Source organism: Vibrio sp. A1-1 (assembly GCF_021728175.1).
Classification (GTDB): Bacteria; Pseudomonadota; Gammaproteobacteria; order Enterobacterales; family Vibrionaceae; genus Vibrio; species Vibrio diabolicus.
Map to the genome: position 1 here is coordinate 1 of NZ_JAKKCL010000015.1, position 57,671 is coordinate 57,671.

At 45.9% G+C, this 57,671-nt stretch carries 53 protein-coding genes and 1 tRNA gene (1 of these 54 running past the window's edge); 25 read left to right on the forward strand and 29 right to left on the reverse strand.

Annotated features, from left to right (window positions below; translation table 11 throughout):
* Window positions 1–13 precede the first annotated feature (13 nt).
* From L3V30_RS18600 to L3V30_RS18660, 13 genes are all read left to right on the forward strand, one after another.
* Window positions 14–90, forward strand: a tRNA-Asp gene (locus tag L3V30_RS18600).
* 946 nt (window positions 91–1,036) lie between these two features.
* Window positions 1,037–2,608, forward strand: a complete 1,572-nt coding sequence (locus tag L3V30_RS18605) for an ABC-F family ATP-binding cassette domain-containing protein (RefSeq protein WP_237309519.1) — start codon at window positions 1,037–1,039, stop codon at window positions 2,606–2,608.
* The gene (locus L3V30_RS18610; protein ID WP_176320518.1) at window positions 2,605–3,762 is read left to right on the forward strand and encodes an MFS transporter; all 1,158 of its coding nucleotides are present in this window, start codon (window positions 2,605–2,607) and stop codon (window positions 3,760–3,762) included. The genes L3V30_RS18605 and L3V30_RS18610 overlap by 4 nt, the downstream gene beginning before the upstream one ends.
* A 324-nt stretch (window positions 3,763–4,086) precedes the next feature.
* Window positions 4,087–5,286 (forward strand): site-specific integrase, encoded by a 1,200-nt coding sequence (locus tag L3V30_RS18615; protein WP_237309521.1) that lies wholly within the window; start codon window positions 4,087–4,089, stop codon window positions 5,284–5,286.
* Window positions 5,283–5,852, forward strand: a complete 570-nt coding sequence (locus L3V30_RS18620; protein ID WP_229614512.1) for a hypothetical protein — start codon at window positions 5,283–5,285, stop codon at window positions 5,850–5,852. The genes L3V30_RS18615 and L3V30_RS18620 overlap by 4 nt, the downstream gene beginning before the upstream one ends.
* Window positions 5,853–5,900: 48 nt before the next feature.
* Window positions 5,901–6,104 carry an AlpA family phage regulatory protein gene (locus L3V30_RS18625; RefSeq protein WP_203474656.1) on the forward strand — a complete coding sequence of 68 codons (204 nt, stop codon included), beginning with the start codon at window positions 5,901–5,903 and terminating at the stop codon, window positions 6,102–6,104.
* Window positions 6,097–6,483, forward strand: coding sequence for a hypothetical protein (locus tag L3V30_RS18630; protein ID WP_203520750.1), 387 nt, complete (start codon window positions 6,097–6,099; stop codon window positions 6,481–6,483). The genes L3V30_RS18625 and L3V30_RS18630 overlap by 8 nt, the downstream gene beginning before the upstream one ends.
* 66 nt (window positions 6,484–6,549) lie before the next feature.
* A complete protein-coding gene (locus L3V30_RS18635) occupies window positions 6,550–9,126 on the forward strand; it encodes a YfjI family protein (RefSeq protein WP_237309523.1) in 2,577 nt (858 codons plus the stop codon).
* 270 nt (window positions 9,127–9,396) lie between these two features.
* Window positions 9,397–9,675: a hypothetical protein gene (locus tag L3V30_RS18640; RefSeq protein WP_203474653.1), complete on the forward strand. Its 279-nt coding sequence runs from the start codon at window positions 9,397–9,399 to the stop codon at window positions 9,673–9,675.
* Window positions 9,668–9,895 carry a hypothetical protein gene (locus tag L3V30_RS18645; protein WP_203474652.1) on the forward strand — a complete coding sequence of 76 codons (228 nt, stop codon included), beginning with the start codon at window positions 9,668–9,670 and terminating at the stop codon, window positions 9,893–9,895. The genes L3V30_RS18640 and L3V30_RS18645 overlap by 8 nt, the downstream gene beginning before the upstream one ends.
* 23 nt (window positions 9,896–9,918) lie before the next feature.
* Complete coding sequence (locus L3V30_RS18650; protein ID WP_237309525.1) at window positions 9,919–10,482, forward strand: hypothetical protein; 564 nt, start codon at window positions 9,919–9,921, stop codon at window positions 10,480–10,482.
* An 11-nt stretch (window positions 10,483–10,493) separates the two neighbouring features.
* On the forward strand, window positions 10,494–10,727 hold the full coding sequence (locus L3V30_RS18655) for a hypothetical protein (RefSeq protein WP_203474650.1): 234 nt from the start codon (window positions 10,494–10,496) through the stop codon (window positions 10,725–10,727).
* Between the two features lie 59 nt (window positions 10,728–10,786).
* Entirely contained in the window at window positions 10,787–11,098 is a 312-nt protein-coding gene (locus L3V30_RS18660) for a hypothetical protein (RefSeq protein WP_203474649.1), read from the forward strand.
* A 945-nt stretch (window positions 11,099–12,043) separates the two neighbouring features.
* Here the strand turns inward: L3V30_RS18660 and fis are convergent.
* From fis to L3V30_RS18705, 9 genes are all read right to left on the reverse strand, one after another.
* Window positions 12,044–12,340, reverse strand: a complete 297-nt coding sequence (gene fis / locus L3V30_RS18665) for a DNA-binding transcriptional regulator Fis (RefSeq protein WP_000462885.1) — start codon at window positions 12,338–12,340, stop codon at window positions 12,044–12,046.
* A 23-nt stretch (window positions 12,341–12,363) separates the two neighbouring features.
* On the reverse strand, window positions 12,364–13,332 hold the full coding sequence (gene dusB / locus L3V30_RS18670) for a tRNA dihydrouridine synthase DusB (protein WP_005382505.1): 969 nt from the start codon (window positions 13,330–13,332) through the stop codon (window positions 12,364–12,366).
* Between the two features lie 139 nt (window positions 13,333–13,471).
* Entirely contained in the window at window positions 13,472–14,359 is an 888-nt protein-coding gene (gene prmA / locus L3V30_RS18675) for a 50S ribosomal protein L11 methyltransferase (protein ID WP_182034910.1), read from the reverse strand.
* Between the two features lie 165 nt (window positions 14,360–14,524).
* A complete protein-coding gene (gene accC, locus L3V30_RS18680; RefSeq protein WP_005397839.1) occupies window positions 14,525–15,868 on the reverse strand; it encodes an acetyl-CoA carboxylase biotin carboxylase subunit in 1,344 nt (447 codons plus the stop codon).
* A gap of 14 nt (window positions 15,869–15,882) precedes the next feature.
* The gene (accB, locus tag L3V30_RS18685; protein WP_005397840.1) at window positions 15,883–16,347 is read right to left on the reverse strand and encodes an acetyl-CoA carboxylase biotin carboxyl carrier protein; all 465 of its coding nucleotides are present in this window, start codon (window positions 16,345–16,347) and stop codon (window positions 15,883–15,885) included.
* A gap of 61 nt (window positions 16,348–16,408) precedes the next feature.
* Window positions 16,409–16,858, reverse strand: coding sequence for a type II 3-dehydroquinate dehydratase (gene aroQ, locus L3V30_RS18690; RefSeq protein ID WP_005397842.1), 450 nt, complete (start codon window positions 16,856–16,858; stop codon window positions 16,409–16,411).
* A 303-nt stretch (window positions 16,859–17,161) separates the two neighbouring features.
* Complete coding sequence (gene acs / locus L3V30_RS18695) at window positions 17,162–19,114, reverse strand: acetate--CoA ligase (protein WP_006742998.1); 1,953 nt, start codon at window positions 19,112–19,114, stop codon at window positions 17,162–17,164.
* Between the two features lie 237 nt (window positions 19,115–19,351).
* A complete protein-coding gene (locus L3V30_RS18700) occupies window positions 19,352–19,981 on the reverse strand; it encodes a 3'-5' exonuclease (protein WP_005382363.1) in 630 nt (209 codons plus the stop codon).
* Between the two features lie 35 nt (window positions 19,982–20,016).
* The gene (locus L3V30_RS18705) at window positions 20,017–21,843 is read right to left on the reverse strand and encodes a DUF294 nucleotidyltransferase-like domain-containing protein (protein WP_237309526.1); all 1,827 of its coding nucleotides are present in this window, start codon (window positions 21,841–21,843) and stop codon (window positions 20,017–20,019) included.
* Between the two features lie 230 nt (window positions 21,844–22,073).
* Here L3V30_RS18705 and L3V30_RS18710 point away from each other — a divergent pair, with 230 nt between their 5' ends.
* On the forward strand, window positions 22,074–23,261 hold the full coding sequence (locus tag L3V30_RS18710) for a 3-phenylpropionate MFS transporter (RefSeq protein ID WP_237309527.1): 1,188 nt from the start codon (window positions 22,074–22,076) through the stop codon (window positions 23,259–23,261).
* 134 nt (window positions 23,262–23,395) lie between these two features.
* A complete protein-coding gene (locus tag L3V30_RS18715) occupies window positions 23,396–26,827 on the forward strand; it encodes a PAS-domain containing protein (protein WP_237309528.1) in 3,432 nt (1,143 codons plus the stop codon).
* Window positions 26,828–26,921: 94 nt separating this feature from the next.
* On the opposite strand, the gene L3V30_RS18720 is transcribed toward L3V30_RS18715, so the two are convergent.
* From L3V30_RS18720 to L3V30_RS18740, 5 genes are all read right to left on the reverse strand, one after another.
* Window positions 26,922–28,307, reverse strand: coding sequence for a class II fumarate hydratase (locus L3V30_RS18720; protein WP_152815385.1), 1,386 nt, complete (start codon window positions 28,305–28,307; stop codon window positions 26,922–26,924).
* 17 nt (window positions 28,308–28,324) lie between these two features.
* On the reverse strand, window positions 28,325–28,702 hold the full coding sequence (locus L3V30_RS18725; RefSeq protein WP_012841320.1) for a hypothetical protein: 378 nt from the start codon (window positions 28,700–28,702) through the stop codon (window positions 28,325–28,327).
* A gap of 201 nt (window positions 28,703–28,903) precedes the next feature.
* Entirely contained in the window at window positions 28,904–29,386 is a 483-nt protein-coding gene (locus L3V30_RS18730; RefSeq protein ID WP_012841321.1) for a hypothetical protein, read from the reverse strand.
* 256 nt (window positions 29,387–29,642) lie between these two features.
* Window positions 29,643–31,370, reverse strand: a complete 1,728-nt coding sequence (locus L3V30_RS18735) for a sodium:solute symporter family protein (protein ID WP_005397550.1) — start codon at window positions 31,368–31,370, stop codon at window positions 29,643–29,645.
* Between the two features lie 12 nt (window positions 31,371–31,382).
* A complete protein-coding gene (locus L3V30_RS18740) occupies window positions 31,383–31,646 on the reverse strand; it encodes a DUF4212 domain-containing protein (RefSeq protein WP_005397548.1) in 264 nt (87 codons plus the stop codon).
* A gap of 520 nt (window positions 31,647–32,166) precedes the next feature.
* Between L3V30_RS18740 and L3V30_RS18745 the strand changes: the two genes are divergently transcribed.
* The gene (locus L3V30_RS18745) at window positions 32,167–33,912 is read left to right on the forward strand and encodes a potassium/proton antiporter (RefSeq protein ID WP_006742992.1); all 1,746 of its coding nucleotides are present in this window, start codon (window positions 32,167–32,169) and stop codon (window positions 33,910–33,912) included.
* A 2-nt stretch (window positions 33,913–33,914) separates the two neighbouring features.
* Here L3V30_RS18745 and L3V30_RS18750 read toward each other — a convergent pair whose 3' ends face one another.
* The 4 genes from L3V30_RS18750 to aspA all read right to left on the reverse strand — a co-directional run bounded on the left by L3V30_RS18750 (window position 33,915) and on the right by aspA (window position 39,646).
* Window positions 33,915–34,544 (reverse strand): response regulator transcription factor, encoded by a 630-nt coding sequence (locus L3V30_RS18750; protein ID WP_005397542.1) that lies wholly within the window; start codon window positions 34,542–34,544, stop codon window positions 33,915–33,917.
* A 194-nt stretch (window positions 34,545–34,738) separates the two neighbouring features.
* A complete protein-coding gene (locus L3V30_RS18755; RefSeq protein ID WP_193448286.1) occupies window positions 34,739–36,550 on the reverse strand; it encodes a protein-disulfide reductase DsbD in 1,812 nt (603 codons plus the stop codon).
* A gap of 161 nt (window positions 36,551–36,711) precedes the next feature.
* Window positions 36,712–38,019, reverse strand: coding sequence for an anaerobic C4-dicarboxylate transporter (locus tag L3V30_RS18760; protein WP_005382378.1), 1,308 nt, complete (start codon window positions 38,017–38,019; stop codon window positions 36,712–36,714).
* Window positions 38,020–38,194: 175 nt separating this feature from the next.
* Entirely contained in the window at window positions 38,195–39,646 is a 1,452-nt protein-coding gene (gene aspA / locus L3V30_RS18765; RefSeq protein ID WP_005397540.1) for an aspartate ammonia-lyase, read from the reverse strand.
* Between the two features lie 430 nt (window positions 39,647–40,076).
* Between aspA and L3V30_RS18770 the strand changes: the two genes are divergently transcribed.
* The gene (locus L3V30_RS18770; RefSeq protein ID WP_053807754.1) at window positions 40,077–40,595 is read left to right on the forward strand and encodes an FxsA family protein; all 519 of its coding nucleotides are present in this window, start codon (window positions 40,077–40,079) and stop codon (window positions 40,593–40,595) included.
* Between the two features lie 70 nt (window positions 40,596–40,665).
* Here the strand turns inward: L3V30_RS18770 and trmL are convergent, their stop codons facing one another.
* From trmL to L3V30_RS18790, 4 genes are all read right to left on the reverse strand, one after another.
* Window positions 40,666–41,145, reverse strand: a complete 480-nt coding sequence (trmL, locus tag L3V30_RS18775; protein ID WP_005382381.1) for a tRNA (uridine(34)/cytosine(34)/5-carboxymethylaminomethyluridine(34)-2'-O)-methyltransferase TrmL — start codon at window positions 41,143–41,145, stop codon at window positions 40,666–40,668.
* A 136-nt stretch (window positions 41,146–41,281) separates the two neighbouring features.
* Window positions 41,282–41,890: a superoxide dismutase gene (locus tag L3V30_RS18780; RefSeq protein ID WP_005397537.1), complete on the reverse strand. Its 609-nt coding sequence runs from the start codon at window positions 41,888–41,890 to the stop codon at window positions 41,282–41,284.
* A 176-nt stretch (window positions 41,891–42,066) separates the two neighbouring features.
* The gene (gene cpxA, locus L3V30_RS18785) at window positions 42,067–43,461 is read right to left on the reverse strand and encodes an envelope stress sensor histidine kinase CpxA (protein WP_047010255.1); all 1,395 of its coding nucleotides are present in this window, start codon (window positions 43,459–43,461) and stop codon (window positions 42,067–42,069) included.
* Window positions 43,461–44,150: a response regulator gene (locus L3V30_RS18790; protein WP_005397534.1), complete on the reverse strand. Its 690-nt coding sequence runs from the start codon at window positions 44,148–44,150 to the stop codon at window positions 43,461–43,463. Before L3V30_RS18790 ends, cpxA begins: the two co-directional genes overlap by 1 nt.
* Before the next feature lie 190 nt (window positions 44,151–44,340).
* Here L3V30_RS18790 and L3V30_RS18795 point away from each other — a divergent pair, with 190 nt between their 5' ends.
* The 3 genes from L3V30_RS18795 (at window position 44,341) to pfkA (ending at window position 47,121) form a co-directional block, all read left to right on the forward strand.
* Window positions 44,341–44,853 carry a CpxP family protein gene (locus L3V30_RS18795; protein ID WP_005397532.1) on the forward strand — a complete coding sequence of 171 codons (513 nt, stop codon included), beginning with the start codon at window positions 44,341–44,343 and terminating at the stop codon, window positions 44,851–44,853.
* A 112-nt stretch (window positions 44,854–44,965) separates the two neighbouring features.
* A complete protein-coding gene (gene fieF / locus L3V30_RS18800; RefSeq protein WP_005397530.1) occupies window positions 44,966–45,874 on the forward strand; it encodes a CDF family cation-efflux transporter FieF in 909 nt (302 codons plus the stop codon).
* 284 nt (window positions 45,875–46,158) lie between these two features.
* The gene (gene pfkA / locus L3V30_RS18805) at window positions 46,159–47,121 is read left to right on the forward strand and encodes a 6-phosphofructokinase (protein ID WP_005397529.1); all 963 of its coding nucleotides are present in this window, start codon (window positions 46,159–46,161) and stop codon (window positions 47,119–47,121) included.
* A gap of 94 nt (window positions 47,122–47,215) precedes the next feature.
* Here pfkA and L3V30_RS18810 read toward each other — a convergent pair whose 3' ends face one another.
* A complete protein-coding gene (locus tag L3V30_RS18810; RefSeq protein ID WP_237309529.1) occupies window positions 47,216–48,598 on the reverse strand; it encodes an MATE family efflux transporter in 1,383 nt (460 codons plus the stop codon).
* Window positions 48,599–48,838: 240 nt separating this feature from the next.
* Here L3V30_RS18810 and L3V30_RS18815 point away from each other — a divergent pair, with 240 nt between their 5' ends.
* The 3 genes from L3V30_RS18815 to L3V30_RS18825 all read left to right on the forward strand — a co-directional run bounded on the left by L3V30_RS18815 (window position 48,839) and on the right by L3V30_RS18825 (window position 51,724).
* Window positions 48,839–49,129 carry a co-chaperone GroES gene (locus L3V30_RS18815; protein WP_005381516.1) on the forward strand — a complete coding sequence of 97 codons (291 nt, stop codon included), beginning with the start codon at window positions 48,839–48,841 and terminating at the stop codon, window positions 49,127–49,129.
* A 77-nt stretch (window positions 49,130–49,206) separates the two neighbouring features.
* Window positions 49,207–50,844, forward strand: a complete 1,638-nt coding sequence (gene groL / locus L3V30_RS18820) for a chaperonin GroEL (RefSeq protein ID WP_237309530.1) — start codon at window positions 49,207–49,209, stop codon at window positions 50,842–50,844.
* Between the two features lie 316 nt (window positions 50,845–51,160).
* Window positions 51,161–51,724, forward strand: coding sequence for a hypothetical protein (locus L3V30_RS18825; protein WP_005395435.1), 564 nt, complete (start codon window positions 51,161–51,163; stop codon window positions 51,722–51,724).
* Between the two features lie 99 nt (window positions 51,725–51,823).
* On the opposite strand, the gene L3V30_RS18830 is transcribed toward L3V30_RS18825, so the two are convergent.
* Window positions 51,824–52,321 carry an MgtC/SapB family protein gene (locus L3V30_RS18830; RefSeq protein ID WP_005395427.1) on the reverse strand — a complete coding sequence of 166 codons (498 nt, stop codon included), beginning with the start codon at window positions 52,319–52,321 and terminating at the stop codon, window positions 51,824–51,826.
* A gap of 95 nt (window positions 52,322–52,416) precedes the next feature.
* The gene (gene epmB / locus L3V30_RS18835) at window positions 52,417–53,439 is read right to left on the reverse strand and encodes an EF-P beta-lysylation protein EpmB (protein ID WP_005381502.1); all 1,023 of its coding nucleotides are present in this window, start codon (window positions 53,437–53,439) and stop codon (window positions 52,417–52,419) included.
* 32 nt (window positions 53,440–53,471) lie between these two features.
* On the opposite strand from epmB, the gene efp reads away from it, so the two are divergent.
* On the forward strand, window positions 53,472–54,038 hold the full coding sequence (efp, locus tag L3V30_RS18840; protein WP_005395425.1) for an elongation factor P: 567 nt from the start codon (window positions 53,472–53,474) through the stop codon (window positions 54,036–54,038).
* Window positions 54,039–54,303: 265 nt separating this feature from the next.
* Complete coding sequence (locus L3V30_RS18845; RefSeq protein ID WP_005395423.1) at window positions 54,304–55,707, forward strand: SPFH domain-containing protein; 1,404 nt, start codon at window positions 54,304–54,306, stop codon at window positions 55,705–55,707.
* A gap of 102 nt (window positions 55,708–55,809) precedes the next feature.
* Here L3V30_RS18845 and frdD read toward each other — a convergent pair whose 3' ends face one another.
* The 4 genes in view from frdD to frdA are tightly spaced (at most 10 nt apart) and all read right to left on the reverse strand, a layout consistent with a single transcriptional unit that may run on beyond the window.
* Window positions 55,810–56,187 carry a fumarate reductase subunit FrdD gene (gene frdD / locus L3V30_RS18850; protein ID WP_005395421.1) on the reverse strand — a complete coding sequence of 126 codons (378 nt, stop codon included), beginning with the start codon at window positions 56,185–56,187 and terminating at the stop codon, window positions 55,810–55,812.
* 10 nt (window positions 56,188–56,197) lie between these two features.
* Window positions 56,198–56,581 (reverse strand): fumarate reductase subunit FrdC, encoded by a 384-nt coding sequence (frdC, locus tag L3V30_RS18855; RefSeq protein ID WP_237309531.1) that lies wholly within the window; start codon window positions 56,579–56,581, stop codon window positions 56,198–56,200.
* 2 nt (window positions 56,582–56,583) lie between these two features.
* On the reverse strand, window positions 56,584–57,342 hold the full coding sequence (locus L3V30_RS18860) for a succinate dehydrogenase/fumarate reductase iron-sulfur subunit (RefSeq protein WP_005381489.1): 759 nt from the start codon (window positions 57,340–57,342) through the stop codon (window positions 56,584–56,586).
* Window positions 57,342–57,671 carry the 3' portion of a fumarate reductase (quinol) flavoprotein subunit gene (frdA, locus tag L3V30_RS18865; RefSeq protein ID WP_047010259.1) on the reverse strand. The gene runs 1,470 nt beyond the window's last position, so only the last 330 of its 1,800 coding nucleotides appear in the window; the start codon falls outside the window, past its right edge; the stop codon is at window positions 57,342–57,344. Before frdA ends, L3V30_RS18860 begins: the two co-directional genes overlap by 1 nt.

A 57,671-nucleotide genomic window follows, 5' to 3' on the forward strand; every position in this document is an offset into this window, starting at 1 on the left:
GTGATACCACTGCGGAGTGGTAGTTCAGTTGGTTAGAATACCGGCCTGTCACGCCGGGGGTCGCGGGTTCGAGTCCCGTCCACTCCGCCACTTATATTAAGCCTCAGTCGAAAGACTGGGGCTTTTTTCGTTTTGGTTACCCGACTTACCTTAACCCCATTTCCATACTTACCTTAACCCCATTTCCATATTGAAACCTTGCATCGAGAGGCAGGCTCCTCTCTCGCTATGCTTTCTAAGCCCTGTCATGAACGAGTTGATGCGCAGTTCTGTGTGGTTTCTGCAGTTTCGAGCTCTAGTTTTGAGCCCCTGTGCTTAACTTACCAAAGCTTCCTTTATTATTACCTAGAAAGTTAATTCACTAGGTTATGTTGGGAGATTTCTCTGCTTTAGATGTTTTGATTTAGCCACAGGCGCTCATTAAAATAAACTCAGCGCATTTAAAACTTTCCGAACATGGATTTTGTTTGTAGATCTATTTAAGCCAGTGCCTGCCTTAAAGGATATTTGCTACTTCTTCCCCTCTAATCGTCTCCAACCGATAAAGCCACCACTACGTACGTATAACGTGAGCGGTATAGGTGCTCTCATAGCTGTGTTTGCTAAGTAAGTCGTTCACCTGGCACATTGACTGAGGAAAGGTCTTCTTTCAGTGGACCTTCGTGTAAGTCACGATAGTTTTAATAATTATCTGGCACTTTTTATTCTAAAGGTGTACGCTTCACATCGAATGTTTTTTCGACAGTAAACCATGTTATATCTCTTGTTTAAAAGCTTTGTAAGAAGGCTGAACTCCGTGCAAAAAACGCGATGAAGTGTTGCTCGGAGTCTTAAATTAATCTTCATCAGGTGTTTTATGCGTGAGTAACTTCGCTGAAGTTATACGCAGGCGTCTGTACACCTGATAAAAGAGAAGAGATGGCCGGTGATATTTCATCATCGGCCTTTTTGTATCTGTTAAGCAGCTACAAAGCATTATCCAGTATTGAAATAAGGGCCGGTATTGATCACCGGCCCTTTTTATTTGGTTAAAAACATGAGTATTTTACAAGTTAAAAATTTGTCTTATCAGATCGCTGATAAGAGTTTATATAACAACGCGACATTTCGAATTAACGTGGGAGAGAAAATAGGTATCACTGGAGCGAATGGCGTTGGAAAAAGCACCTTATTAAAACTGCTTATCGGTGAATTATCTGCAGATAAGGGCTGCATTGACTGGTTACCAAACCTTGAGGTGGGGTATTTAGAGCAACATTTTAAGATGGATAATGCGCTGACGGTTTATGAATGCTTAAAGAGTGCTTTTGAGAACTTATACGCTGCCGAGCAGAAGCTTTGGACTTTGTATCAGGCGATGACCGAGTCTCACTCTACATCTCTTTTAAGCCAAGTCGCCCGACTACAGGCATATTTAGAAGATGAAGACTTCTATGCAATTGATACCAAAATTGAACAAGTTGCTGTAGGTCTTGGCATTTATCAATTTGGCTTAGATACACCGCTTGTCTCGCTAAGTGGTGGTCAAAGACACAAGGTCCTTTTAGGGAGGTTGTTACTCCGCAACCCCGATGTGTTAATTCTCGACGAGCCGACAAACTATCTTGATGCTCTGCACATTGAATGGCTGGCCACGTTTCTCAACGATTACACTGGCACTGTTTTACTGGTTTCTCATGATATTGACTTCCTTAATCAAGTAGCGACCAGTATTTGTGATATTGATTATCAAACGGTCCGAAAATACAGCGGCACTTATGTCAAAGCAATGCAGCAAAAGCATCACGACGGTGCTTTGTTAGAAAAGCAATATAAGGCTCAGCAAAATGAAATTCGAAAGTTAGAGCAATTTATTGCCAAAAATGGCGCTGGAGTTAACGCGAGTCTTGCTAAGGGACGCAAGAAAAAACTGGATAAAATCGAACGTATTCAACTGAATTATATAGAGAAAGTATCGATGTTTGACTTTGCTCACCAGCCTATTGGGCAACAGTATGTGATTGACGCAAAAGCGTTGATGATAGGTTATCAGCAGCCTCTGCTTCCTGCGCTTGATATCACGTTAGCGCACGGGGAGAAGTTGGTCGTTTCTGGTTTTAACGGCGTAGGTAAGTCGACTTTACTTAAAACCCTTATGGGGGAGATCGAGCCGCTCTCTGGTGAGGTGGTATTGGCAAAAGGTGCAATGATTGGGTATTTTTCTCAAGATTTGTCTTGGCGTCACCCTCAGCACACGCCTGAGCAGGAGCTATGCTCTTGTGATCCAACGATATCAAGCAAAGAATCACGCAAGCTATTAGCTCGCTTTGGGGTCACCGGAGATAAGACGCAGCGCCACCTAGATACATTAAGTGGAGGTGAGCAAACTCGCGTGAAACTTTGTTGTTTATCAGTCCAGAAATGCAATGTTTTGCTATTGGACGAGCCAACGACACATTTGGATAGCAGCAGTAAAAATGCGCTTAAAGAAGCTCTCCAGCGCTTTTCTGGTAGCGTGATTGTGGTATCTCATGAGAAGGCGTTTTTACAATCTTGGCCCGACAGAGTTTTAGACATTTCGTTGCTCACTTGTGCTGAATCGGAAACAGAACAGGAGGTGGAGCTATGATGCAGTCCATGATCCTATTTCTCGTTGCTTTTCTTGTTGGTGCTGATGAGTTGATGCTTGGATCTATTCTTGAACCTATCGGAAATGATTTAAGTGTTCAACCGAGTCAGGTTACGTTATTTATTACGGCATATAGTTTAGCTATAGCAATTTGTGCTCCTTACCTGGGACGTTTATCAGACCGGGTTGGGCGTATTCGTATCATGTTGCCTGCTTGCTTCGTATTTGGGGTTGCGTCTATTACGACGGGCATAGTTCATGATTTTGAACTTGCGATTGCAAGTCGAGTGATCACAGGTATTGCAAGTGCAGGCATGTTGCCAATTGCATTTGCGTTGGCGGGAGACGCGAAGGGTAATAGAGCGATGCGTCAAATTGTGATGGTTCAGGCGGGATTAACGCTGGGTATGATAACTAGCCCAGCGATCGGAGCATTGCTGACCCAGCTTTTATCATGGCGTGCCGCTTTTATTATTTTGGGCGTTGCGGCTCTTCTTGTCGGTGCCATGAGCGTAGTGTTCATGAACAACAAGCATAATGAGTCCAAGAAGTCAGATACTCTGCCACCTATCACAGACGTCATTCATCTTCCAGGCGCGTTGAGGGCTATTCTAGCGATGTGTTTAGGCCTAGGGGGAGGTATTGGTGTATTTAACCTGATAGGCCTTCATATTCGAGATACCAGCGAGTTGGCGCTCGGTTGGGTGGGCGCTATTTATGCTGCTCTAGGGATCGTGAGTGTGGTTGGAAATATGTGCGTGGGGAGAGCTTGCCGTTGGCTTGGTAGCTCTCGAGCCGTTATGCGAGTGGCTTTAATGGTGTGCATACCTTGCAGTGCATGGGTGTTCTCAAATGAGATGAGTACGGTGACCGCTTATCTTCCAGCTCTAGTGCTCTGGTCTCTTGCTGGAGGGGTAGGCTCTCCGGCGTTACAAGCACATATAGCAAGCTTATCTGATGAACATCGAGGTGTGCTGATGTCTTCTGGAATGAGTATGATGCACTTTGGTGTCGCGATTTGGTCTGCCTTGGCGGGCTTTGCTTATTCTGTAGGTAGTGAATGGGTCGCTGTCGTGGCTTTGTTATTGTTTGGCTCAGCGGTAGTTATATTAAAGCCAGTTGGTAATGCTGAACAAAGTGAGCGTTATTCGTAGTGTTTTAGTAGATAAAGAAAAGCCGTTACCTAAAAAGGTAACGGCTTGTTCCAAATACTTTTTGAAAGCCGGTCTTAGTTCATGCCGTATTAACTTATATCCTGTTTTGTTTTGTCTCATTATTCTTCAATAAGATTTACTAATTCTTTGTATCATATGGCTTTGCAAGCCCCTTTTCTTTTCCTTTGTCTAGGTTTATCTTGTTTGTTATAGATTAGTTTGTGGGTTCAGTGGTGGGTTTGTATTAAGTTTAAACCCACTTAACTAAGTTTGAGGATAACCCCCAACCTGCGAACCTGCGTTACCTGCGAAAAAGGGAAAACAATGGCATTAAGTGATGCAAAGCTAAGAGCATTAACAAAAGGGCATGACTCTAAAACGCCCAAAAAAGTTTCTGATCGTGATGGTTTGGCCGCTTTAGTCAGAAATAGTGGAAGGGTTAGTTTTATTTATCGCTATCGGTTTAATGGTAAGGCACAGACAGCCACGCTAGGCGTTTATCCTGATATGTCATTGTCAGAAGCCAGAGCCAAACTGTCAGAGTGTAGAGCATGGTTGAATAATGGCCGTAATCCGCGGACAGAAATTAAACTGGCAAAGACAGCGTTTAGGCAAGCGGTCACAGTTCAAGACGCGCTAGAGTATTGGATAGACGGATACGCAAGAAAGCACCGATCAAATGCTGATAAGCACCAAGCCCAATTTCAAAAACATATCTATCCATACATTGGATCGCTTCCAGTTGAAAAAATTGAAACTCGCCATTGGGTTAAGACATTCGATGACATTTGTAATGGTACGCATTTTAGAGCCGCACCAGTAGCAGCCGGTTATATTCTGCAAAACTGCAAACAAGCCCTTATCTATTGTCGCAAACGCCATTTTTGTACTAGTCACGCATTAGATGACCTTCAAGTTACAGATATTGGCGAGCGTCAGAGTAAAAAAGAGCGTTATTTGACGATTGAAGAAGCTAAAACCGTTTGGCAATGGACGGATGATCATAAAGGTAATTGGTACTATCGCCAGCTCATTAAATTACTAATGGCTTTCGGTGCAAGAACACAAGAAGTTAGGCTAAGTAAATGCAATGAGTGGGACTTAGATAAAATGCTTTGGACTTGTCCAAAAGCTCACTCCAAAAATGGGGCTGAAATTGTTAGACCTATCCCTGAGTTTTTTCGCGAGTACATAGCTAGCCTTATTCAGCAATCAAAGAATGAATTTCTATTAGGTGAGTTCAAACAAGCTCCAGCAGTTAGCGCATGGGCTGCAATATTACCTAAACGGCTAAATCAAGAACCTTGGAGACTTCACGACTTACGGAGAACCATATCCAGTCACCTAAACGATGCTGGAATAGAACCACATATTATCGAAGCGATCTTAGGCCATTCAATTAGAGGGGTTGCAGGTGTTTACAACCGCGCGCAATACCTTGAACAGAAACGCAAAGCGCTAGACTTGTGGCTGGCAAAGTTAAACGAAACTGAACACCATTCAAACGTGAGGGCTATTAGATGACAACAGATATTAACTACGCGGAAATAAAAGAAGTACGCGAGATCATTAAGCAATGGGACGAAGCCATGCGAACTTTTCCCGTAGGTTATGCCCTAGAAAACTATTGTTGTGACCCTGAATTTCTTTTTCTAAGAATTAACATTCTTGAGTACCTTTCCGTATGGAAGAAATTTAAAGAAGGGGCAGCGAATAGAAGAGAACAATTAATAAGCCATGAGATCGCCATGTATCTAGCTTGTGATAATAAAACGGATAAGCCCGATAGACCCGCCCTAATGAGAAAGATGTCCATTGATGCGCTTATTAAGCATAAGCAAATGAAAAGAGCTGATGCGTTCAAGTTGGTTGCTGAGAGGACTGGTTGTACAGAAGAAACGGTAAGAAGTGAATATTACAAGCGCCGAAATAAAGATCAGAGACGGGTGGATAGAGAGAATCGGACTTGGTTAAGGGAGGATGCGCATCCTTCATTCAGAGATTTGATCATGTCAGCTGTAGAACGTAAAAAGTGGTACGTCTTCTACTCTAGTGGGGATTACCTGCCAGTCCCACCTGTAGCGGAATGAGAATACAGCATAGAATATTCATATCGAATCAAATAGGAGGTTTTCGATATGAATCAATCAGTACCAGAGCGGCTCATCAATATCAAAGAGATGCTTAGTCTAATCAATAAAGCGCGTCCGACCTTATACACAATGGTTAAGGAAGGGCGCTTTCCAGAGCCATTAAGATCACCAAGCGGGAGAACGCTGGGGTGGTTACCTTCGCAGTATCAAGAATGGCTGAGTGAGCGCCAAGGGGGTAGCAATGAATAGCATTGTGCTGGACATCCTCAAGGTGAATAGAAAGCGATTTACTGCAAAGCAATTTGATGTACTAAAGACAATAGCTAGTCACCCGAACGGTTACGACTATCGAAAAGGCTATGAGTCAAAAAGTTCGAATATCTACTACCTTCCCGCAAATAAGCAAGCGGTAGAAGATAAGCTGAAACCTATTGGCTTAACGATGATGAGTATTCCGGCTAATGATGGCAGTAGAAGGAAATTGTACTCTCTGAGGTTGGCAAAGTTACCCCCAAATATGGATCGCTGCGCAAAATGCGGGTTTGTTCAACTTGCTGATGAGTTGCTTAATTCTGGATGCGTGAAATGTGATAGAGAAAAGCCCACGGATAAACCGCAGGCTCAATAAGTAAATCAGGTTGTTGGTTGAAGTTTTGGCGACAGACACCAACAACCGTCATTAAAGGTAATATAAATGACAGATCAAAATTCTGCAATTGTTAGTGAGTTTGGTAACTCGAACATGCAACTAACTTTCGGTAACTATCATTCGCAAACGTCCGATTTTTCACTTATTGGTTACGATGCTATCCGTGACATGATGCGGAAACCGTTTGACCTTACTCAATACAAACCTGATGCAAATAACAAACTAAGACAGGCTAAAGCTAATTGCCCTTGGTTCCTTCCTAGTTCCGTTGGCACTTCGAAAACAAAACAAGCAGCCGAGAGTCATAACCAGTACACGGCATTGATTGCTGATATTGATACAGGTAATAGTGAGCTTGAGGATGTAGAAACAGATCTTAGGAATAACGGCATAGAATGTTTTTATATTTACTCGACTGTATCCAGCAAACCAACAGATAAGCGTTGGCGTGTTGTTGTGCCTATCAGTGAAGTCATTGACGCGGATCATTGGCAAGCATTGCAAGCGGCTTTAGTTGTGGCACTTGATGCTGATGATTGTACAAGCAGAACGCAACAAATCAGCTACGCACCCGCATTAAGTTTTTATAATCAAAAATGTTATCAAATCAGAATTTCCGACGGTGAGCCGCTGGATGTGTTTAATTCTTGGTTTGCTGAGCAAGCGGCTTTATTAGCTCAAGATCAAGCTAAAGAAGCGGAAGAACTGGAAGCAAAAACTAAAGCAGCTCAAAGGAAGTCTATTAGCCTAACTAGTGGGCAATTATCCCCAATTGATGAGTTTAACAAGTCTACTGATTGGAATGCTTTACTTTCTCAATACGGCTATAAAAAGCGAGGTAAAAAATGGCTACACCCAGATAGTACAAGTGGAATAGCTGGGGTTATTATTTCTTATCGTGATGATGTTAACGGCCGTTATGTATCGAGTCATTCAAGCGATCCGTTATGTGATGGTTTTTCGCACGACAGGTTTGATCTGTATTGTCAGTTTGAGCATGGCGGTGACACAGGCGAAGCTTTGAAACGTTTAGGCGCAGAGCTAATGACTGAAAATGGTTTAAGTGTTACTCGCCATAACCAACAAGCCCACAGCCAACAAAGTGTTACTAGTTCAAACAGTACACCAGCCGAGCTAGCTTGGCTGGATCCCCTTCCTTTTGATGTAGAACTCCACCCAGTTAATAAATTCGACCCTGAACTACTGCCCGATCAGCTTAAGAATTATGTCGTGGATTATGCGAAGCGCATGGACAACGCGCCAGCAGACTTTGCCGCTATCAGTGTTGTGATTTGTGCTGGGGCTTTGATTGGTGGAGCCGCAGAGATACAACCAAAAAAACTCGATACTGGATGGAGGTTGGTTCCTACAATGTGGGGCGGTGCGGTTGGCCAGCCATCAACTAAGAAAACCCCATCTTTGGGGTGCGGTAGAAAGCTACTAGAACACGCCCAGAAGTCAGTCATAGATAAGCTGAATGCTGAGAAGTTGGATCTGTATGAGATTGAAAAAGAGTTAGCGGAAGATTTGGAACAGGCAGCAAATGAAAAAGCTAAAGAAGCACTAGCCGCTGGTGACAAGAAAAGAGCGTTGGAAATAAAAAGGCAGGTTAAGAACCAGATCCCAGAATTACCTAAGCTTAGAAGTGTCGTTATTAATGACAGCACCAGCGAAGCCCTAGCGGTTCGACTAGAGAAAAACCCATTAGGTGTGCTTATGTTCCGTGATGAGCTTTCATCATGGTTGGCAAATATGGACAGAGCAGATCGTCAGCATGAACGAGGCTTTTATCTTGAGGGATTTAACGGCTTCGGGAGTTACAGCCAAGAGCGTATCACCCGTAAAAATATCGAGTTAGAGCGCGTTGTTCTTTCTGTTATGGGTGGCATTCAACCAGCCAAGCTTACCCCGTTACTAGCAGGCAAAGCAAAAGGAACAACAGACGACGGATTATTAGAACGAATAATGCAAATCATGGTCTACCCTGACTTTTCCGGTATGGAGTATGTAGACCAAGCCCCAAACGTGATGGCAGAAATGGCTGCAAAGAGCACCTTTGAAGCCTTAGCCTATCTTGGTGAACGCGATACACCGTTGTTATGCAAGTTTGAAGCACAAGCCCAAGAGCTTTGGGAGGAGTGGGCCAAAAACATGCTGAAACGAGAAAAAAGCGCAACCGCACAATGGCAAAGCATGTTAGGTAAGTATCCGGCATTATGTGCCAAACTAGCTTTGGTCTTTCACTTGTTAGAAGAATGCGGACGTACACTCGCGGGCGAGAAACCAGAACCACACGATGTAATAACGATTGATCACTTAAGACGGGCTATTAAATGGATGGATTACCTAGAGAGTCACGCGCAGCGGATAATGACATTCTTTGAAGCTGAAAGGGCATTGGCACCAGCGAAAACGCTACTTGATAAATTGCCCCAGTTAAGCCCAACCTTTACGAGACACGCGATAAGCCAGAAAGATTGGAAAGGGCTAACAAGCAAAGAATCGAGAGAGGAGGCGATAGCCGGACTTATGGAGAGGGGTTACATCCAAGAGGTGACGAAGCAACCGGAAAAAGGAAGGCCGACAGTTCAGTTTTATGTTCATCCAAGCTTTCAAAGCTAGCTAATACAAGACCGCTCGAGAGGGCGGTTTTTTTGTTTAGATAAGAGCTTGTTAACTAATACCTAGTCTTATTTTTTGTTTAATACAGGTAGTTACGTTTCTATTTCAATGTCTTGAGATTATTTGAACCCACCAATAAACCCGTATTTGTGTATTAATTAAAAATACATGCAAACCAAAACCTATCAATAAAAACATAACAATCGCTTAATCCTATCATGAGCAGTAGTCTATAACTTGATAAATCAAGCTATTTCAAGAGGTGATCCAATGGCTAACGGCTGGGGTGGTAAACGAGAAAACGCAGGGCGCAAACGTAACCCCTTACCTAAAGAGATGACAGATAAAGCCCTAGCACAACTAAATTCTCTTTTGGATGCTGGCGAAATCCAAGCGGTTCGAATGGTTATTGATCGTTCATTCGCACCTTTAAAGGCTATTACTCCAGAAGACTCGCTAGATGCTGAATATTTACGTTTGAAAATGAAAGAGCTTTCAGAGTTTGAGCAAAGGCTTTGCGCCCTAGAAAAGGCCACACAGAATGGCTAGCAAACTGCAACGCCTAGCGTCTTTAGAAGCTGCCACACGAAGCCAAAATAGCCGCATTGACGAAATTTTGTTGATCGCACCCGATATGGCACCAAGTGAAGCGGCTATGTTATGGCGAAGAGTTGTAGACGCTGAACCGCCGAAGTATCCAAAGACGACATATAAACACCCACAAGATGAGGCGGAGCAAGTTTATAAAAGCCTTATGTGTACCGAATAACTCCAAAACTAAGGAATAGAAGAATGAAACAGAAAACAGTAACTCAAATACAAGCGCGGTTATCTGAAATCGCACAAGAGCAAAACCAATTCGAACAGAGAGACTTTGACGCAGAGCTTTTAGAGGTCATGAGTTCAGGCGGTGATGTTGATCGGTTGGAACAAAAGCAACTTGAAGATGAGCGACAGGCGCGACGATTGAGAGTTGAGAAGCAAGCCTTAGAGCTTGAATTGCCAGTCGCTAAACAGCGTGAAGGCTTAGCAGAGTTGGAGGCCTTAAAGCGCGATTGTGAGGGCGATGCTTCGTTAATTGCAGAGCAGGTCGATATTATCAACAAAGCATTTGATAAGGATATTAAACCAGCGCTTGAGAGGTTATGCCAGATTGAGGCCAAGCGATACAGCGCGTTAAGCCGAGCTAGTACGCTCACCAAACAGTGCGGGATTCAGAGCAGCATAGTTAGTTACTTTGGTGTGTTAGATAGTCGCAGATTAAAGGCTATTCAAGAATACATCCACGCAGGACGTGATCCGGAAAGCGGAACGACATTTGTTACTAACGGCCGATTCATTGAAGATTTAGACTAAGGGAAAATAAAATGAAAGTTGATGCTGATAAAATTGCTAACGATGTGACTACTAAAATGCTAGATGAGCTAGACAAACTATTAGATAAGTATGTTGAACGTTCAGAGCAGGATAAGAAGCCAGGAGTTAACCATTCCAAAGTTCAAAGCGGTTCGCCTGATCCGAGTGACTACTTTGATACACCATTCGTTAATCATGCCGATAAGCAAAGCGGCTCACCTGATTTGGGTGGTTATTTTGCTTAACTCTGACTTACCCGTCACGCAGCAATGATTTGTTTCTTGAAGATGAAGGATAACGAGCAATGAAAAAACTTACACTAGCACTAATCGCGGCAATTTCACTATCTGGATGCAGTGACGTGTTTGCAAAAGAGCCGACAAAGCAAGAGAAGTGTGAGGATTTAGCACACACAGCAGAGAAGGCGATGACATGGCGACAGTCAGAGTTAAGTAGCGACATTCTAATCGGTAATGAAGTTAATCGACCTTCTCACAGGGAGGTCGTTAAACTAGCGTACCAGTACGATATCGAAGAGAGCGCAGGCGACAAGCTAGAACAAATCAAAGCGTATAAAGCCATCGTTTACTTGGCATGTATGGATCAAGGATTATGAAAATAGAGAAAACAAGGTTAGGTGAGTTAAAACTGAATCTCGACCAAGAGCTAAAAGCTATTGCATCGAGCTAACTAATTAAGAACAGAACCCAGTCATAGGCTGGGTTTTTTTGTCTACCGTTGAATACATTTTGATAAAGATATTTTAGTCTGCCTTGTGTTCTTTATGTTTTTTATTCGCGCATCTGTTTTAGGGGGCTATGTTATGTTTTGTTATGGTTTCGCCCATCATTCAGTTGTGAGTATCAGACTCTTTCCACGTCTAAATCTAAAAGCTGGGATTTCAGCAATAACACTGGGCAAGAGTGCCCAAAGTTGGACATACCTGTTTTATTCCCTATGACCCCGAAAAAATCTTATCGGTTTCACAGCGTGTGAAAGCTCTTTTCTCAAATAGGGGTATTACTTTCGCCCATCGATGGCAAAAACTTTCTCTCAAGCGGTTACTCAATCTGAGGAGCCGACAATTGGCCCATGCCGAAAATATCGTTATACGGTTTGAAGCCGTAAATAACGGAAAAGTAACGGTGATTTACCAGAGTTTCTCGACGCTATAAAAAAGAGTATTGAAGGTTTGCCTGATGCTTTCGACACTGATGTCGAAAGGTCCTTTCCATCTTCCAAAAAGCAATTATTAGCCTAACTGGTTTGTAATTAAGCGACCTATCGACTTTTCGCAGGTAACGCAGGTTCGCAGGTTGAGGGTTATCCGTCTGGAAACGGCTCTGAAACCATTTATATTAGCAAATGCTAACTTATGTAATGATTGGGCAGTAAGCGGCAGTGCCGCACACCCAACACCAGTCGGGCTAATATGATTTATTTTGATGTGAATTTTGAGGTGTATTTTCTGGGGTGTGTGTTCAGTGGTGGGTTCACATAGAAAAAAGGCCTAGCCAATAAAGGCTAGACCATTTTAAATCAATAAGTTATCGGCTTCTTATCAGTTCATGCCGTATTTCTTAAGTTTTTTGCGAAGAGTACCGCGGTTGATACCCATCATAGTTGCCGCGCGAGTTTGGTTACCGCGAGTGTACTGCATGATAGTATCTAATAGTGGCTGTTCAACTTCAGCTAGAACTAATTCGTATAGTTCTGTTACTTCCTGGCCGTTTAGTTGAGCAAGGTAGTTTTTAAGAGACGCTTTAACAGAGTCACGTAAAGGCTTCTGAGTAATCTGGTCTTGTGACGTTACTGTAGTTACTGTTAATGCTTCTGAAGTCAGATTTTGTTCGAACATATTCGGTCTAGCTCTTCTCTTAATTATGATGCAACGTTATCAAAATAACCTTCTAACGCCTCAATTTGCAGCGGAGCTGCGTCGATAGCGTTGAAGGTACGGCGAAACTCACTTGCCTGTTCATGCTCTTTCAGGTACCACCCAACGTGCTTGCGCGCGATACGTGGACCTAAGAACTCCCCATAAAATTCATGCAGAGCATTCACATGACCAAGCATAATGGTTTTCACTTCCTCAGTTGGAAGCTCCTCCATTGTGGTGCCGTTTTCCAAATAGTGATGGATTTCCTGGAAAATCCAAGGACGACCCTGGGCAGGGCGTCCAATCATTAAAGCGTCCGCACCGGTGTACTCCAGTACAAATTTGGCTTTCTCCGGGCTATCGATATCACCGTTCGCGATAACCGGAATTGAAATCGCCTCTTTTACCGCTTTAATGCTGTCGTATTCGGCCTCACCTTTGTACATACATGCTTTCGTTCTGCCATGCAGAGCAAGAGCTTGTATGCCGCAGTTTTCGGCTAATTTAGCGATCTGGACACAGTTCTTGTTGTCTGTATCCCAGCCAGTTCGAGTCTTTAACGTTACAGGAACGTCCACTGCATTCACGACCGCTTTCAAAATCTCTTCGATAATGTTTGGGTATTGAAGCAGAGCAGAGCCCGCTAGCTTCTTATTCACTTTTTTTGCCGGGCAGCCCATGTTGATGTCGATGATTTGTGCACCGTTCTCAACACTGAATTGAGCTGCGTCCGCCATAAGCTGTGGATCGGAACCCGCAATCTGTACAGAGCGAATGCCCGATTCGCCCTCGTGTACCATGCGCTGTTTCGACTTTGACGTTCCCCATAGTTTTGGGTTAGCAGACATCATTTCACTGACGGCCATTCCCGCACCATAGCGAAGACACAACTCGCGAAACGGTCTATCCGTTACACCAGCCATAGGGGCTACGATTAGATTGTTCTTAAGTTGATAGTTTCCGATTTTCAAAACGTCATCACAGTTCTGTACCAGCAAGGGCGCGCATTTTACGCATTTTTTCACTGCGTGAAAAGACTAATATTTGAGCATTTACAAATTGTTTTTGTAAATTGTATGAATTTCAAACAATTAGCTCTGAAAACCTTGTCTAGCCTTGCTTACGACCAGAGATGCGACACCATTCACTTTGCTCAACAATCGGGTCAATGTGAAGCTCGTCACGGTAATAGTTCGCAACATCTTCGGCTTGAGTGTCTAATACGCCAGACATAGCGAGGTCGCCATGTGGCTTAACTAGGCCTTTAATGATTGGTGCAAGTTCACGCAATGGGCCAGCAAGAATGTTAGCAACAACCACGTCTGCAATCAGACCTTCTGGTTGGTTTTGAGGAAGGTAAACTTCTAGTTTGTCGGCAACGCCGTTACGCTCTGCGTTGTCTTTCGAAGCAAGCAGTGCTTGAGGATCAATGTCGATCCCTATCACTTTTTCAGCGCCTAGTTTGATCGCCGCGATCGCCAGAATGCCCGAGCCACAACCGAAGTCGATAACGGTCTTACCGCTTAAGTTCATGCTTTCTAGCCACTCAAGACAAAGTGCTGTTGTAGGGTGAGTACCCGTACCGAATGCAAGGCCAGGATCCAACATAACATTAACAGCGTCAGGATCTGGAATGTCGCGCCAGCTTGGACAAATCCATAGGCGTTCACCAAATTTCATTGGGTGGAAGTTTTCCATCCATTCGCGTTCCCAGTCTTTATCTTCAAGCTGTTCTACTTTGTAAGCAAAATTGTCAGCCAGCATATTGCTCGCTTTAATTTGGTCGATGATGAAGTTAGTGTCTGCTTCTGCATCATACAGTGCCAGAATGTCAGTATCGCCCCATAAGCGAGTTTCGCCAGGTAGAGGTTCGAATACAGGTGTATCCTGCGCGTCTAAGAATGTAACAGACAGCGCGCCAGTCTCTTCCATTAGCATATCGCCGATTTGCTCAGCGTTTTCATTGGTCGCGTTGAGTTTGATTTGAATCCAAGGCATTGGTTTTTGCTCTTAAAGTGAATGAAGTGGCGCAGAGTTTACCAGAACTCTACGATTTGTTTGAGTATATACCCAAATAAGCCTACGTATTTGTTGAATGCTTAGAGTCCATACAAAACAAAAATGCCCACGGGTGTGGGCATTTTGTAAGACGTTAGCTAATGCTTATTGTAAGCCAAGCTTCTTCTCTAGGTAGTGGATGTTTGCACCACCGTGTTGGAAGTTTTCGTCATTCATAATAGAGAATTGCAGTGGCACGTTAGTTTTGATGCCTTCGATGATCATCTCACCCAGTGCGTTTTTCATACGTGCAATCGCTACATCACGGTTCTCACCGTAAGTAATCAGTTTACCAATCATTGAATCGTAATGAGGTGGTACTGTGTAACCAGAATAGATGTGTGATTCCCAACGCACACCCATACCGCCAGGCGCGTGGAAACGCTCTATCTTACCTGGAGATGGTAGGAAGCGTTCTGGGTCTTCTGCGTTGATACGGCACTCAATCGCATGGCCACGGATCTTAATGTCATCTTGAGTGAATGACAGAGGTTGACCCGCTGCAACGCGAAGCTGTTCTTTGATTAGGTCGATGCCGGTAACCATTTCTGTTACTGGGTGTTCTACCTGAATACGAGTGTTCATTTCGATGAAGTAGAATTCACCGTTCTCGTATAGGAATTCGAACGTACCTGCGCCGCGGTAACCAATTTCGATACATGCACGAGTACAACGTTCACCGATGTACTTACGCATCTCTTCAGTGATACCTGGTGCGGGCGCTTCTTCCACTACTTTTTGGTGACGACGTTGCATTGAACAATCACGCTCACCAAGGTGGATTGCGCCGCCTTGACCGTCAGCGATAACTTGCACTTCAACGTGACGAGGGTTTTCTAGGAATTTCTCCATGTAAACCATATCGTTGTTGAACGCTGCTTTTGCTTCAGCACGCGTCATTGCAATCGCTTGGATTAGGTCTTTTTCTGCGCGAACGACACGCATACCACGGCCACCGCCGCCACCAGACGCTTTGATGATGACTGGATAACCAATGCGTTTAGCAAACGCCTTGTTTTTCTCTTCGTCGTTGTCCAGAGGACCGTCAGAACCAGGCACACAAGGAACGCCAGCTTTCTTCATTGCATTGATAGCCGACACTTTGTCACCCATCAGGCGGATAGTGTCTGCTTTTGGACCAACGAAGATGAAACCACTGCGCTCAACTTGCTCAGCGAAGTCTGCGTTTTCTGACAAGAAGCCGTAACCAGGGTGAATGGCAACTGCTCCTGTTACTTCTGCTGCAGAAATAATTCGTGGGATATTTAGGTAGCTGTCGATACCACGAGCAGGGCCGATACACACGGTTTCGTCTGCGAGTAGTACGTGCTTAAGATCGCGGTCAGCTGTCGAGTGAACAGCGACGGTCTTAATACCTAATTCTTTACAAGCGCGAAGAATACGAAGTGCAATTTCACCTCGGTTCGCGATGACTACTTTGTCTAGCATAAGGCAAGCCCCGCTTATTCGATTACAACAAGAGGTTGGTCGAATTCAACTGGTTGGCCGTCTTCAGCTAGGATCGCTGTAACAACGCCAGATTTGTCCGCTTCGATTTGGTTCATCATTTTCATTGCTTCAACAATACATAGCGTATCGCCAGCATTTACTTTCTGACCCACTTCTACGAATGCTTTAGAGTCTGGGCTTGGAGAACGGTAGAAAGTACCAACCATTGGAGAAAGAACTTGGTGACCTGCAGGCGTTGCAGCAGCTGGAGCTTCTGCTGCTGGCGCTTCTGCTACTGGTGCCGCTGCTGCTGGAGCAGGTGCCGCTACTGGAGCTGCTGCGTAGTGAACTGGTGCTTGAGGGGCTGCAGTGCCGTGACGACTGATGCGTACTGACTCTTCACCTTCAGAAATCTCTAGCTCAGCAATGCCAGACTCTTCAACTAACTCAATTAGCTTCTTGATTTTACGAATATCCATCTTTTCTTTCTCTTTTATCTTGTGATTAAGACAACCCTCGTGGGGTTGCAGAGTGTTAGGGTTACTTTGCCTGTAGCTTATTAATCGCGGCAGACAGAGCGAATTCATAACCTTGTGCGCCTAGACCGCAAATCACGCCTTCTGCTTTATCTGACAGATAAGAGTGATGACGAAATGGTTCACGTGCGTGCACATTTGATAAGTGCACCTCAATAAATGGGATGGCGACGCCAAGTAATGCATCTCGCAGTGCCACACTGGTATGAGTGAAAGCCGCTGGATTGATGATAATGAAGTCAATCTTGCCATAAGCAGCATGAATGGCTTCAATCAGTTCGTACTCACGATTTGATTGTAGGTGTTCCAGTTCCACCCCAGCGTTATGAGCTTGCTTCGTAAGAGCATCCACAACTTGTGCTAAGGTGCTGTGACCATAGTGTGTCGGTTCGCGCAGACCCAATAGGTTAAGATTTGGTCCGTTTAGAACAAGAATCCGTGACTTTGCAGACATTATGTTGCTATCTTCCCTTATCGTGAGTGGAACGTTTATATTCCCAAATATACGATAGTTCAGCACGATTTTTTTGTTAAAACCGAGCAAATTTTAAAAAATCGACCAAGATTATAGCTAATTCATAGCAATTAGCAGCAATTTACTGGTCTAATCTCCTAATAGCCACCTTCGTTTCTGTAACCAAGTTAACAAAAACAACATAATTGCCATGTTCTTTGTGTGGCTAATTTGTGCGCAAAAGCAAAAAACCGCCATGAGTGATGGCGGTTTTTAAAGTGCTTTTAAAACAGTTGGTTGAATTTATGCCAATTCTGCTTTCTCTGCGATAAGTTTGTCTACCACGCTCGGATCGGCAAGCGTTGATGTGTCTCCGAGGTTGCTTGTATCGCCCGTTGCAATCTTACGCAGGATTCGACGCATGATCTTACCAGAGCGAGTCTTCGGTAAGGAATCCGTCCAGTGCAGTACATCTGGTGTCGCGATTGGACCAATCTCTTTACGCACCCAATCTTTAACTTCTTTGTGCAGCTCTGCTGACGGGAATTCACCATCGTTCAATGTAATGTAAGCGTAGATAGCTTGGCCTTTGATGTCATGTGGAATACCAACAATCGCCGCTTCTGCAATCTTGTGGTGCGCCACTAGCGCTGATTCAATTTCAGCGGTACCCATACGGTGACCCGACACGTTTAGTACGTCATCAACACGGCCAGTGATCCAGTAGTAGCCGTCTTCGTCACGACGCGCACCATCACTGGTGAAGTACATCCCCTTAAAGGTTGAGAAGTAGGTCTGTTCAAAGCGCTCATGGTCGCCGTAAACCGTGCGCATCTGGCCTGGCCAAGAATCAAGGATAACCAAGTTACCTTCAGCAACGGTATCTTCAAGAATGTTGCCCATATTATCGACAAGAGCAGGCTGGACGCCGAAGAATGGGCGAGTCGCAGAGCCTGGTTTTAGATCGGTTGCCCCTGGTAGTGGCGCAATCAAGATGCCGCCAGTTTCCGTTTGCCACCAAGTATCGACGATAGGTGAGTTCTCGTTACCAATCGTTTTGTAGTACCACTCCCACGCCTCTGGGTTGATTGGTTCGCCCACTGAGCCCATGATGCGCAGGCTTGAACGAGATGTGCCTGCAACCGCTTCATCACCTTTTGCCATTAGCGCACGAATCGCGGTTGGGGCGGTGTATAGAATGTTGACTTGGTGTTTATCAACCACTTCACTCATTCGGCTTGTGCTTGGGTAGTTTGGTACACCTTCGAATAAGATGGTCTTCGCCCCATTTGCAAGTGGACCGTAGATTAGGTAAGTGTGACCGGTAATCCAACCCACGTCCGCGGTACACCAGAAGGTTTCGCCTGGTTGGTAATCGAACACATATTTGAAGGTCATCGCCGCGTAGACGAGGTAACCACCAGTAGTGTGTAGTACACCTTTAGGTTTGCCTGTTGAACCTGAAGTGTAAAGGATGAAGAGCGGATCTTCGGCTTTCATCTCTTCTGGTGGGCAAACGTCAGAAACGTTAGCTGTTGCTTCGTGCCACCAAACATCACGGTGTTCATGCCATTCGACATCACCACCTGTACGTTTAAGCACCAACACTTTATTGATGGTTTTTACGTCTGGGTTAGTTAGTGCTTCGTCCACGTTCTTTTTCAGTGGAACGGCACGCCCGCCGCGCACGCCTTCATCAGCGGTGATCACGACTTTAGCGTCAGAGTCGATGATACGGCCAGAGAGAGCTTCTGGTGAGAAACCGCCAAATACAACGGTATGAACCGCACCGATGCGGGTACAAGCGAGCATAGCCACTGCGGCTTCTGGCACCATTGGCATGTATAAACACACCACGTCGCCTTTACGTACGCCTTGCTCTTTCAATGCGTTGGAGAACTTACATACTTCTTTGTGCAGTTCGTTGAAAGTGAGTGTTTTGTCGTCGGCTGGATCATCGCCTTCCCAGATGATTGCGACGTCATCCCCGTGTTCTGCGAGATGACGGTCAATACAGTTAGCCGAGACGTTCAGTGTACCGTCTTCAAACCAACGAATGTCGACATGACCAGTATCGAAAGAGGTGCTTTTTACTTTGGTGAAAGGTTTGATCCAATCAACGATTTTACCGTGTTCGTTCCAGAAGCCCTCTGGATCGGTTACCGACTGCTGATACATTGCTAAGTAAGTATCATTATCCGCGTGTGTATGTGTTTTAATATTTTCTTTTACCGGATAAACGTGGGCTTCGCTCATGGCTTCTCTCCTTGTGCCTTATTTCTCGGCCTTACACCAATCTAGATAAGATTTTGAATATGTTTTTGTAGGGCTGTTTTTTGGTTCTAAATAACTTGGTCGTGGTAATGACGACGTTGTGCTTATAACTGTCAGTCACTGCGCGTATTTCCACAATTAGACTTTAGGATGAGAGTGAAGGAAGCGCCGTGAAATCGCTGAAACAAAAGTATTTCTGGGAGCTAGGTCAACTGATTTTTATGTATACGGCGCAGTTAGGTTGGGCAAATCGCCTTTCGTTAAGCGAACAAAGACCAAAGCGGCAGAAATCGCATCTTGTAAAGCGTCGTGTTTATCTTGGATAGGAAGTTCGAGGTGTTTACAAATCGCATCCAGACTTAAGTCGAAATAGGCATTCGGCAAATGTCTTTCCAGCTTGTCGTGATAAATCTGACTTACCTCGATGAGCGGGTTAGGAAGTGGAAAGCCAAGTTGCCTCAGACAAGCAAGATCTAAGATCTTTTTATCGTAACGAATGTGATAACCGACAAGTGGTCGGTTGCCGATAAAGTCGAGCAGCTCGAGCAGCGCCTCTTTTTCGCTAATCCCGTCGACTAAGTCTTGGTGGCGAATTCGATGAATTTTGACTGAGCCAGAATCGAGCGATTGCGGCGCGCGTAAGCGGACTTCAAATGGCTGGCTAGTGATGATGCGGTTGTCGATGATCTTCGTGGCCGCAATGGTCACCAACTCGGCGCGATTTGGATCAAGGCTGGTGGTTTCGCAGTCGAGCGAAACGTATTCCGTTTTATCGGGCGTGCAAAAAAGCGACTGATAAGGAGAGCCTTTCAGTTTGTAGTGCCAGTATTTGCGTTGTAACCAGTTCATTGCCTACGCCTCTGTATGATTTATGAAAATCACGGTTAATCACGAATTTGATAGTGGAAGCCTAAAAATTGCTTAAATTTTTTCACTACATGTAAGCTGTGGCGAAGTAAATCACGCTCGGTTCTATCCAGTTGTTTAATATCAATGTTATTCAATGCTTCTTGCTTTTTGAGTTGTTGATTAAGGCGAACCTTAAAGAACAATTTCAGTGCTTCGTTGAGGTTATCTGCCGTTTCAGGCTCTAAGATGCGTTTTTTCCGAAGTGCTTCAATGCGCTCAAACGTGTTCTTCTCCTCAATGGCATATTCCAAAGACAAGGTGCGAATGCCGTGCACAATTGGGAAAATGCCGCCGCGTTTAATATCTAACCCGTCCTTAGCACTTTTTACGTTGCCAAACAGAGTTAGGGGCACAGAAAACTGCAAGGCAGGGCGAGTAAAATCAGACAGTATCAACATGCGATCTTTCATTGTGTCGCGAAGGTGGGTCGCGATTGGAGCCAGCAGTTCGCGATTTCCCGCAACAGCATGGGCGTCACTGAAAATGGCTAAGTCCATGACTTGTTGTGGTTCGGCTTTGGCTATCCAGCGGTCTAAGGTGTTTATCCACTCTTGCTGCGTTTTGACCCATTTCGGGTTGTTGACCATGACTTTACCCGGACAGAGTGGGTAGCCGAGCTGTTGTAGAGTGTGCGTGAAGGATTGCATCACTTGTTCGCAATGAGGCCATTCCAAACCATCTTGAATAATTAGAGCATTGTCTTGGTCTGTCTTGAGAATTTGTTCTCCTCGACCTTCTGAGCCGAGCACGATTAAGCAACAATGATCGTGCAAGGCAGGTGGAACCACTAACTCAAACGCTTTTTCGATAATTTGCTCGTTCACGGCGGAAATCAGCTCCATGATAAAGCGAGTGCGGATGCCGTTTCTCAATAAACTCTCGACCAATTGACGCTGGCGGTTTGAGGCCAATGCGAGCTCTTCCACACTGCTTGCTCTGGCAATACTGAGCGTTAATACGTGAGAGTGGGTAGAGAACGCGCTGAGAATTTGGGTCATATCCAGCATGCCGACGGCTTGGTTGCCATCACATACCATGAGACGCTTCATTCGATTTCGAGTCATGGTGATCATGGCATTGAACAAAAAGTCACCATCATCAACGTGATAGACAGGAAAGGTGGCGATATCACCGACAGGGGTATTGAGTGCGCAGCCATCTAACATCACGGAGTGCAGCATGTTGGTGCGCGTCACGATGGCGTATGGATGAGCCGAAGGCCATTTTTCTAATCGCGGATCGTCATCATTGAGTTTGACAAGTGCTGCATCGATCCCATTTGCTTTTAGGGTGTGCGTCACCTCGTTAATCGGCGTATTTGGCTCAAGGATCATCGGTGGGTGATAAATGCTGCGGTCCACTTTGGTGAGGATAAACTCTGCCAAGTTTTGTTGTTGGTGAGCGGCTTCGATGAGCTCTTGTCGCTTTGATAAATTGTTATCGAAATAGGCCGCAAACTGACCATTCTCGTTGTAAAGCGCCAGAAAGACGTCTTTCGGCAGCAGATAGGAGAGTGTGTCCTCAAGAGCGATGTATTGATGACGTACGTTGTCTTCAAGTAATGAGCGCACATCAAACATATCGTCGTTGGCATAATGCGCGAACACTTCCTGCTGATCTTGGGAGCGTTCTTCTACCGCGCCTTTGATCAGAATGTGCAAGTGAGGGTTTTTCTGTCCGCAAGATAAAATAACATCTCGAGCTCGATAGTAGGCAACGTCCAGAGACGAGCGCAGTCGTGTCTGTTGTGCTTCGGTTAAGCGGTCGAACGGTGGAGATTGCATGTTAAATTTGTCAGGCATGAGAACACCCAATGATGGAAGGAACACTCTCTAAGTCTGACAAATTTCCTACTGGAAGCCAGACGACTTTGGTCTAAATCACGATGATTTCGCTTTAAGATGGCCAATGTCGCAAAGTTAGTATTCCATCGAGGAAACGATAAGTTGCCTATTCTTCCCTTTTTATAATACGCATAGCGATCCATAATTCCCGGTTCGAACGTTGATGTTCCCGTTTTAGGATATTAGTAATGTTGAAACCTTCTCCGTATGGCTGGATTTCCCAGTACTTTCTCGGATTCTTCTTTGCGTATGGCGTATATCTGCCATTTTGGTCACTTTGGTTTAAGGAGCAAGGTGTCTCTTCGACCGACATCGGTTTGCTAGTTGGGTTAGGTCTTGCGACACGTTGTGTCGCCAATATCGTGATCACCCCACGAGTGCACAAAGTTGAACACCTTATGCCTGCTTTACGTTGGTTGAGTTTCGCTGCCCTCCTTTTTGTTGGATTTCACTTTTTTACAGGTGGCAGTTTTTGGTTAATGGCGTTAGCGACGGTGCTATTTAACCTCTGTTGTGGACCGATTGTTCCATTATCGGATGCGATGGCAAACTACTACGCTCGTCTGAAAATGCTCGACTACGGCCGTACGCGCTTATGGGGCTCGATCGCCTTTATAGCGGGTTCGACGGCCGTGGGTTATCTGGTGGCTGAATTTGGCTCTGATATGATCTTGTACACGGCGATGGCCGGGGTATTAGTTTCGTTGCTATTTTCAATGCGTATGACTAACCCGATGCCCGTTACGCTTGGTGGGCAAAGCACGGAGCGTCCAAAACTGAGTGCTCTTTTGACAGACAAGCCGATACTTAAATTCTTAGTGTTGGTGTCATTAATTCAGGGCAGTCATGCGGCTTACTACGGTTTTAGCGCTATTCACTGGAAAGCCGCAGGTCATTCGGAAGATGTGATTGGCTATCTGTGGAGCTTGGGTGTTGCAGCCGAAGTGGCAGTGTTTGCGCTGAGCAAGCGTTTATTTGTCGGTTGGTCAATGCGTGCGTTATTTGTTGTTGCTGCCGTTGGTGTGATGATGCGTTGGGGCATTACGGCATCGACAACGTCGATTGTTGCTTTGGTGATTGTTCAATTATTGCATGGCGTGACCTTCGCAACGGCACACATTGCTGCGATTCAATATATCCAAAACTCGGAAGAGAATAAGATAGTGGCGCTGCAAGCATTGTATAACGCGATTCCGCTAGGCGCATTCATCGCACTGATGACCGTGTTGAGCGGTTGGGGTTATGAGCACTGGGGACCACTTGTGTTCTGGGGCATGGCCGCGATGGGTTTATTGGCATTGTTCATCAAGCTCGAACCACAAGAGCCACATCATGTGGTCGATGTATCAGACAAGTCACTGGAAACACAGAATTAGACTTCTGTGACAAAGGTTAAAAACTAAGCTTTGTCTCCGTTGTGAAAGCAGTGTTAAATGAAACCTCTCCCTAATGGAGAGGTTTTTTTATTCTCTTGCTTTAAAACGGCAAGAAAGGCAAGAAAGGATATCGGATGCAAGGATGGCTGGTGGTTCCCGTTTCTTTGGCGTATTTGGGAGCCTTATTTATCATCGCGTGGTACGGCGACATTCAGAAAAGGTGGTTAGCACGCTGGCGGCCGTGGATTTATAGCCTTTCCATTGCGGTGTACTGTACATCGTGGACCTTCTACGGCACGGTCGGGCAGGCCAGCACTAACCCTTGGTCTTTCTTGCCCATCTATATTGCCCCCATTTTAGTGTTTACCATCGGATGGCGCGTTTTAGCTCGGCTTATTTTGATTGCTAAACGGGAACACATCACGTCGATTGCTGATTTTATCGGAGCTCGTTACGGCAAATCTCAAGGTTTGGCCGTAGTCGTTACACTCATTGCGGTTGCGGGAATTTTGCCGTACATCGCTTTGCAGTTGCGTGGTATCACCATGGGGCTAGAAATCATTGCCCCAGAACTGGCTACCGATTTTGGTTATCAAAACGATAGCGTGTCGTGGTTTGTCGTGGTCGCACTGGCAATTTTTACCATGCTATTTGGTACCCGGCACATTGATAACACGGAACACCATCGTGGGATGATGATGGCGATTGCCTTCGAATCGATTATCAAACTGTTGGCGTTTTTAGTAGTCGGTGTATTCATTGTTTGGTTGGCGATGAACACCGAGAATTTGAGCTTAGTTGACGTTGCCACACAGACGTATCAGTCACCAAACATCCCTACCATATTGATTCATACCGTACTCACGATGCTGGCGATTGTTTGTCTTCCACGACAATTCCATACGATGGTAGTGGAAAATGAACGCGCGCAAGATTTGCATGTTGCTCGTTGGTTGTTTCCCATTTATCTGATCTTGATGGGGATTTTTGTTTTACCTATTGCGTGGGTAGGGCAAGGGTTGTTGAGTGGTGCTTCGCCTGATACTTATGTGATCAGTGTGCCGATGTCGGTAGGGGCGAGTGAAATCGCTTTGCTTGCATTTTTAGGCGGCACTTCGGCGGCCAGTGGCATGGTTATCGTGTCGACGATTGCCTTAGCGATCATGGTATCGAACGACTTGGTTATGCCACTACTGTTGCGTCGCATGCGATTGACGCAGCGTAACCATCATCACTTCTCTGAATTATTACTGCGGATCCGCCGTGGTCTGATTTTAGTCCTACTAATTGGCGCTTGGGGTTTTTATCAAGCGTTAGATACCATTCACTCACTCTCAGCGATCGGCTTTCTCTCATTTGCGGCGATCACGCAATTCGCGCCTGCGCTGGTGGGCGGTATGTACTGGCGTCAAGGGAATAAGAAAGGTGTGTATGTTGGCTTGGCGGTAGGCTTTACCATTTGGCTGATTACGTTAATGAGCCAAACGGACATGCTTGCCGGGAATGCCAGTAACAACTTTTTGATTTGGTTGATCACCCCACCAGAGGTATTGGCTGGCTTTGACATTGCGATTTCAGATTGGGGGATGATCCTCAGCGTGGTCGCCAATGCAGTGTGTTTTGTCGTGGTTTCTATGACTACACGACCAAGCCTAAGTGAGCGCTTACAATCGGCGTCATTCGTTGGTACGCCACTGCCTGAAAGCGAAAACATGAGCCTATACCAGAGTCGTGTTACGGTTGCTGAACTAGAAATGCTAGCGTCTAGGTTTGTTGGGCGAACGCGAGTAAAAGCGGCTTTTCAAGCGTATTGGAGCCAGCAACGAGAAGAGCTAATGCCGAATCAGCAAGCGCCATCTTCTCTGATTCGACATACTGAACGTGTATTAGCCGGGGTATTCGGTGCTTCTTCTGCTAAGTTAGTACTTACTTCTGCCCTGCAAGGAAGAAACATGCAGCTTGAAGAGGTGGCGACAATCGTCGATGAAGCCTCTGAACTGTACGATTTTAGCCGAGGCCTACTTCAGGGGGCGATTGAACATATCGGCCAAGGTATTGCGGTGGTCGATAAGCAATTACGCTTGGTGGCTTGGAACCAACGCTACTTAGAACTCTTTGAATTTCCGCCAGGCTTGATCCAAGTTGGGCGACCGATTGCGGATGTGATTCGGCACAATGCAAAGCAAGGTTTATGTGGCCCAGGCGATCCTGATGACCACGTCCGTCGCCGTGTGTATCACCTTGAGCAAGGGACTCGGCACACCTCTTCTCGGGTCCGCCCCGATGGTCGCGTGATTGAGGTACAAGGTAACCCAATGCCAGGTGGTGGCTTTGTGATGAGCTTTACCGACATCACCGTATTCCGAGATGCAGAGCAAGCGCTGAAAGACGCCAACGAGACATTGGAAGAAAGGGTACGTCTGCGGACTCGGGAATTAGAACAACTTAACAAGCAGCTGGTGGCAGCGACGCAACGCTCCGATTTGGAATCGAAGTCCAAATCACGGTTCTTGGCGGCAGTAAGCCATGACTTGATGCAGCCACTCAACGCTGCGCGCCTGTTCGCTTCTTCATTGTCGGAAGTAGCCAAAGACAGCGAAGCCAAAAAGCTGTCGGCTCACATTGAGAGTGCTTTAGAGGCGGCCGAAGACCTGATAGGAGATTTGCTGGATATTTCGCGCTTGGAGTCGGGCAAGCTGGAAGTCAATGTGCACGGTTTTGCGTTAAACGATGTGTTGTCGAATTTGAATGCGGAGTTCAGCGCATTAGCCAAGCAACAAGGTATAGCATTCACCATGATTCCATCCTCACTCATGGTGAAATCGGATCCCAAACTGCTGCGCCGTGTGGTGCAAAACTTCCTGACCAATGCGTTTCGTTATAACCCGAATGGCAAAGTGGCGCTTGGTGTTCGCCGGGTAAAAGGGCGAGTGCGTATTGATGTGTGGGACAACGGTGTAGGTATTGAAGAAGAGAAGCAGCAAGAGATCTTTGAAGAGTTTAATCGCGGAACTCAAGTTCGTTCCGACCAAGGTCTCGGGCTTGGTTTGGCGATTTCCAAGGGAATTGCTCAAGTGCTCGGGCATGAAATTTCGATGCGTTCTTGGGTTGGTAAAGGCAGTGTCTTTTCCATCACGCTTGATAAAGCCGATCATGTGCAGCCGCCCCCAGTTCAAGTCACGACAAGTAACCAATCTGAACTTGGTCATCTAAGAATTCTATGTGTCGATAATGAGCCTGACATTCTAGTCGGCATGGAAAACTTACTGTCTCGATGGGGCTGCGATACGCGAGTGGCGACCGATTTGGTAGAAAGTCTACAAGCTCTCGAGGATGGTTGGATTCCGGACGTGATTTTTTCCGATTACCGACTTGATGATGGTCGTACTGGTTTAGAAGTGCTACAGCAATGCCGCCTGAGATTAGGCCACAGCTTTGAAGGCGTCATCATTAGTGCAGATCGCACCGATGATATGCTTGATGGCATCAAGGCAAATGGGTTCAGCTTTATTGCGAAGCCAGTTAAGCCGCTTAAATTGCGTTCGGTGCTCAACCGCGTCGCATAGATTTAAAGTGTTTTAGCGTTGCTATAAAAGAGACCTCCGAATGGAGGTCTCTGTGTTTGTAATCTTATTTTGGTTTGTAGGCTGAGTTTGCCGCTTATTCCGCAACACCACCTTGGGTGAGTTTTGCGGGATTAAGCAATCGTTCTAGCGTGGCTCTATCTAAATCGGTTTCTTCTTCTGCGACATCAATAATCGCACGACCCTGCTTATAGGCTTTCTTCGCGATTTCTGCCGCTTTCAGGTAGCCAATGACCGGGTTGAGGGCCGTGACCAAAATTGGGTTTTTGGCGAGCGCTACATCCAAGTTATCTTGACGAACTTCGAATGTTGCAATGGCCTTATCGGATAAAGCGGTTGCGCTGTTAGCGAGCAACTCGATGCTCTCCAATATATTATGAGCAATGACAGGTAGCATGACGTTTAGTTGGAAGTTACCAGCTTGGCCCGCGACGGTAATAGTGGTGTCATTACCAATGACTTGCGCTGAGGCCATAGCTGCGGCTTCTGGGATCACAGGGTTTACTTTGCCAGGCATGATGGAAGAACCCGGTTGCAAGCCTTGTAATTCAATCTCACCTAAACCAGCCAATGGGCCTGAATTCATCCAACGAAGATCGTTTGCGATCTTCATGATCGCAACTGCTGCTGTTTTGAGCTGTCCCGACAGAGCGACGATCGCATCTTGACTGCTTAAATTGAAAAAGAAGTTATCACTGGCCGTGAACTGAATACGAGTTGACTGGGTTAGGTTGCTAGCGAATAAGTCTGCAAAGCGTGGATCGGCATTGATCCCCGTGCCAACCGCTGTACCACCTTGGGCTAAGGCTTTTACCGCTGGCAGTGCTTGCTCAATCGCTTGCTTAGCATGGTCGATTTGGAACTGCCAACCGCCAAGCTCTTGAGCAAAGGTAATGGGCATCGCGTCCATTAAGTGAGTGCGACCGGTTTTTACAACATCTTTCAATGATTGCTGCTTAGACTCTAGTGCTTGGCTGAGGTGTGACAGGGCCGGAAAGAGCTGTTTTTCAATGGCTAATGCTGCGCTAACTTGAATTGCGGTTGGCACCACATCGTTGCTGCTTTGTCCCATGTTGACGTGATCATTAGGACTGACGGTACCGCCTAGATGCTGGGAGGCCAGTGTTGCAATCACTTCATTCGCATTCATATTTGAGCTGGTGCCTGATCCGGTTTGAAATACGTCAATTGGAAATTGCTCAATATGATTGCCCTCGATAATCGCCTGAGCTGCGTCAGCAATCGCATTAGCGATATCACCTTCAAGCAGCCCCAATTGTGCGTTGGTGAGTGCCGCAGTCTGCTTGATGTGTGCCAACGCTTGGATGAAGCCAGATGGCATCTTATATTGACTGAATGAGAAGTTATCGACGGCGCGCTGAGTTTGGGCTTGGTAGAGTGCATCTGCTGGGACTTTCACTTCGCCCATACTGTCAGTTTCTATGCGGAATTCGGTGCTCATGGTAGGGATCCTTTTGGTTAATCGAGTGAGATTTGAATCAGGCGTAATTGTTGTTGTAATGCGAGAAATTTCACGTCGCCTTGTTCAAACTGATAGTAATAGCGTTTGAGACAGAATAATGGCGTATGGATAGAATCGAGACAGACACGACGGAAGATGCGACTGCGAGTGGAGTCTTGAATTGCGTCTAGTAGATGGAAATAAACCTGACGCAAAAACAGCTCACACAACAATAGATTTTCTTCATCGGCACCGTGTTCATAGCAGGAAGACAACACCATTCCCCAATGAATATAGTCATGAATTACGTCTGGCTCAAAGCCGTGTGGTGCGGCGAGAAGGAATCTATCTTGTGCTTTAAAAAATGCGTTGAAGATGTCCCGTTTGTTGTCCATAACCACCTCTTGTTTAATGTAATGATAATTATTATCAATTAAGTGGTGGGTTGGCAACCCTTTTTAGAGTAAGAGGTTGTTGAAGAAAGACTTACGGAAACAAAAGCCGACGTAAAAGCGTCGGCAGAGAGGGAATTATTTAGTCCTGAGGTGACAATGAGGTATCGACGTTTTGGATATCGGTGTCTTTATCTGTGGCCATTACTCTGTAAATAAGGTTTCGTACTTCACAAACGCGGTTTGTGTTTCGCCGTAATAAAGTGTGCCTCCAGATTGAATGACGACTCTTAACCAACTTTCTGCGGATGCTGGTCTTGGTAAGGTAATGTACCAACTTTTTCCAGCCTGATCGGCGGGCTTCATATCAATCGGCTGAGCATTTTTCTCTTCGTCATTAACGATGGAAACTTTGACCCCTTCGAGTGGATAGGCGGCATTGAGTGACAATTCTAAGCCATTTTTCGTGAGCTGTTCTGAGCGAAACTTCACTTTAAAGTCGCCATTTTCCATGTCACACAGTCCACTGGTGTAACGACAGTTAGACTTACTCGCGAGTTTGTAAGTTTCCCCTTCTTGTGCCGCGTGGGGTTTCTCGCTGAGTGCCATATCGGTGCCGAAGTAGGCGATCAAAGAAAGAATCGGCGCAATCAGCAGAGCGAGAATAAAGTGCTTGTTTTTGAACATAAAATACTAATTCCATCAATTATCTGTTCATTTTAACTGGCTAAAATCACTAATAACTTCGTTAATGATTTTGAAGGTAGAGCAACTAGCTTGCTGCAATCTTTGCCTTGTTCTAAACAATGGTTTCTGCGTTCCCCGAACATATAACCAATGCCATTCGTGTGCTTCCTTGCTACGGCTCAGGGAATCTAATTATTAGAATAAGTTAGGTGAATAAAAAAGCCCCAAGTGGGGCTTTTGTGGCTTGCGTTATATTTTAGTGATCCACGGCATCGCCTGCACCAACAGGGACACGAACGTGTTCAACAAGATCTTTAACTTCTTGAGGTGTTTCCGCCGTAACTTTCGATACCGCGAATGCCACGATGAAGTTAAATAGTGCGCCGATAGCACCAAACGCGTTTGGCTCAATACCTAGGAACCAGTTGGTTCCCCAGCTTTCTAGATATTTCCAGTCAGCAACGAATAGGATGCCTTTGTGCTGGAATACGTAGAACAGTGTGATACTGATACCGGCAATCATACCGGCGATTGCGCCTTCTTTATTGATGCCTTTACTGAAGATACCCATCATCAACGCAGGGAAGATGGATGACGCAGCAAGACCAAAGGCGAGCGCCACCGTACCAGCTGCAAAGCCTGGAGGATTCAATCCGAGATAGCCTGCGGCTGCGATTGCCACCGCCATCGAGATTCGGCTGGCAAGCAGCTCCTTCTTCTCGGATATGTTCGGATTTATAACCCCTTTGATTAAGTCATGGGAAATCGCCGACGAAATAGCAAGCAACAGACCCGCTGCTGTGGATAGTGCTGCAGCGAGACCACCAGCGGCAACGAGTGCAATGACCCAGTTTGGTAGCTTAGCGATTTCTGGGTTTGCTAGTACCATGATGTCACGGTCAACTCGCAATTCATTGGTATCAGGATTTGAGGTGTACTCGATCAGGCCATCGCCATTCTTATCATCAAAGCCTAATAGACCTGTTGTTTCCCAGTTTTTGAACCAATCAGGGCGCTCATCATACGCAAGGTGCTGACCAGGCGCAGGGTTGACGGTATCCATTAGGTTTAGACGTGCCATTGCTGATACTGCTGGCGCCGTTGTGTATAGAATAGCGATGAACACAAGTGCCCAGCCTGCAGAAGTACGCGCATCACGCACCTTAGGTACTGTAAAGAAACGGATGATAACGTGTGGTAGACCTGCAGTACCGATCATCAATGACATGGTGTAAACGAACATGTTTAGTGTGCTACCGCGAACCTGCGTAGTGTATTCACTAAAGCCGAGTTCGGTCACCACTTGGTCGAGCCTATCGAGCAGATAAACATCGGTGCCTTGAATGGTACTCCCGAGGCCAATCTGAGGTAGCGGGTTACCTGTAAGTTGCAGAGAGATAAAGATTGCAGGGATAGTGTAAGCAAGAATGAGTACGCAATATTGAGCAATCTGCGTGTATGTGATGCCTTTCATGCCGCCAAGTACTGCGTACATGAATACAATACACATACCAATCAGTAGGCCTGTTGAGTAATCAACTTCTAGGAAGCGACCGAAGGCAACGCCAACGCCTTTCATCTGGCCGATAACATAAGTGACCGATGCGATGATAAGACAGATAACCGCCACGATACGTGCCGTGTTCGAGTAGAAGCGTTCACCAACAAACTCTGGCACCGTAAACTTACCAAACTTACGTAGATAAGGGGCGAGCAACAGTGCAAGCAGTACGTAACCACCCGTCCAACCCATTAGGAATACGGAGCCGCCGTAACCCATAAAGGCAATCAGACCCGCCATTGAGATGAACGATGCCGCCGACATCCAGTCAGCAGCGGTTGCCATACCGTTAGCGATTGGGTTGACCCCGCCACCTGCGACATAGAACTCTTTGGTTGACCCCGCACGCGCCCAGATCGCAATACCGATGTAGAGGACGAAGGTTGCACCAACAACCAGGTAGGTAATAGTTTTCAAATCCATCTGAGTTACTCCTTACTCATCTACGCCGAATTCACGGTCGATTTGGCGCATCTTCCATGCGTAATAGAAAATAATACCTAGGAAGGTGTAGATGGAGCCTTGCTGAGCAAACCAGAAACCAAGTTTGTATCCACCTAATTGAAATTGATTAAGTACGTCGACAAATAAAATGCCGCAGCCGAAAGACACTACGAACCAGATGACCATAAGGCCAATCATGAGCTTCACGTTTTTGTCCCAATAGGCTTTGGCTCTTTCTTCGCTTTCAAATGCCATTGCCGTCTCCTTACGATTGGTATTGTTGTTAAAAAAATGTTTCAACATGTACATTAGCAAGGTGTTGGCAAGAACTCTTTTCAACTTTAGTCGGGGTATAAAAAATAAAAAACTCCCGTGATATGGGCGCTTAGAGAATAGTTAGGGTTATTTGTTAATGTTAAAAAGCTGTTAAATTAGCCAAAGGTCTAAGGAGAAAAATGATAAAAAGCACGAATAAGAGACGTGATTAATTTTTTCTTCATTGATTTTAGCGATCCTTAACAGAAACATTCTGCGTTCTTCTTTTTATCAATCAGCGAAAAAATTGGCGTGAAAAATTCACAAGTAATTTATTTACATAAAGTTTTCGTACCAAATCACCGTTTTAGCGCACAATAAAGTAATATAACTGAGTCATTCTCGTACAACCTCGCGCTTTGGGACGGTTTAAGGAGGAGGCAGATTAAGGCATTAACTTATTAACGAAGTCGCCTTAGCTCATCACAAGCATATCGTTTTTCATTAAGGGAGGGTGAGAATGGACGCAGACACCATTAATAGTTTTTTTCTTATAGGTGCGTTGTTAATCGCACTTAGCGTTCTTTTAAGCCCAGTTTCCTCTAAGTTGGGAATCCCAATTCTTTTGGTATTTTTAGCCGTTGGAATGCTGGCGGGGGAAGACGGTTTAGGCGGTATTTTATTTGATAATTTTTCGATCGCTTACTTGGTCAGTAACCTCGCATTAGCCATCATTTTGCTCGATGGTGGTATGAGAACACGGGTTGCCAGCTTTAGGGTGGCGTTATGGCCTTCGGTGTCCTTGGCAACGTTTGGGGTTGCAATCACCACTATTTTGACCGGGCTGATGGCAACGTGGTTATTCGACTTAGACTTGCTGCAAGGTATATTAGTTGGTGCGATTGTCGGCTCCACTGATGCCGCCGCGGTTTTTTCTCTACTCAAAGGTCGTAGTCTTAACGAACGTGTTGGCTCAACGCTAGAAATTGAATCTGGCACCAATGACCCTATGGCGGTGTTTCTGACTGTTACTCTGATTGCTATTTTAGCGAACCCAGATGCAGATTTGAGTGTGGGCTTTTTGGCGCTCAGTTTTCTTAAGCAGTTTGGTATTGGTGCTTTACTCGGTTTTGCTGGTGGCTGGATTTTGTGGAAGGTCATCAATCGTAATCAACTGCCGGATGGCTTATATTCGATTTTAACCGTCAGTGGTGGCTTGCTGATTTTCGCTTTATCTAATGCATTAGGTGGCAGTGGTATTCTGTCAATTTATCTGGTTGGTTTACTGCTAGGTAATCGTCCAACACGCAGCCGCCATTCCATTCTTCATGTTCTAGATGGCATGACGTGGCTAGCTCAAATCGGTATGTTCCTCGTGCTTGGTTTATTGGTTACGCCTTCCAACTTGCTCTCTATTGCTTTGCCTGGTTTAGCGCTGGCCTTTGGGATGATTTTATTTGCCCGTCCAATCTCGGTTTGGATCGGTTTACTGCCATTCAAGAGTTTCACACCACGTGAAAAGTGGTTTGTTTCTTGGGTGGGCTTGCGCGGTGCTGTCCCAATCATTCTGGCGGTATTTCCAATGATGGCAGGATTGCCAGATGCGCAGTTGTACTTCAATTTGGCGTTTTTCGTGGTAATGGTCTCTTTGATTGTGCAAGGTGGCACATTGACTAAAGCGATGTCTCTGGCGAAGGTAGAGCTGCCTTCTAAACCTGAGCCAATTTCACGCACTGGTGTGGAGATTTACCCGACCAGTGAGTGGGAGCTGTTTATCTATAAGCTTAAAGCGGATAAATGGTGTATTGGTGAACCATTGCGTAGTCTTTCGATGCCGGATGGAACGCGCATCGCCGCAGTATTTCGCAATAAGGCGTTATTGCATCCGTCAGGCAGCACGCGCCTCGAAGAAGACGATACCTTGTGTGTGTTGGCACAAGAAAAGGATTTGGATGCCCTGAGCTTGCTATTTAGTGAAGCGCCTGAGAAAGCGTCATTGGCACGATTCTTTGGTGATTTCTTCCTAGATATTGAAGTGAACCTTGCCGATATCGCGATGATGTATGGCTTGAACTTGGGCGATGAGTCACTCGATAAAAGCTTAAGACACCTTGTAGAAGAACAACTGGGGACTACACCAGTGTTAGGGGACCAATTCGAGTGGCAAGGCTTGCAATGGATCATTGCCGATGTCGTTGACCAACAAGTCACCAAAGTAGGTATCCGTTTGCCAAGCGAGCAAAGCCTGCTCGCTGACGAGGAGTGAACCTAGTCGTTCATCTCCGTTAGCATGATGACGGCTTGTGTGCGGTTTTTTACGCCGAGCTTGCGGAAAATCGCCGTCATATGCGCTTTGATGGTGGCTTCTGAAACATTCAATTCGTAGGCGATTTGTTTGTTCAGTAAGCCATCAGACAACATCCCCAACACCTTATATTGCTGTGGCGTTAGCGCGGCAATCTTCTCCGCTAAGTCATTACATGCCGCGTTATTGGTGATCAGCCCTTCAGGAAAATACGGGTCGCCATTGAGCACTTGATTGAGCGCATTCACCAGTTCGCGCATGTCGCTCGATTTAGGAATAAAACCAAACGCACCATGGCTTTTCACTTGTGTCACGATCGCTGGCTCTTCACTAGCCGAGACGACGACGATTGGTAAGTCTGGGTGTTCTGCTCGCAAGTGAATCAAGCCAGACATACCATTTGCTCCTGGCATTTTGAGATCCAATAGCACCAAATCTGGCTCTTCTTCTCGCTCTAACAAAGCCAGTAGTGCGTCGAGTGAGTCCGCTTCCAGCAAATTTGCCCCACTGATTGCCATGTGGATAGATTGAAACAAGGCATTACGGAAGAGTGGGTGATCATCTGCAATGATGATGGTGTAGGTCGAATCCATGACGTTAAACACTTTTGACTATTTCGTTAAATTTATTATTGTCCAGCTTTGAGAGAGTGGACAATATTTATTCGCTAAAAGTCTGAACCAAATCGACTTTTATTAGGAAAATTGCATATAAGCGCAATTTTCTCATTCAAATCTGGGTAATAAAAAACGCCAGTGGTCATCACTGGCGTTTGAATATCTGATGATCAGAATTGTTGGATGTGCTTTAAGAAAGGCTCGGCTTGCATAAAGCCGGTTAAACGCGCGTTTGAAATGTGTTCGCCATTCGCATCCCAGAACTCGATGGTTGGCAAGCCAAGTACGTTCATGTGTTTGAGTAACTCAATATCTTGCACTTGGTTCTTGGTTACATCAGCTTGCAAAAGAACAAAGTCTTTTAGCTTGGCTTCGACGCTTGGATCATGGAAGGTGTACTTCTCAAACTCTTTACACGCCACACACCAATCGGCGTAGAAGTCGAGCATCACAGGTTTGCCAGCTGTTTTGGCTAGCGCTAGTTGTTCTTCCAACTCTGCAACATTGGCAATGCGTGTAAAGCTTACGGAAGTTTGTTTAGCTTGCGTTGCGTTATTACCAAACCAGTAATTTAATACTGGCTGTGCTGACGCGAGCAAACCCAATACGGCGATGATGCCAACGGCGCTTTGTTTCCAGCCACCAAACTCCAAGCTGTTTTTCACATGATACAGCCAACCAAAGGCAGCGATGCCCAGTGTTGACCACAGAATTGTTGACCACATTTCTGGCATGATGCGTTCCAATAAGAAGATAGGCGCAGCAAGCAGAATAAAGCCGAACAGCGTTTTCACGCGGTCCATCCAACCGCCGGCTTTTGGTAGCAACTTGTTGCCAAATACCGCCACAAGGATCAACGGAATCCCCATGCCCATCGCCAGCGCGTAAAGGGCGACCCCACCAGTGAGTAAGTCGCCACTTTGTGCGACGTAAAGCAGCGCACCAGAGAGTGGGGCGGTAGTACACGGAGAACAAACCAAGCCAGATATTGCCCCCATTGCAAACACGCCAGCACTGCTACCACCTTGCTGCTTGTTACTTAAGTTATTCAGCCACGTTTGCACGCTGCTTGGTAACTGCAATGAGTACAGACCAAACATCGACAGAGCTAATGCAATGAACAGTACACTCAAACCAATCAGCACATAAGGGTGTTGCATCGCCGCTTGGAACTGCATGCCCGCAGACGCCACTACAAGGCCGAGCAGCGTGTAAGTCAGCGCCATGCCTTGTACGTAAACAAATGACAAACCAAGCGCACGACGTTGGCTCAGTTTGCCGCCACCAAGCACGATGCTGGTCAAAATTGGGTACATCGGCAGCACACAAGGGGTAAATGCTAGACCCACACCAAGTGCCAAAAACAACAACGGCGTCCACCACTTGTCGGCTAGATTCGCGGCCAAGCTATCTTGCTCACTGACTGGTACTGAAGTGGAGGTTGGTTTTGTTGCTGGCTGTGCTTTTTCTGTCGTCGGTGCCTTGGCAGTCGGTGCTACGGTGTCGGAATTGGATGAAGAAAACGCGCTGATTGGAATCTCACGTGTTTCTGGTGGGTAGCAGAAGCCCGCTTTCGCACAGCCTTGATATTGCACAATGACACGTGCGCCCTCTTGCCAATTACTCAGTGGGATATTGACAAATAGTGGTGTGGTATAGATATGCACATCACCAAAGAATTCATCTTTATGTGGCGTGCCGTTTTCCATTTGCAGTTCGCCCAGTGAGATGTTCTCACCAGACACAGATAAACGCTCTTGATACAGGTAATAACCATCGCGTACCTGCCAATCGAGCATCAATTTGTCGTCTTGCTGGTAGAAATTAAACGGAAATGCCTGATCGACCGGAACAAAGCTGTCGCTGCTGCTACCAAAACTGTTGTTCTGGCTATTGGTAAACTGGTCTTTGCCAAACAAGGCCAAAGACGGAGTGGAAAAGGTAATAAGCCCTAAGAGTAAAACGGAAAGTAATGCGCGCATAAAAGAGTCAATTCATCTTAGATAATTGCCGTTAGTGTAACTCAATCAGACCCGGAGGCGAGTCAATAAGTTTCATGAAAATGAAGATTTATTGAGCATAATTCAAGACGACAGGCAATAAAAAAGGGAGCCGAAGCTCCCCGAGTAAGACTCTGTTTCCACTAGATCAGTAGACCACCGAATGCGAAGCCAAGTGCTACCGCAGAAGCAATGGTTACCACACCAGGTACAAAGAATGGGTGGTTGAATACGTACTTACCGATACGCGTTGAACCCGTGTCGTCCATCTCAACCGCTGCTAGAAGCGTTGGGTAAGTTGGCAGTACGAATAGCGCACTTACTGCTGCGAAAGATGCAACTGCGGTAAGTGGTGCCACACCGATAGCAAGTGCTGCTGGCATCAGCGCAACCGTGGTTGCACCTTGCGAGTAAAGCAGCATAGACGCGAAGAATAGAACAAGCGCTAGCATCCATGGGTAGTCTGCTAGTAGTGCTCCAGCGACTTCTTTGATGCCGTCAACGTGCGCGTTAACGAACGTAGAACCTAACCATGCCACACCAAGAACACACACACACGCTGTCATACCAGAGCGGAATGTTGCTGCGGCTGGAATTTTGCCAGCGTCGATTTTACAGCTCATTACGATAGCTGCCGCGGCTGCTAGCATTACCGTCATGATAGCTTCGTTACGACCTAGAGCAGGGTTCTCGATAAGGCCAACAGAGCCAGAAATTGCTGCTGCGTAACACACTACGAATGCGATTGCGCCTAGGAAGATGAACGTCGCTTTCTTCGCTGTTGGTAGGATTTCGCGTTTTGCTTCTGTATTTAGCTTGATTAAGCCTTTTTCTAGACGCTCTTGGTATTCAGCATCGTCTTTTAGCTCACAGCCCATGAAGTTCGCAACGAACGCACCGATCATGCACGCGATGAACGTCGTTGGGATACAGATTGCTAGTAGTGTTAGGTAGTCAACGCCAAATGGGTGCAGCATTGCCGCAAACGCTACAACAGCCGCTGAGATTGGCGAGGCAGTGATCGCGATTTGCGATGCGACAACCGCAATAGACAGAGGACGAGAAGGGCGCACACCTTGACCTTTCGCGACTTCTGCAATTACTGGCAAAGTAGAGAATGCCGTGTGGCCAGTACCCGCCATTAATGTCATTAGGTAAGTTACGATAGGCGCATAAAAGGTGATGCGCTCAGGATGCTTGCGCAAAAAGTTTTCAGCAACTTGCACCATCCAGTCTAAACCACCAGCCACTTGCATTGCTGCGATGGCCGTGATGACCGACATGATGATCAAAATTACGTCAACGGGAATGTAAGCTTGGCTTGTTGGTACGCCCAAGATCAAAGACAACGCAATGACCCCAGCACCACCGGCAAAACCAATGCCGATACCACCGATTCTTGCCCCCAAATAGATGAAGAGCAGAACCACGAAGAGTTCGACCATGACCATATTGATACCTCTTTAGTTTTTATTTGATTCTGATTTTTTGAACACTCAGGAACAGGAGTAAATGCTCAGAGAATTAGAACCCAGTGGCCTAATGGCAATAAAAGCATATAAAAAATGTGGTTAACCGTATGAGAGCCTAAAAAAGGGGCCTGAGTGGCCCCCTTCTAATTAGTTATTACTCGTAGCGTTTCGCTTTGTAAGTTGGATGCATGAAGTTTTCGACTGACAAGATTTCATCAAGCTCTTCTGCGGTTAGCAGGCCGCGCTCTAGCACAACTTCGCGAACACTCTTACCGGTTTCCGCACAAATCTTACCTACGATGTCACCTTCGTGGTGGCCGATGTATGGGTTTAGATAAGTGACGATACCGATAGAGTTGTAAACGTAGTTTTCACAAGTCTCTTTGTTGACCGTGATGCCGTCGATACATTTATCACGTAGGTTCACACACGCATTGTGTAGTAGAGAGATAGACTCAAACATGCTTTGTGCGATAACTGGTTCCATTACGTTTAGCTGTAGCTGACCGCCTTCTGCTGCGAAAGAAACCGTGTTGTCGTTACCTAGAACTTTAAAGCAAACTTGGTTTACTACTTCTGGGATAACTGGGTTTACTTTTGCTGGCATGATTGAAGAACCTGCTTGCATTTCAGGTAGGTTCAATTCATTTAGACCTGCGCGAGGGCCAGAAGAAAGTAGACGAAGGTCGTTACAGATCTTCGATAGTTTCACCGCTAGACGTTTTAGTGCACTGTGCGTCATTACGTATGCGCCACAGTCAGAAGTCGCTTCGATAAGGTCTTCTGCCGCAACAACGTCAAGACCTGTTACTTCCGCTAGATGTTTTACTGCAAGCGCTTGGTAGCCAGTCGGTGTATTTAGACCTGTACCGATTGCGGTTGCGCCTAGGTTGATTTCTAGGAGTAGTTTAGAGGTGTAATCTAGAGCACGAATCTCTTCGTTTAGTGTTACTGCCCAAGCGTGGAACTCTTGACCTACAGTCATCGGTACCGCGTCTTGTAGCTGAGTACGACCCATTTTCAGTACATCTTTAAACTCAATTGCTTTAAGTTCGAATGCGCCTTTTAGGTACTCAATTGCTTCCATTAGTTTGTGTACGCTGTTGTAAACCGCGATACGGAAACCCGTTGGGTACGCACAGTTGGTTGATTGGCTCTTGTTTACGTGGTCATTTGGGTTAACAAATTCGTATTGACCTTTCTCTTTACCCATTAGCTCAAGCGCAACGTTTGCGATCACTTCGTTTGTGTTCATGTTCACGGAAGTGCCCGCACCACCTTGGAATACGTCTGATGGGAACTGATCCATGCACTTGCCAGTTTCTAAGATCAAATCACACGCTTCGATGATGTAGTTTGCAACGTCTTTTGGAATCGCACCAAGTTCTTTGTTTGCCAACGCCGCTGCTTTTTTGGTCATTACCATGCCGCGTACAAATTCTGGTACGTCAGAGATGGTCATATTAGAGATGTTGAAGTTCTCGATCGCACGTAGCGTATGAATACCGTAGTACGCATCTGCAGGGACATGACGTTGACCTAATAGATCTTCTTCAATACGAGTGGCTGGGTTTGCTGTTTTTGGAGCATCAGATAGGGTAGCCATAGCAGGATCCTTAGATGATAATTCTGATAATAAAGTTATTTATTAGCCATTTCTGCAATCTAGAATCCATTCATCAGAATTTTTGGCTGGAAAATCCGTCCTGACTTATGTGGCACATGATACTGCACCTAGCGCATAAAAATAGTAACTAGATCACCTTTTTCGTTTTTCATGAGTCAATAATTTGCAAAGTATGAACGGGTTATTAATAACCCTTTATGGGTACTCGATTTTCCTCGACAAACATGGGTTTTTAGAGTTCGAAATTAGCACTTTAAAAGCACGAAAAAATCGGTATGCAATTGAATGAAACACTCCACTACCAATTTTTCTGAGTAGGAAGAGACCAGTATGAACACGCTTTTTTACAACGATTCGTTTGAGCTTAGTCTGCTTTTACCATTACACTGAATTAAACAAAGGAGGGCGTGTGTTTCCTATCTTATTATTGGCGTTTATTTTTGTCCCGATCATTGAAATCGGCTTATTTATTCAGGTGGGCGGCTTTTTAGGTTTATGGCCGACTATCGCATTAGTATTAATCACGGCATTTGTCGGTGCATCGTTGGTGCGCAGCCAAGGCATCCAAACTTTGATGTCGGTGCAGGGGCGTCTGGAACAAGGTGAAATTCCAGCCCAGCAAATTTTTGAAGGCGTAATGCTAGCGGTGGCTGGTGTGCTGCTGTTAACACCGGGCTTTATGACCGATGCTCTTGGTATGCTGGTGTTGCTTCCTGCGCCACGCGCCGCGATTGCCAAATACTTGATGAGTAAAATGGTGGTGAAAACCATGCATGGTGGTGGCTTCCAAGGTGGTTTCTCTAACCAAGGGCCATTTGAGCAAGACCCGTTCCGCCGTGACCCATTTAATTCCCAGTCAGACGATGGCAATACCTTTGAAGGGGAATACGAGCGTAAAGACGATGATGATCGCAACAAGCTCAACTGATTGAGTCAGAGAGTAAAGAAAACAAAAGGGCGCACTAAGCGCCCTTTTTTGTGTTTGGAATTCGTGGTGCTTACAACGCGCCTTCAAACCCCATTTGACGCCATGCTTCAAAAGCAATGATCGCAACGGCGTTCGAAAGGTTTAGGCTGCGCGCATCTGGCATCATTGGAATGCGGATACGCTGCTCCATTGGCAAGCTATCGATGATTTCAGCAGGCAAGCCACGAGTTTCTGGACCAAACATCAATACGTCACCTGCTTGGTATTGTGCATCAACGTGGTGACCTGTGGTTTTGGTGGTGCAGGCAAACAATCGGTAGTTACCTTGTTTCTCTTTCTCTAAATATTCTAAGAATGCTTGATAGTTCTTATGACGCGTTACGCGAGCTAAATCATGGTAATCCAAACCAGCGCGGCGGACTTTCTTCTCTTCAAGATCGAAACCTAGAGGTTCAATTAAGTGAAGGTTTGCACCGCAGTTGGCACAAAGTCGAATGATGTTGCCGGTGTTCGGCGCGATTTCTGGTTCGTATAAAGCGATATCAAACATGGTATTGAAATAGAGTTGGTCAAATAGAGGGGCAGTATATACCCAAGTCAGCAAGATATGCGAGATTCAGCAAGATTGACCTGGGTATGAAAGCAGGCATTAGCGCGGACGTTAATACCGTAAGTATCGATGCTCTTTATAATAGAGCGTGAGCGTAATTTTCTTCAACCGCTCGCCAGTTGACGACGTTCCACCATGCGTCAATGTATTCTGGGCGACGGTTTTGGTAGCTGATGTAATACGCGTGCTCCCACACGTCTAATGCGAGGATTGGTTCGCCGCGTACATCCACTACGTCCATCAGAGGGTTGTCTTGATTGCTGGTGGACGTAATGTGAATCTCACCATCTTTTACGATCAACCATGCAAAGCCAGAACCAAAGGTATTAATCGCGGCTTGGGCAAACGCTTCTTTAAATTGCGCAAAGCTACCAAATTTATCGTTAATTGCCTGAGCAAGTGCGCCTTGAGGCTCACCGCCACCGTTTGGAGACATGCAATTCCAATAAATGATGTGGTTGTAGTAGCCGCCGCCATTATTACGCACTGCAGGGCTGAGCTTAGAGATATTGTCAAAGATCTCGTCTAATGACTGAGTTTCGAGCTCGCTCCCTTCAACGGCACTTACGAACTTATCGAAATAAGTCTTGTGATGTTTGCTGTAATGCACTTCCATGGTTTTCGCGTCGATGTACGGCTCTAGTGAATCGTACGGGTAAGGCAGAGCGGGAAATGTATGTGACATAGTAAATCCTCCTTAATTGGAAAATTCACTTTAATGCTAACGATAATTATTATCAACTTTGATCTTTGTAAGGGTATTCGAAGGCGTTCCCACCCAATTTCTAAAGTGAAGATGAAGCCGTGAATCTCTCACTCTAGAAATAGGGTGTGGCTTACTGTTAGCTCATCGGCTTGAAGTTAACGATTGATAGGTAAGGTGATACTCATGCGCAATCCGCCTAACGGACTTCGACTGGCGACGATCGTTCCACTGTGCTGGCGGATGGCACTTTCGGTAATGGTTAGGCCGAGACCCGTGCCGCCGGAGTGGCGATCGCGGGCAGTCGAAACGCGATAAAACGGGCGAAAAATCGCGGCTAATTCTTCTTCAGGAACGCCCTCGCCATTGTCATCAACCGTGATATGCAGCGTATCATCATCGGCCTTGATGTCGATTTGCACCTCATCTTTCCCGTAATAAATGGCGTTACGAACGATGTTTTCCACCGCACTCATCAGCAGTTTAGGATTGCCGGAGATACTTCGTTTTGGCAGTTCAGAATAGTGTAGGTGCTTACCCATTTGCTCAGCTTCAAACTGCGCATCTTTAATGATCTCTTCCCACAAACTTTCCAGTGGCTGCGTTTCGCGAGTCATATGGCTGTTCGCCTGCATGCGAGACAGTTCAAGCAATTCGCTGATCATCTGTTCCAAGCGCTGCGCTTCGGTATCGATACGAGTCAGTTCTGGGCTTTCGCCTTGTTTACGCGTTGCTAATGCGCTCGCCATGCGTAAGCGAGTTAAAGGTGAGCGTAACTCGTGAGAGATATCGGATAGCAGGCGTTGTTGTCCTGAAATCATTTGATTAACCGCCTCGACCATCTGGTTGAAGCTGCTGCCAGCCTGACGAAACTCTGCCGTGCCTTTTTCTAAATTTGGGTCTGTGACAAATTCGCCTTTCGCGACACGTTGAGCGGCGGCTTCAAGACGCCGCGCTGGCTGACTTAGTGCCCAAGCAAGCCATAACAGCAAGGGTGTACTAACCAGCATGACCGCGAGCAACAGCTGGAATGGGTGATCAAACAGACGCAAGAGTAGTGGTGGTGGCTCATTCCACTTGAAGCCTACATACATCAAGATATCGGATCCAGCCAAAGTAATTGGGATTGGACCTGCAATCATGTATCGACCATACAGTTTCTGCTTTGGCTGGTTGTAATCTTCGATACTGGTGACAAAGTTTTGCATGGCACGCAATTGGAAGTTACTGCGTTTTTCTGTCGTAAGAACATTACCGCTGTAGTCAGAAAAAAATACGCGCGGACGAGGGTCATGCTTACCGTGACGGTTACCCTCGATACGAAATAGTATTCGTCCTAAATCAGTTTGCTGGCTGTATTTTTGTTGGATTGCGTCACGCGTTTCTACCATACGTTTATAGTGCTCTTCTGGAATGTCGCGAGCTTTGCGAGGGTCCAAATGTGGCAGTGATAGCACAGCTATCAACACCAATAACATAGTGAACCAAAAAATGGCAAAGATGCGTCCATACAAGCTATTGATGTTTGGCAGTTTGATGCGTGATAGGCGCATTAATCCTCCTCAAGCAGCATGTAGCCACGACCACGCAGGGTTTTGATTCGCGGCTTGCCATTGCTCTGATCTGGTAATTTTTTACGTAAGTTCGAAACATGCATATCGATCGCGCGATCAAAAGCGGCGAGTCGTTTACCAAGCACATCTAAGCTCAATGTTTCTTTAGTTAGCACTTGTCCTGGGTTTTGCACAAAGTGGGTCAACAGAGCAAACTCGGTTGCTGTGAGATCGAGCAACTGTTGATCGCAGTATGCTTCTTGTTTACCTGGGTAAAGACGGAGCTCTTGATACTCAATGCAATCGCTGTTTTTGGTGTTTTTCTGTGTGCTGCTGGTACGGCGTAAGATCGCACGGATACGTGCTAACAGTTCACGGTCACTAAAAGGTTTCGGTAAATAATCATCCGCGCCTAGCTCTAAACCGATCACGCGGTCAATTTCTTCCCCTTTAGCGGTCAGCATCAAGACAGGAGTTTCCCAGTTTTCACGCAAGCGTTTAAGGGTTTCCATGCCATTTAGCTTCGGCATCATGACATCCAACAAAATCAAATCAATCTTATCATTGACCGCAGCTAAGCCTGCTTCGCCATCATTTGCTTCGCTGACGTCAAATCCTTCGAAACTGAGTACTTCTTTTAATAAGCTGGTTAGCTCGATATCGTCATCAATTAAAAGAATGTTTGCCATGGGGGCACCTATAGTAAGTTACCGATAGCTTAATATTACATTGGAATGATGTGCTGCGAAGAGGGTAAAAATCACTCTTTACGATTCTTTACGCTCCCTATACGTCGCTTTACCTAGTGGGTCGTATTCTATACTCAAGCGCTGTGAGAACAGCTCAGAAGAATCACTCACCTGTGTAAGGAATCAAATTATGAAATCTGCAAAAAAACTTGTGTTAGCTGCTGTTGTTCTACCTCTTACTCTCGGCGCAGCAAGCGCATTCGCTTACGGTGGTAAAAACCATCATCAAGGCCCGCGTGATGAATGTGGCATGGGAATGGACCGCGGCATTATGCGTGATTTGAATTTGACGGATGCTCAAAAAGATCAGCTTAAGTCTTTCCGTGAAGCAAACCGCGCACAGATGAAAGGCAAATATTCTGAAAATCGCGAAGCTCGTATGGCTGAGCGACAAGCACACCACGCAAAAATGCAGTCACTCTTACTAGCGGATAGTTTTGATGAAGCGCAAGCGACCGCATTAGCAAAAGAAATGGTTGAGCGCCAAACTGAGCACCGTGTGCAAATGCTAGAAAGAAAGCACCAAATGCTGAGCGTATTAACGCCAGAACAAAAAGCAGAGTTTGTGAAGTTGCAAAATGAACGCATGCAAGAGTGTGGCGACAGAATGCATAAGCGCATGGAAAAATACCGCAATAATTAAGTCATGAATTGATGTTATATAAAGAGGCAGCCATTGGTTGCCTCTTTTTTGATCTGGTTATTTCATGGGCATTCAATATACTCAACGTATGGTTTGAGTTAACTCTTTGATTATGAAACAGCAATATGCACGTTTAGTGACGACCGCAGCTTGGACTGCAACTATTGTGGCGACTCTTCTCTTGATTGTAAAAGTCATCACGTGGTGGGTAACCGGCTCAGTTAGCCTATTGGCATCACTTATCGACTCAATGTTGGATATCGCCGCGTCGGTGGTAAATCTCGTTGTTGTCCGTTATGCCTTACAACCAGCAGACCGCGAACATACGTTTGGGCATGGTAAAGCTGAGTCTTTAGCGGCCTTAGCTCAGGCTATGTTTATTTCGGGGTCGGCGGTATTTTTGATCCTGAACGGGATTGACCGATTTTTCCGTCCACACGCACTGCATGCGCCGGAGCTCGGTGTTTATGTATCGCTGTTTGCGATTGTGGTCACACTTGGCTTGGTGATGTTCCAAAAACATGTGGTACGCGTGACAGGGAGCCAAGCAATCGCGGCGGATTCTCTGCATTATCAGACTGATTTGTATATGAACGCTGCGATCATGGTGGCTCTGGGACTCAGCTACTTTGGCGTGACGCAAGCGGATGCGGTGTTTGCGATTGGCATTGGTGTCTTCATTCTTTACAGCGCCTTCAAAATGGTCAGCGAAGCGATTCAGACGTTATTAGACCGAAAGCTACCGGATTCCGAATTGGAGCAAATCCGTAATGAATGTTTGAATGTGAAAGGGGTTCTTGGGGTTCATCAACTGCGTACCCGTATGTCAGGGCCGACACGCTTTATTCAGTTGCACTTGGAGTTAGACGATAACTTACGTTTAATCGAAGCGCACTATATTGCCGATAAAGTTGAGGAAAACCTTTTAGCTTTGTTTCCTGATGCGGATGTTTTGATCCATCAAGATCCATTGTCTGTCGTTTTTGGGCCAGAGAAAGAGCAAAAAGCGCAAGATTGGTAGGGCTCGAAAAATCAATAAGTGCCTGACGACAAACAGGCACTTATTGACTATCTTTCCATCAATACTTATTAAGATTCGTGATCCTGATGTGAATCAACAAAGTTTCATAGAGAAACTGTAATACTCTTACATAAGTAGAAAAGTTACATAAAAAAGTGCGTTTTCATTGGTAATCCTGTAGAGGAAATGTAACATAACGCACAGTTCTGGATTATGCAGGTTGCTTGGTAACAAGGGGCCTAAAAGAAAATTAAATAATTGATTGCCAAAGATCGAGGGTGAGCATGATTAAGAAGATCGGTGTTTTAACAAGTGGCGGTGACGCACCTGGTATGAACGCGGCGATACGCGGCGTAGTACGTACAGCACTATCCGAGGGATTGGAAGTATTCGGTGTGTACGACGGCTACCTAGGCCTATACGAAGGCCGCATCGAGAAGCTAGATCGTTCTAGCGTTTCAGATGTGATCAACAAAGGTGGTACGTTCCTAGGTTCTGCACGTTTCCCTGAATTCAAAGAAGTGGAAGTGCGTGAAAAAGCGATTGAGAACCTGAAAAAACATGGTATTGATGCGCTAGTCGTGATCGGTGGTGACGGTTCGTACATGGGTGCGAAGAAACTGACTGAAATGGGTTACCCATGTATCGGTCTGCCAGGCACAATCGACAACGATATCGCTGGTACTGACTACACAGTGGGCTACCTAAGTGCACTAAACACAGTTATCGATGCGATCGACCGTCTACGTGATACTTCTTCATCTCACCAACGTATTTCAATTGTAGAAATCATGGGTCGTCACTGTGGTGACCTAACTCTGATGTCTGCAATCGCGGGTGGTTGTGAGTACATCATCACTCCAGAAACTGGCCTAGACAAAGACAAGCTGATCAGCAACATCCAAGACGGCATCGCAAAAGGTAAGAAACACGCAATCATCGCGTTGACTGAGCTAATGATGGATGCCAATGAACTAGCTCGTGACATCGAAGCGGCGACAGGTCGTGAAACTCGTGCAACAGTACTTGGTCACATCCAACGTGGTGGTCGTCCAACTGCATTTGACCGTGTTCTAGCATCTCGCATGGGTAACTACGCTGTTCACCTATTGATCGAAGGTCATGGTGGTCGCTGTGTAGGTATCGTGAAAGAGCAACTTGTTCACCACGACATCATCGACGCGATCGAAAACATGAAGCGTCCAGTACGCAACGATCTATACAAAGTTGCTGAAGAACTGTTCTAAGCAAGTTTGAAATAGATAAAGAAAAACCGCGGCTTTCCGCGGTTTTTTTGTATTTGAGTATCAGCAAAAGGAAACTGACGCATCGGACAGAATCTTACGAAGCGCTGCTCTGTTCAATGAGCGTCAATTTACGTTCGCGCAGTGCAAACATATAGCCAAGTAGGCCACCTAACGTATTCCCCACAGCGATACCTATAAACAAGCCTTCAATACTGTAAATCTGGCTTCCGATCCATGCTGATGGCAGGGTAAACACGAACAGACGCATAAAGCTCCATTGAAATGCTCGTAATGGTTTGTGCATCGCATTCAAACCACTGATTAACATCATCACAATGCCTTGAAAACCATAACTGAACGGCACCACAAGTAGGTAATGCCACAGCAGATTTTTTACCGCTTCTTCCTGCGAGAACAACGCTGCTAGAGGAATACTCAATGGCACCATCATCAAGAAAATAAACCCTTGGAACACCACCGCAAAACGCATGCTGATAAATAAGCCGGAAAAGGCGCGTTGAGGTTTTTTCGCCCCTAAGTTTTGTGCCATGAATGGCGTGAGTGCTGAGGTCAGAGACATCAAGACTAGGATCAAAATAGACTCAATACGCTGCGCCGCACCGTAAGCCGCAACCGCTGCCGTACCGTGGTTGGATAACAGCATCATCAGAATGGCACCGGACAATGGATTCATCGCGTTCGACAGTGCGGCAGGAGTGCCGATTTTTAACGTTTGCTGCCAATCTTGTTTCAGCAAGGACCATTGGGGTTGAGCGAGCAACTTTTCGCGTTTAACTAGCACATAGAATGAGCCACATAGCGCACCTAACCAGCTAAAAGCACTGGCTATTGCCGCACCTTGGATGCCAAGCTCGGGGAATGGGCCAAGTCCGAAGATCAGTAGCGGATCGAGCGTGCCGTTAATCAAGCCCGCCAACATCATGATTTTGGCTGGTGTTTTTGTATCCCCAGATGCTCGTATCGCGCTATTGCCCGCCATTGGGATCACCAACAATGGAATGGTGAGATACCACACCTGCATGTACTCTTCGATGAGTGGAATTAGGTCGTCGGCTGCGCCAAGAAAGCGGAACAATGGTGCAATAGTGGCAAAGCCAATCGAAGAGGCGATAGCCACGAGTAACACCGCTAATAACAAACCGTGAGTGGTAAACCGAGCGGCTTGTGGGGCGTGACCTTGTCCAAGTAAGCGACCAATATTGGTCGATAGACCCATCCCTATCCCCATCGTGATGCAGTTAACCGCAAAGGTTACAGGGAAGGTATAGCTGATCGCCGCTAGCGCTTGAGTACCAAGCAACGAGATAAAAAACGTGTCCACCAAGTTAAACATCAAAATCGCGATCATGCCCATGGTCATGGGGACGGTCATTTTCCGCAGCGTTTCAGGAATAGGTGCGGTCAACAAACCATGCTTATCGGTCGCTTGGGGTTCCAGCTTGTTATTTTCCTGCATGTATGACAACTATGTGGTGAGCAAACTGCAAGGATACAAGAAAGCGAGATGCCGGGCGAGTGAGCATTTCGAACGCAAACCGTTGCTTAGTTGTTCGTTATTTTAACTAAGTCACAAAAATTTTGTGCCCCCCCCTTGGGATCGCTGCTTCGACCCCTTATATAGGGATCACGTGTCTGGGGCTAAAGTCCCTAAGGACAATTATCAAATAAACATGGAAATTTTCAGGAGAGACGACCGATGAACATTCGTCCATTACATGACCGAGTTATCGTTGAACGTAAAGAAGTTGAATCTAAGTCTGCTGGTGGCATCGTTCTGACTGGTTCTGCTGCAGAAAAATCAACTCGCGGTGTTGTTCTAGCTGTGGGTAAAGGCCGCATCCTAGAAAACGGCACAGTACTGCCGCTGGACGTTAAAGTTGGTGATACTGTTATCTTCGCTGAAGGTTACGGTACAAAAACTGAAAAAATCGACGGTAAAGAAGTGCTTGTCATGTCTGAAAACGACATCATGGCGATCGTTGAATAATAGCAATCATTGAGTAATTTTTTGCTCAGATTCAATTACGAAATTACACACAAAGAATTTTAGAAAGGAAATCAAAGATGGCTGCTAAAGACGTTAAATTTGGTAATGACGCACGAGTTAAAATGCTAGAAGGTGTAAACGTTCTGGCTGACGCAGTAAAAGTAACACTGGGTCCTAAAGGACGTAATGTCGTTCTAGACAAATCTTTTGGTGCACCGACTATCACGAAAGATGGTGTATCAGTAGCGCGTGAAATTGAACTGGAAGATAAATTCCAGAACATGGGCGCACAAATGGTTAAAGAAGTTGCGTCTAAAGCAAACGACGCGGCAGGTGACGGTACAACAACAGCAACAGTACTAGCACAATCTATCGTAAACGAAGGTCTAAAAGCAGTCGCAGCGGGTATGAACCCAATGGACCTTAAGCGTGGTATCGACAAAGCAGTAGCTGCAGCAGTAGAGCAACTAAAAGAGCTTTCTGTTGAATGTAACGACACGAAAGCGATCGCACAGGTTGGTACTATCTCTGCAAACTCAGACGCAAGCGTAGGTAACATCATTGCTGAAGCAATGGAGCGTGTGGGCCGTGATGGCGTTATCACTGTTGAAGAAGGTCAGGCGCTACAAGATGAGCTAGACGTAGTAGAAGGTATGCAGTTCGACCGCGGTTACCTATCTCCTTACTTCATCAACAACCAAGAATCAGGCAGTGTTGAACTAGAAAACCCATTCATCCTGCTAGTTGATAAGAAGATCTCAAACATTCGTGAACTTCTTCCAACGCTAGAAGCTGTAGCGAAAGCGTCTCGTCCACTGCTTATCATCGCAGAAGATGTAGAAGGCGAAGCGCTAGCAACATTGGTTGTCAACAACATGCGTGGCATCGTGAAAGTTGCAGCAGTGAAAGCACCTGGCTTCGGTGACCGTCGTAAAGCAATGCTACAAGACATCGCTATCCTAACTGGCGGTACTGTGATTTCTGAAGAAATCGGTCTAGAGCTTGAAAAAGTAGCACTAGAAGATCTAGGTCAAGCGAAGCGTGTTTCTATCACGAAAGAAAACACGACTATCATCGATGGTATCGGTGAAGAAGAGATGATCTCTGGCCGCGTAGCTCAAATTCGTCAACAAATCGAAGACGCAACTTCAGACTACGACAAAGAGAAACTACAAGAGCGCGTAGCGAAACTGGCTGGCGGTGTTGCAGTAATCAAAGTTGGTGCAGCAACTGAAGTTGAAATGAAAGAGAAGAAAGACCGTGTAGAAGATGCGCTAGCCGCAACTCGTGCAGCGGTTGAAGAAGGTGTTGTTGCTGGTGGTGGTGTTGCACTTATCCGCGCGGCATCTAAGATTGCTCACCTAACGGGTGACAACGAAGAGCAAAACGTTGGTATCCGCGTTGCACTACGTGCAATGGAAGCGCCAATCCGTCAAATCACGAAGAACGCAGGTGAGGAAGACTCAGTGGTTGCGAACAACGTGAAAGCGGGTGAAGGCTCTTACGGTTACAACGCGGCAACAGGCGAATACGGCGACATGCTAGAAATGGGTATCCTAGACCCAACTAAAGTTACTCGTTCTGCGCTACAGTTCGCAGCATCGGTTGCGGGTCTGATGATCACGACTGAAGCAATGGTTACTGACCTACCGCAAAAAGACGCACCAGCGATGCCTGACATGGGTGGCATGGGCGGTATGGGCGGCATGATGTAAGCCAGCTTATCTCTTTGCTCTAAGGGAATCCTTATAGCGGAAAGATAACCGACCAAACCTTTAAAAGTCGAGGCATTTGCCTCGACTTTTTTATGCGCGTTATCCGAGAAATATAGCATTCTGATGTGGCTTCGATTGTGAGAGGCGAGTTCAAGAAATGTCAGTGGAAAAACATGAAAATAGAAGCAATAAAATTTTTTCTTTTGAGTCAGATGGTTAAATCTGACCTACCGCTAACACTTTTTGAACGTGGATAGCGCAAAATCTGAACATTACACTATGTTGTAAATTGTTGCTTCCCATCATGGAGATGAAAATGAAAAAGCTTATGACGTCATTGGCGGTTGCAGCCGCTATCGCATCACCAGTTGCTCTTGCTGACAGTACACCTGTGATGTTCTCTACTATCGACAACACAAACGCACCTTCTAACTCGTCAGTTGGTGGTGTTCGTTTAGCCGTGTTGCATGGACAGGTGAATGAGGTTAAAGGTGTCGACTTTTCACTGCTTGGTATGTCAGAAACGGATCGTACGACAGGTGTGAACTTCGGTCTGTTTTTTGGTGCAGCAAAGGTAAACCAAGAAATGAAAGGTGCGTCTTTAGGCTTAGTTAACTGGAACCAAGGTCAGACGACGGGTGTTAACTTGGGTGCTGTCAACATTACGAACAATGTAAAAGGCTTGAACTGGAGCGCGGTGAACTATTCTGAAGGCTACACCATGGCGGATGTGGGCTTAGCGAGTATCTCTAAAAAGTCTAACTTCCAGTTTGGCTTCTTCAACATGACCGATCAAATTGATGGCGTACAAATTGGTCTTTTGAACTGTGCGGATAACGGTTTCTTCAAGTGTTTCCCACTCATCAACTTCGCTAAATAATCCCTGAGCAAGTCAGAATCTTTAGATACCGAAAGCCCTCGATATTCGTCGAGGGCTTTTTAATTACTGATGGGGTGAAGCGAGTTATCGGCGCGTTAACTATTTAATTAAGCGGGATGAGGTTTTGCGTTGTTGAATTCTTTGGTGAACCCCTCGGCGCAATGCTTTGATGTGGTTTTCTGCTTTATCCACGCCCAGCAACACCGTTAAAGCCAGTAGGGTAATGACCACCGACTGCGTTAAATAACCCAAACCGATCATCAACCCTAATCCTGCCAGTACCCAAATAACCGCTGCGGATGTTACGCCGTGGATTTTTCCATCGAGTGTCATCATCACCCCTGCCCCCAAGAAGCCGACGCCAGTAATAATCTGACCAAGCACGCGTGCTTGATCGAGTGTATTTGGCGATAACGATACTGCCATCGACATAAACAGGTAAGTGCCTGAAATAATAAGAATTGCCGTGCGAATGCCAACAGGTTTACCACGAGTTTGGCGTTCGATACCGATCATTAGCCCATTAATGGCACAGCATAGTAGGGCAGGCCAGCTGAATGGGCCAAGATCGAAAATTTGTTCGAGTGCTGTATGCATCTTGACCTCCAAAAGAGCGGAGTATGCATAGACTTACCGTGCAAAGCGAACAAAAAGGAACGGTCGTGACGACAAATTTAATTGAGCGTCAGGACCTATTCTAAATGCAAATCCAACGGCGTTTTACTTGGCCTGCCACCAATTTCTCGTGTCAGTTTTGGTACCAGATAACCCGATACACGTGTGATGAGTCCGCGCATAATGGCTTTTGCTTCTTCGTCCGAAATAAAGTAGTGCGCCGCGCCTTGCACCTTATCAAGAACGTGGAGGTAATAAGGCAAGATACCCGCGTCAAATAAGGCTTCACTTAACGCCACTTGAGCTTCTACCGAATCATTCACACCTTTCAGTAGAACGCCTTGGTTTAGAAGCGTAACGCCCGCTCTTTTGAGCTTGAACATCTGTTCAGCAAATTCGTCATTGATTTCGTTGGCATGGTTGATGTGAGTCACAAGGATGATTTGCAACCTTGATGCTTGCAGCAGTTGGCATAGTTCATCAGTGACTCGAGCGGGAATCACCACAGGTAAACGGCTATGAATACGCAGACGTTTGATGTGAGGTATGTGAGCAATATGCTCTAAGAGCCAATGAATTTCATCGTCTTTTGCCATTAATGGATCACCACCTGAGAAGATGACTTCGTTCAACTCTGGTTGCTGCGCCATGTACTCTAAGCACTTTGTCCATGCCTGCTTGCCGCTTTTATTTTCTTGATATGGGAAGTGACGACGAAAACAGTAACGGCAATTTACCGCGCAGCCACCTTTGACGATCATTAAGGCGCGGTTGCGATACTTGTGTAGCAGACCAGGGACTTCATTATCCTGCTCTTCTAACGGATCGTTGGAATAGCCCGGATGTACTTCAAATTCATCACTTAATGGTAAAACCTGACGTAAAAGAGGGTCTTTAGGGTTGCCTTTCTCCATCCTATCGACAAAACTTTGCGGTACACGCTGTGCAAACAGCTTGCGCGCGGCAAACCCGTCTTGCCACGGTGAAGGATCTATTTCCAGTATTTCGAGCAATTTTGCAGGATCAGAGATCCCATTCGCCAACTGTTTGAGCCAGTTTTGCTCAACAGATTCGACTTTTCGGGTTATTATGTGCGGCATTGAATTTAGCTCTAAGAATGTAAGAGGAAAAAATGGCTACAGTTAGCACCAATGAATTTAAAGGCGGTCTTAAGTTAATGCTTGATAACGAGCCTTGTGTAATTCTGGAAAACGAATACGTTAAACCAGGTAAAGGCCAAGCGTTCAACCGCGTTAAAATTCGTAAACTTCTTTCTGGTAAAGTGCTAGAGAAAACATTCAAGTCTGGTGACACTTGTGAAGTGGCAGACGTAATGGATATCGACCTAGATTATCTATATTCAGACGGCGAATTCTACCACTTTATGAACAGTGAAACGTTTGAACAGATCGCAGCAGACGCAAAAGCGGTAGGTGACAACGCTAAGTGGTTGGTAGAAAACAACACTTGTATGATCACTCTTTGGAACGGTAACCCAATTACTGTTACTCCACCAAACTTCGTTGAGCTAGAAGTGGTAGACACAGATCCAGGCCTGAAAGGTGATACTCAAGGTACTGGCGGTAAACCAGCTACGCTATCAACTGGCGCTGTTGTTCGTGTTCCTCTGTTCATCTCAATTGGTGAAGTGATTCGCGTTGATACTCGTACGGCTGAATACGTAGGCCGTGTGAAGTAAGCACTTTAGATTGATTGTTTGAAAGGTCGCTTCGGCGGCCTTTTTTATTGCCTGTGATTCTCTCTTGAATGTCCCTGCATAGAAAATCGATATCCTCCGCAAATTTTCGATGATTTTGTATTATTCGTAAAAATCTTATTTATTTCATGAATCTGTCGATTATTCCTTAATGTAACATTTTGATACATTAGTTCTTGTTGTTGAGTTGCATAGCAATCTGATTTTTATCGATTTAACTCAGTAACAATCCAAAAAGGAGAACAAAATGGAAAGCAGAGGTTTAGGAAGGGGTTTAAAGGTGGAAGAAAGACGTCAGTTACTACACAAAGGATTGAAAGCTGCGGTGTTTGGCGTACCGCTGTTGGCAATAGGCTTAACGATTAATAGCTCTGTGCTGATGACCGATGCAGGTTACAGCTACGTGCATCAGAACAATATCACTGGTGAGTTGGATGTGTTTACTGAACCTGGCATTCATTTTCGCATGCCATTTCTGTCCAAAATCACCAAGTATGACCAAGTGATCACTGTGTCATTCGGTAACAGCAAGGGCGAAGATTTTTATCAACGTCTTGATGCGATTCAGGTTCGGTTTGCCGACACCTACATTGGTCAGATCCCCGTAACATTCCGCTTTAAGCTCAGTAATGACCCTGAAGCGGTGAAGAAGATGCACAAAGAGTTCCGTAACAACAGTAACTTGATTGATGCGCTGCTTGTAAAGAACGCACGTAACGTGACGGTGATTACTGCTACCCAATACACGGGTGAAGAGTTTTTCCAAGGTGGTTTGAACCAGTTCAAATCGAAACTTGGCGATCAGTTGCGAGAGGGGATTTATCTAACAGAGCGACGTCAGGTTGAAGTGGAAGAGTTGGATCTTGCGCCTGTTGGGGCGAATCAGGCCAATGCGAACCAACTACAGCGCACCAATCAACTGGTTTGGAAAACGGTGCCAGTTGTAGATAAAACCGGGCAACCAATTCGTCAAGACAACCCGTTACAACAATACGGCATTCAAGTGACGCAGGTGACCATTGGTGATCCACAGCCAGAAAAGCAATTGGATCAGCTATTAGCGGATAAAAAGCGTTTAGTGGCGGATCGTATTCGCGCGATTCAGGAACAAGAAACGTCGAAAGCACAGGCGGAGACCGAGCAGTTACGCAAAGAGATTCAACGAACACGTGAAGTGCAAGACGCTCAGCGTGGTAAAGAACTCGCTATTATTGCTCAGCAAAAAGAAGTGGAAGTTGCACGTCAGATTGCAGAGCGTGAAATCGTTGAAGTGGAAAAAACCAAACGACTTGCTGAAGTCGAGAAGGAGAAAGAGCTAGCTATCGCAGAGGCTAACTTAGCCATTCAAAAGGCGAACGCACTTTCTGCTGAGTTTGAAGCGAAAGCGATATTAGCGAAAGGTCGTGCAGAATCTGAGGTCCTAAAAGCGAAGTACTCGGCGTTAGGGGCAAACCGTGAAGTTTATTTGGCAGAGTTGAATCGAGACGTAGCGAACTCGTTGTACAACAACTTGCAAAACTTCCAAGTTCAGATGCCACAAAACTACATTGGTGGTAGCGAAGAAACGGGCTTGAAAACAAACCTAGATGTGATTACTGGCTTTGGTGCCCTGGGTCTTATGGACCAAACGAAGAAGGTCATACAGCAATAAGATCATGGGTGGTCAAAAGCTTAAAAAGCAAAAAGATCATGGGTAACCCAAAGCAATAAAAAAGCTGGCATAGAGCCAGCTTTTTCTTTTTTAGTCAGTATCTTAAATCATGAAGATAAAGATAACGGCTAGTGCAGTAATGAGGCCTGCAAATGCATAGCATGCAATTTTACCTATCACACCAGTGTGGAATTTAAGGTCGTGCATGCCGTGGTGTACACGGTGCATCGCATGCCACATTGGTAGAGCTAGGGTGCCAATGATGAATAGCGCACCGATGATACTGGTTGCGAATTCGGAGACACGCTCGTAGCTCATCGCTTCAGCATCAATCACGCCTAGTGGGACCAAGATACCTAGCACCAATACCGTGATTGGCGTGATCATCGCGAACCAAGTACCGCCAGCACCAAATAGACCCCACCAGATTGGCTCATCAGAACGTTTTGGTGATGTGTTTACACTATAATTCGGTTTCATGCTCAGCTCCTTACACCACGATGAGAACGATCAGTGAGATGAACGCAACCGCGGCCCACTGAGTCAATACGATGATTTTCTTGTCCACTAGTTTGCCTTTCAAACGAATTGGCATTACTTGTGGCATCATGCTGAAGAAAGTTTGAGCGTGGAATAGGCTACCTAGTAGTGCAACGATGTTGATTGCGACTACGATTGGGTTTGCCATAAAATCCAACCAACCTTGCCATGCTTCAGGGCCTTTCACTAAGCAACCTAAACCGAAAGTTAGGAGCAGAGTGAATAGGATCAAAGGCAGCACAGTCGCTTCACGTAGCATGTAGAAGCGGTAGAAAGGATGGTTCTTCCACCAAGTGCGTTTTACTTCACGAACGTAAGGTTTACGATTGCTCATCCTTATGCCTCCACTTTCTTTGGTGAACCATCAGGTTTCAACATAGCAATCACGAAGTCCATAGAAGACTCCACTTTGCCTTGGTTTACTGCCGCTGCTGGGTCAACGTTCTTCGGACAAACTTCAGAACAGTAACCAACAAACGTACAACCCCAAGCACCGTTTTCACCGTTGATAAGCTTCATGCGCTCATCTTTACCGTTGTCACGGCTGTCTAGGTTGTAGCGGTGCGCTAGCGTTAGTGCCGCAGGACCGATGAACTCAGGGTTCAGACCAAACTGAGGACACGCCGCGTAGCACAGACCGCAGTTGATACAACCAGCGAACTGCTTGTATTTCGCCATTTGCTCTGGCGTTTGCAAGTTCGTACCGTCTTCTGGTTTACGGTCGTTACCAATGATGTATGGTTTGATCGCTTCAAGACGTTCGATGAACGGTGTCATATCAACAATCAAGTCTTTCTCGATTGGGAAGTTCGCTAGAGGCTCGATAGTCACACCGTCTGGGTAATCACGTAGGAAGCTCTTACAAGCAAGTTTCGGTACGTTGTTCACCATGATGCCGCAAGAACCACAGATCGCCATACGGCAAGACCAACGGTAAGACAGATCTTTGTCTAGGTGATCTTTAATGTAGCCCAGTGCGTCAAGCACAGACATGGTTTCATCGAATGGCACTTCGAATGTTTGCTTGTATGGTTCTGCATCTTTTTCTGGGTCATAACGCAGAATGTCTACTTTTTGAATGCGATTTGCTGACATTATGCTTGCTCCTCTGCGTTCTTCTCTTCAGCTGCGGCTTTTTCTGCTGCTTCACCGTATAGACGAGCTTTTGGTTGTGACTTAGTGATAGTCACATTGCTGTAATCGATACTTGGCGCTGAATCTGGTTTGTAGAAAGCAAGTGAGTGTTTTAGGAAGTTCACGTCATCACGTTCTGTACAACCGTCGTCTAGACGTTGGTGCGCACCGCGAGATTCTTTACGTAGAATCGCAGAGTGAACCATCGCTTCTGCGACTTCTAGGCCGTAACCCACTTCGATTGCGTACAGAAGATCAGTGTTAAACACTTTGCCTTTGTCTTTAATGCT

Bases quoted from the DNA above. Each gene is read 5' to 3' on its own strand.
- L3V30_RS18605 (WP_237309519.1), top strand. From the start codon at position 1,037: ATGAGTATTTTACAAGTTAAAAATTTGTCTTATCAGATCGCTGATAAG.
- L3V30_RS18610 (WP_176320518.1), top strand. From the start codon at position 2,605: ATGATGCAGTCCATGATCCTATTTCTCGTTGCTTTTCTTGTTGGTGCT.
- L3V30_RS18615 (WP_237309521.1), top strand. From the start codon at position 4,087: ATGGCATTAAGTGATGCAAAGCTAAGAGCATTAACAAAAGGGCATGAC.
- L3V30_RS18620 (WP_229614512.1), top strand. From the start codon at position 5,283: ATGACAACAGATATTAACTACGCGGAAATAAAAGAAGTACGCGAGATC.
- L3V30_RS18625 (WP_203474656.1), top strand. From the start codon at position 5,901: ATGAATCAATCAGTACCAGAGCGGCTCATCAATATCAAAGAGATGCTT.
- L3V30_RS18630 (WP_203520750.1), top strand. From the start codon at position 6,097: ATGAATAGCATTGTGCTGGACATCCTCAAGGTGAATAGAAAGCGATTT.
- L3V30_RS18635 (WP_237309523.1), top strand. From the start codon at position 6,550: ATGACAGATCAAAATTCTGCAATTGTTAGTGAGTTTGGTAACTCGAAC.
- L3V30_RS18640 (WP_203474653.1), top strand. From the start codon at position 9,397: ATGGCTAACGGCTGGGGTGGTAAACGAGAAAACGCAGGGCGCAAACGT.
- L3V30_RS18645 (WP_203474652.1), top strand. From the start codon at position 9,668: ATGGCTAGCAAACTGCAACGCCTAGCGTCTTTAGAAGCTGCCACACGA.
- L3V30_RS18650 (WP_237309525.1), top strand. From the start codon at position 9,919: ATGAAACAGAAAACAGTAACTCAAATACAAGCGCGGTTATCTGAAATC.
- L3V30_RS18655 (WP_203474650.1), top strand. From the start codon at position 10,494: ATGAAAGTTGATGCTGATAAAATTGCTAACGATGTGACTACTAAAATG.
- L3V30_RS18660 (WP_203474649.1), top strand. From the start codon at position 10,787: ATGAAAAAACTTACACTAGCACTAATCGCGGCAATTTCACTATCTGGA.
- fis (WP_000462885.1), bottom strand. From the start codon at position 12,340: ATGTTCGAACAAAATCTGACTTCAGAAGCATTAACAGTAACTACAGTA.
- prmA (WP_182034910.1), bottom strand. From the start codon at position 14,359: ATGCCTTGGATTCAAATCAAACTCAACGCGACCAATGAAAACGCTGAG.
- accC (WP_005397839.1), bottom strand. From the start codon at position 15,868: ATGCTAGACAAAGTAGTCATCGCGAACCGAGGTGAAATTGCACTTCGT.
- accB (WP_005397840.1), bottom strand. From the start codon at position 16,347: ATGGATATTCGTAAAATCAAGAAGCTAATTGAGTTAGTTGAAGAGTCT.
- aroQ (WP_005397842.1), bottom strand. From the start codon at position 16,858: ATGTCTGCAAAGTCACGGATTCTTGTTCTAAACGGACCAAATCTTAAC.
- acs (WP_006742998.1), bottom strand. From the start codon at position 19,114: ATGAGCGAAGCCCACGTTTATCCGGTAAAAGAAAATATTAAAACACAT.
- L3V30_RS18700 (WP_005382363.1), bottom strand. From the start codon at position 19,981: ATGAACTGGTTACAACGCAAATACTGGCACTACAAACTGAAAGGCTCT.
- L3V30_RS18705 (WP_237309526.1), bottom strand. From the start codon at position 21,843: ATGCCTGACAAATTTAACATGCAATCTCCACCGTTCGACCGCTTAACC.
- L3V30_RS18710 (WP_237309527.1), top strand. From the start codon at position 22,074: ATGTTGAAACCTTCTCCGTATGGCTGGATTTCCCAGTACTTTCTCGGA.
- L3V30_RS18715 (WP_237309528.1), top strand. From the start codon at position 23,396: ATGCAAGGATGGCTGGTGGTTCCCGTTTCTTTGGCGTATTTGGGAGCC.
- L3V30_RS18720 (WP_152815385.1), bottom strand. From the start codon at position 28,307: ATGAGCACCGAATTCCGCATAGAAACTGACAGTATGGGCGAAGTGAAA.
- L3V30_RS18725 (WP_012841320.1), bottom strand. From the start codon at position 28,702: ATGGACAACAAACGGGACATCTTCAACGCATTTTTTAAAGCACAAGAT.
- L3V30_RS18730 (WP_012841321.1), bottom strand. From the start codon at position 29,386: ATGTTCAAAAACAAGCACTTTATTCTCGCTCTGCTGATTGCGCCGATT.
- L3V30_RS18735 (WP_005397550.1), bottom strand. From the start codon at position 31,370: ATGGATTTGAAAACTATTACCTACCTGGTTGTTGGTGCAACCTTCGTC.
- L3V30_RS18740 (WP_005397548.1), bottom strand. From the start codon at position 31,646: ATGGCATTTGAAAGCGAAGAAAGAGCCAAAGCCTATTGGGACAAAAAC.
- L3V30_RS18745 (WP_006742992.1), top strand. From the start codon at position 32,167: ATGGACGCAGACACCATTAATAGTTTTTTTCTTATAGGTGCGTTGTTA.
- L3V30_RS18750 (WP_005397542.1), bottom strand. From the start codon at position 34,544: ATGGATTCGACCTACACCATCATCATTGCAGATGATCACCCACTCTTC.
- L3V30_RS18755 (WP_193448286.1), bottom strand. From the start codon at position 36,550: ATGCGCGCATTACTTTCCGTTTTACTCTTAGGGCTTATTACCTTTTCC.
- L3V30_RS18760 (WP_005382378.1), bottom strand. From the start codon at position 38,019: ATGGTCATGGTCGAACTCTTCGTGGTTCTGCTCTTCATCTATTTGGGG.
- aspA (WP_005397540.1), bottom strand. From the start codon at position 39,646: ATGGCTACCCTATCTGATGCTCCAAAAACAGCAAACCCAGCCACTCGT.
- trmL (WP_005382381.1), bottom strand. From the start codon at position 41,145: ATGTTTGATATCGCTTTATACGAACCAGAAATCGCGCCGAACACCGGC.
- L3V30_RS18780 (WP_005397537.1), bottom strand. From the start codon at position 41,890: ATGTCACATACATTTCCCGCTCTGCCTTACCCGTACGATTCACTAGAG.
- cpxA (WP_047010255.1), bottom strand. From the start codon at position 43,461: ATGCGCCTATCACGCATCAAACTGCCAAACATCAATAGCTTGTATGGA.
- L3V30_RS18790 (WP_005397534.1), bottom strand. From the start codon at position 44,150: ATGGCAAACATTCTTTTAATTGATGACGATATCGAGCTAACCAGCTTA.
- L3V30_RS18795 (WP_005397532.1), top strand. From the start codon at position 44,341: ATGAAATCTGCAAAAAAACTTGTGTTAGCTGCTGTTGTTCTACCTCTT.
- fieF (WP_005397530.1), top strand. From the start codon at position 44,966: ATGAAACAGCAATATGCACGTTTAGTGACGACCGCAGCTTGGACTGCA.
- pfkA (WP_005397529.1), top strand. From the start codon at position 46,159: ATGATTAAGAAGATCGGTGTTTTAACAAGTGGCGGTGACGCACCTGGT.
- L3V30_RS18810 (WP_237309529.1), bottom strand. From the start codon at position 48,598: ATGCAGGAAAATAACAAGCTGGAACCCCAAGCGACCGATAAGCATGGT.
- L3V30_RS18815 (WP_005381516.1), top strand. From the start codon at position 48,839: ATGAACATTCGTCCATTACATGACCGAGTTATCGTTGAACGTAAAGAA.
- groL (WP_237309530.1), top strand. From the start codon at position 49,207: ATGGCTGCTAAAGACGTTAAATTTGGTAATGACGCACGAGTTAAAATG.
- L3V30_RS18825 (WP_005395435.1), top strand. From the start codon at position 51,161: ATGAAAAAGCTTATGACGTCATTGGCGGTTGCAGCCGCTATCGCATCA.
- L3V30_RS18830 (WP_005395427.1), bottom strand. From the start codon at position 52,321: ATGCATACAGCACTCGAACAAATTTTCGATCTTGGCCCATTCAGCTGG.
- epmB (WP_005381502.1), bottom strand. From the start codon at position 53,439: ATGCCGCACATAATAACCCGAAAAGTCGAATCTGTTGAGCAAAACTGG.
- efp (WP_005395425.1), top strand. From the start codon at position 53,472: ATGGCTACAGTTAGCACCAATGAATTTAAAGGCGGTCTTAAGTTAATG.
- L3V30_RS18845 (WP_005395423.1), top strand. From the start codon at position 54,304: ATGGAAAGCAGAGGTTTAGGAAGGGGTTTAAAGGTGGAAGAAAGACGT.
- frdD (WP_005395421.1), bottom strand. From the start codon at position 56,187: ATGAAACCGAATTATAGTGTAAACACATCACCAAAACGTTCTGATGAG.
- frdC (WP_237309531.1), bottom strand. From the start codon at position 56,581: ATGAGCAATCGTAAACCTTACGTTCGTGAAGTAAAACGCACTTGGTGG.
- L3V30_RS18860 (WP_005381489.1), bottom strand. From the start codon at position 57,342: ATGTCAGCAAATCGCATTCAAAAAGTAGACATTCTGCGTTATGACCCA.